The following is a 57671-nucleotide window of genomic DNA, read 5'->3' on the forward strand; positions in this document are numbered from 1 at the left end:
AAGAAGTGGGGCAGTGAGAGTGGTGGTGGCGGTTAAGCCACACGCGATGTGAGGTTTTAATTGAAGATTTGTAGATTCTACTTATAACTCTATTCTTTTAGTGGAGAGAAGGGAACTAACCGTGTGTAGTATTGGTTAGTTCCTTTTTAGTGTTTTATACTCTGTATAGGTGGAAAGATGGGGTGTTTGTGGTTGTATGTATGAAAAATCTTCATTTGAAGATTTTTGATTTAAAAATATAAAAACGTATCTTTGGATTATTTTAGTAATTTTTCGTAATAACGCAAAATTTTTCGGTGAAATTACATTCTAAATACCATATAATATAATTAAAAGTGATTAATATGCAATTGTGCATATTAATAAAAAAATCTTTTTCTATTTCTATACTTTCTATACATTTTTGTATGTTTATTATTTGACAGATAATTTCGAAATGTTATAATATGGATATGTAAAATTTTCTATTTTCTGAATAGACATGGGAGTCTGATGAGAATTGTGAAAGGATGAGGGGGAGTGGCGCAGATTATGTATCACCACACAGCAATCAATGTATTAAGTCTCTTACAAAACATGTCAAATAATAAAATGAACGATATGCAACTAGAAGCGGAATTTAAAAAAATAGAAAAACAATTCCAAGTAAAATATGAAGAACTAGTTGATTTATATAATAGAATGGTATTATTTCAAATAGATATAGAAAAAAATGGCGGGATGCGAGCATATGAAAAATCTACGATTACATGGCTCAAGTCTGAACTAGAGTTACTGTATGAAGTGTATCAATTTTGCCAACGTCACGGTTTAAACATTATTAATATTTCAAAATATGTTAGTAAAAATGAACTAAATCTTTTCCCGAAAACAGAAAGTCAATTACAAAATACGTATTACAAATTAAAAAAACGTGAAATACCGTTTGAAAATATCGAAAAACAAAAACCTGGACGAAAGCGAAAATATACACCTGTAAAAGAAACAATCGTTGAAATGAAAAAAGAAAACAATCAAGTATTAAAAGAGGAAATCCAGCATAAAGAGAGTGAAAAAAGCCTCGTAACAGTTATATCTGGTATCGTTGATAACTTTGAAACAATTAGTCAACATAGTGAAAGAAAAGAAGATGAATTACGCCAGTTTATGGAGGGTATTTATAAGCTTTCTAACATGGCTGCAGGGCATTTTAAAGAAGAGTCTAATAGAAGTAGTCTAGAAAGTGAATTGCGTGCGCTACAATTGGAAAACGAAAGGTTAAAACGAGAAAAAGAAGAACTCGTGCAAGATGTGAAAGATATGACGCAACATTTAATTAGTTTTATTAAAAGTTCGGATGTCAATCAAATTCGTAAATTACCAACCTTCGTACAAGAATGCAAAATAGAATTAAATAAGCTAGGTTTATATAACGCACAAGACGGAAAAATGAAAATAAGGATCGATCGCAGGGGACAAGTTATGACAGTAGCGCCATAGAAGTATTGGGTACAGAATGAAAGGGAAGTACATAGTTTATATGTATTTCCCTTTTGCTTTTGTATGGAATCGTTTCAAAGAGTGGAATGATAATTATGATTGCAGTAATTTAGAAACCATTTGCGGAACTTGATTAGCTTGTGAAACCATACTAAGTGCAACTTCGGTTAATAATTTAAATTTTAAAAAGTCACTCATTTCCTGCGCCATATCCGCATCCTCAATTCGGGAAGCAGCATCTGTTAATGCTGTACTTTGGCTATTTAAATTTTCGATATTAAATTGCAGTCGGTTGATCATAGCGCCAAGATCAGCACGGTGAAGTGATGCATTTTGTAAAGCCTCTTCAATTTTACGAATCGCTGCTCTTGCTTCTTGTTCTGTTGAAATGTTGATGTCATGTTGTGTAGGGGAAGGGGAAATATGTTTCGTTGCATTTACTGTATGACCAATATCATCTAACGTAACAGGACGGTTTTGTCCGTCAAATACGGATAAATCATTAAACTCAGTCGTCTCATCAATATAGCCAATTTGTTCTGTTAAAGACTGAAACTCTTTATTCAGTGAATCACGGTTTGTATTTGAATTTGTACCATTAGCAGATTGAACAGCTAAATCACGCATATGCTGTAAAATATTTGTCACAGTTTGAAGGGCAGCTTCCGCAGTACGTAACATCGATATCGCATCCTCATTATTACGAATTGCTACGCGCATACCACTCGCTCTCGCATGCATACGAGTTACAATTGCAACATTAGCTGGATTATCAGAAGCATGATTTAACTTCTTACCAGTCGCCAAATGCTCCATTGCAACATTCATACGTTTTTCATTCTCATACAATGACTGCCTAGCATTCATACTTAAAACATTCGTACCAATACGCATAATAGACACTCCTTATAGATTGATATAGTCGGTATCTCTTAATCTAATAAACAGCTATGAACAGAAAAAGAGACTTATGCTTATTTTCTAGTTGTGTTTTAACATGAGAGGGGATAAAGATAGGCACTGACCGCTTCTACGCCACGCGGATGCTCTCTCCCATCAAAAAAAGGAAGGTTTTACAAAAAATAAACCTCTCCGCAAGCAGAGAGGTTTATTTGTGAAACTAACTCAAATGGATTATTGTAATAATTTAGAAACCATTTGTGGAGTTTGGTTTGCTTGAGAAAGCATGCTGATACCAGCTTCGTTCAAGATTTTGAACTTAGTCATTTCAGACATTTCTTTCGCCATGTCAGCGTCTTCTACTTGAGAAGCAGCAGATGCCATGCTTGATGCTTGGCTCTTAAGGTTGTTTACGTTAAAGTCTAAACGGTTTAATGTAGCACCTAGAGTTGCACGGTTAGAAGCTATAGTTTCTAATGCAGCATCGATTGCTTTCACTGCAGCAGATGCATTACCTGTACCACCAGTAGTACTGCTAGTAGATTTACCAGCTACTGCCGCTGTAAACATTGCTCCGATTTCACGAGCGTTCTCAATAGTGTTTCCAGTTCCATCAACTTTTTTGAAATTATCAATTGCAGCTGAAATTTTTGCAACATCATCTTCATTCATAGCATGTTTAATTTGGTCAAACTTTGTTATGAAGGTGTTCACTTTAGCACCAGCATCATTTGCAGTAATTAATAAGTTAGATAATTCATTTGCAGCATCTTGTGCCTCTCCTACAACTGAATCTTCTACTGGAGCACGTCCGTCACCAGTAGGAGCAGCGGTAATTATTTTAGTATAAGCTTTCCCAATTTCTTGAGCATTTTCTAAAGTATTACCAGAAGTGGATTCGAATTTTTCGATAGCAGCTTGCACTTTTGCAACATCATCTTTATTCATACTATCTTTAACTTTTTCAAATTCAGTTTTAAATGCTTCAACTGCAGTAATTCGCTGACCATTAGATGCACCAGTACCACTAACTCCACCAGTCAATCCACTTAAAGAAGCTGCAGTCGAGCTAGCAGTACCAATATCAGCACTACTAGCGCCTGTTAATTTCTTACCAGAACCAGTAGTAGTACCTGCATCAGCAATAGTTAAACCATTAATTTTTAATGCAGTTGTAGAAGTATCCGATAAGTTAATTTGGATTTGTTTAGATTTGTCGAATGAATCTAATGTTTGAATTGCGATAGATTTATTAGAACCATCTAAAAGTTTTTTATCATTGAATTCTGTGTTTTTAGAGATGTAATCGATTTGTTCTTTTAATGCAGCGAATTCTTTATCTAATGCCGCTTGGTTTTTATCTGTATTTGTACCATTTGCAGATTGGTTAGCAAGGTCACGCATACGAAGTAAGATGTTAGATACTGAGTTCATTGCTGAGTCAGCTGTACGGATTAAAGAAATACCGTCCTGAGTATTGTTAGCTGCAACTCCTAATCCGCTTTCACGTGCACGCATACGAGTTGCAATTGCAAGACCTGCTGCATCGTCAGAAGCGTTGTTAATACGTTTACCACTTGATAAACGATCCATAGAATTACTCATTTTTGCTTGGTTTTGGCGCATGTACTCTTGTGTACGCATGCTATTAATGTTTGTATTAATTCTCATGTTAAGAACCCCCATTTTTTTATATTGAGTTTTCTGCAAATTGAAAAACGGTAATATGCAAAAAAAACAATTTCGAATTTATTGTAAGCCTTGCTATAATGGGTGTCAACTGAAAATTTGAATTAATAAATATAAAAAAATAACAGTTTAACAATTTAGTCGTTTTTTTATTACAATATAATTGCAAAGGATTATTGCAAACTTTACGAAAAAACTCTAATATTAGATTATCTTTGTTTACCGAAAAGGTGATATTATGGTAGTTGGAAATATAGTAAAAGAAGTACTTGCATATAAAAAAGGGCAGTTTCAGCAAAAGTTAAGTAGTCCGCAGGCGTTCGTTAGTAGTAGGTTTCAAGAGAAGTTGCAGAGCGAGCCTATGAAGGAGACGAAGACTACGACGCAACCGGCTAAAGTAGAGGATATGAGTCAGCCGGTACAATCTACGAAAATAGAAACGCTCGTTAATAAAGGTGATTCTAGTAAAGTAGAGGAAGCGAGTAAGCCGGAAGAAAAGCCTGAAACGAAGAAAGTTGATGAAGTGCAAGTTGCGCAAAAAGAGTTTGAACGACGTTTCCCGGAAACGAAAAATGAGGCTGTTGATACGTGGGGATTAACGAAGAAGTATAATATTCAAAAAATACGTTCTTCAAATGAAGGGAAGTATGAGGATATTATAGATAGAGTAAGTCGTACATACGGAATTCCAAAAACGTTAATTCAAAAAATGATTGAAGTAGAGTCTGATTTTAATCCGAAAACGGTGTCGCATGCAGGGGCGATGGGCCTTATGCAGCTTATGCCGGCGAATGTAAAAGAGATGGGTATAAAAAATCCATTTTCACCAGCTGAAAGTATTGAAGGCGGCGTGAAAGAGTTAAGTGGTTATTTAAAGAAAAATAACGGTGATTTAGTTTTAGCGCTTGCTTCTTATAATGCTGGCCCTGGTAATGTGAGAAAGTACGGAGGCGTACCACCATTTAAAGAAACGCAAGGATATATTAAAAAAATATTAAATATCGACGTTTCAAAATAAGAAGTTTCATATATAGAGAGAACATGAAATTTTCGTGAACATGATATGGGAGTGGCTAGATTGAAATTACAAGATGATATTCCGTTAACAATTTATTTTGAAATCGGAAATACGAAAAAGAAAATTGAAGATCTGCTTCATATTACGAAAGGTACATTGTATCGTCTTGAAAATTCAACGAAAAATACGGTGCGTCTTATGCTTGAGAATGAAGAGATTGGAACCGGAAAGATTTTGACGAAGAATGGAAAAATGTACGTTGAAATCGTTGAATTGAAAAGGTAGGGAAGGGGATTTTCATGAGTGGCGATAAATTAAGCCAAGAGCAAATTGATGCCCTGCTGAAGGCGGTAAATGAAGGCGAGGAAATGCCAGCTTTCGCACAAGAAGCAGGGAAGCAAGATAAATTTCAAGAGTATGATTTTAATAGACCGGAGAAGTTCGGTGTTGAACATTTACGTAGCTTGCAAGCGATTGCTTCTACGTTTGGTAAACAGACGTCACAGACGTTATCTGCGCGTATGCGTATTCCGATTGACTTAGAGCCTTCGACAGTGGAGCAAGTTCCATTTACGAGTGAGTATGTGGAGAAAATGCCGAAAGATTACTATTTATATTGCGTCATTGATCTCGGACTTCCAGAGCTTGGAGAAATTGTTATTGAGATTGATTTAGCATTTGTTATTTACATTCATGAGTGCTGGCTTGGCGGAGATAGTAAGCGTAATTTTACGATGCGTAGACCACTGACGGCATTCGAGTTTTTAACGCTTGATAATATATTTGCGCTTCTATGCAAAAATTTAGAGCAATCGTTTGAAAGTGTTGTAGCGATTAAACCGACATTTGTAACGACAGAGACAGATCCAAATGCACTTAAGATTACGACAGCGAGTGATATTATTTCATTACTGAACGTAAATATGAAAACAGATTTTTGGAATACGACAGTTCGTATTGGTATTCCGTTCTTATCTGTTGAAGAAATTATGGATAAGTTAACGTCTGAAAATATTGTTGAACATTCTTCAGATAAACGTAAAAAGTATACGTCTGAAGTGGAAGTGAAAGTAAATCAAGTGTACAAACCTGTTCACGTTGCAATTGGTGAGCAGAAGATGACGATGGGCGAGATTGAACAAATTGAAGAGGGCGATATTATTCCGCTTCATACGAAAGTTTCAGATGAATTAATTGGTTATGTAGATGGAAAGCATAAATTTAATTGTTTTATTGGAAAAGATGGAACGCGTAAGGCGCTCCTATTTAAAAGTTTTGTAGAGTAGGAGGATCCATATGAAACATGAAGTATCTCCTGTGTCATTAATGGGATTAGAAGAATTTGCAGGAAAGCGAAATGAAGCAAGTAAAGCACATATTGATACCGTTTCAGATATTTCGATTGAACTTGGTGTAAAGCTTGGGAAAACATCTATTACGCTCGGTGATGTGAAACAGCTAAAAGTGGGCGATGTGCTAGAAGTAGAGAAAAACTTAGGACATAAAGTAGATGTATATTTAAGTAATATGAAAGTCGGCATTGGAGAAGCGATCGTAATGGACGAGAAGTTCGGTATTATCATTTCTGAAATTGAAGCTGACAAGAAGCAAGCTGCGCTTATGAAAGCGCAAAGTCAAATGCAAGATAAAGAGTAGAGGAGGAGTCATATGTCGTATATGACGACCTTATTTCAAGTCGTTTTACTGTTTGGTGCGCTCGGCTACGGTGCATATTATATGACGAAAAAGACGCGCAAGCAGCAGTTTTTTAAACAAGGTGAAAATGGCCACATTCAAGTGAAAGACGGTGTTTATCTAAATCATCAAACGAGCGCCTTTTTATTTGAAGTAGACGGCAAGCAAGTGTTCACTGTTATTAGTAATAACGGTGTTCAATCTGTGCAATTAACAGGAACAGGAAATCAGTTTCAACAAGCGCTAGAAGACGCGGTGAAGAGTGAAACGAAAAAAGTAGAGGATCCATCATGAGAATAAAGAAACAGTTATCGTTATTAGCCGTTATTTTCGTATTTTCTATCGTTTTTTCAATTATTTTTGTAAATCCAGCGTATGCAGCCCAAAACGGTTTTATTAATTTCGAAAATGGAAAAGAGTTTACGAGTAACTCAAGTGTACAGTTATTTGCGCTCGTTACCCTTTTATCATTATCTTCATCTATCGTTCTATTATTTACACATTTTACTTATTTTATGATCGTTCTTGGGATTACACGTCAAGGACTCGGGGTAATGAATTTACCGCCGAACCAAGTGCTCGTTGGACTTGCCTTGTTTTTATCACTCTTTACGATGCAGCCTGTTCTTGGGCAGCTAAAGAGCGATGTGTGGGATCCGATGACAAAAGAGAAAATAACGGTAAGCCAAGCTGCGGAAACGACAGCGCCGATTATGAAAGAGTATATGTCAAAGCATACGTATAAGCATGATTTAAAAATGATGCTGAAAGTGCGCGGAGAAGAATTACCGAAAGATTTGAAAGATCTTTCCTTATTTACGCTCGTACCATCCTTTACGTTAACGCAAATCCAAAAGGGATTATTAACAGGGATGTTCATTTATTTAGCGTTTGTATTTATAGATTTGATTATTAGTACACTTTTAATGTACCTCGGGATGATGATGGTACCGCCGATGATTTTAAGTTTACCGTTTAAAATACTCGTTTTCGTATATTTAGGTGGATATACAAAAATCGTCGACATTATGTTTAAAACGGTCGCCTGAAGCGTTTGATGCTATGTGATAGGAGTCATATAAATGAATACGTCACCAATTATAGATATTTTTCAAACCTTTTTTTATAAAGGGGTTATGATTTTAATGCCGGTTGCCGGCGTAAGTATGATTGTCGTTATTATTATCGCAGTCATTATGGCGATGATGCAAATTCAAGAGCAAACGCTGACGTTTTTACCGAAAATGGCGAGTATTGTACTCGTTATTATCATTTTAGGTCCTTGGATGTTTCAAGAGTTAACGACGCTTATTTTAGATTTATTTGATAAAATTCCATCGCTATTGCGTTCGTACTAAGATAGGTGAACTGAAATGAATATGGAATTATGGGCGGCGACGTTTTTTGCGTTTTGCCGCATTACTTCATTTTTATATTTTTTACCGTTTTTCTCTGGTCGATCTATTCCAGCTATGGCGAAGGTTACAGTTGGACTTGCCCTTTCCATAACAGTTGCCGATCAAGTTGATGTCTCTCACATAAAGACAACTTGGGACGTAGCAGCTTATGCAGGTACGCAAATAGTAATTGGATTATCACTTTCAAAAATTGTAGAAATGCTGTGGAACATTCCGAAAATGGCCGGGCATATTTTAGACTTTGATATCGGTTTATCACAAGCAAGTTTGTTTGATGTAAATGCAGGCTCACAGTCTACTTTACTATCAACTATTTTTGATATATTTTTTCTTATTATTTTTATTTCACTTGGCGGCATTAATTATTTCGTTGCCACGATTTTAAAGTCGTTTCAATATACAGAGGCGATTTCAAAATTGTTGACGACTAGTTTTTTAGATAGTCTACTCGCAACGTTATTATTTGCGATCACATCAGCGGTTGAAATTGCACTTCCGCTTATGGGAAGTTTATTCATCATTAACTTTGTTTTAATTTTAATCGCAAAAAACGCTCCGCAATTAAACGTTTTTATGAATGCGTACGTGATTAAAATTACGTGTGGTATTTTGTTTATTGCGATGAGTGTACCGATGCTCGGTTATGTGTTTAAAAATATGACGGATGTATTGCTTGAGGAATATACGAAACTATTTAACTTTTTCTTAACGAAGTAGGGGGACGTACATGGCAAAGGATAATAAAACAGAAAAGGCCACCCCGCAGAAGCGTAAGAAATCGCGTGAAGAAGGGAATATTGCCCGGAGTAAAGATTTAAATAATTTATTTTCCATTCTTGTATTAGCAGTTGTCGTTTACTTTTTCGGAGATTGGCTCGGGTTTGAGATTGCCAATTCTGTATCGGTGCTGTTTGATCAAATTGGAAAAAATACAGATTCAACCGAGTATTTTTATATGATGGGGATGTTACTACTAAAAGTATCAGCACCTATATTAATACTTGTATACGCTTTTCATTTATTCAATTATATGATTCAAGTCGGTTTCTTATTTTCTTCTAAAGTGATTAAGCCGAAAGCGTCGCGTATTAACCCAAAAAACTATTTTACGAGATTGTTTAGTCGTAAAAGTTTAGTAGATATTTTGAAATCACTGTTTTATATGGGATTAATCGGTTACGTCGCTTATGTGCTCTTTAAAAAGAATTTAGAAACAATCGTGAGTATGATTGGATTTAACTGGACTGCGTCACTTACTGAAATTATTAGGCAAATTAAATTTATCTTCTTAGCTATTTTAATTATATTAATCGTTCTTTCTATCATTGATTTTATTTATCAAAAATGGGAGTACGAACAAGATATTAAGATGAAAAAAGAAGAAGTAAAACAAGAGCATAAAGATAATGAAGGGGACCCGCAAGTAAAGGGGAAACGAAAAAACTTTATGCACGCTATATTGCAAGGGACAATTGCGAAGAAGATGGATGGGGCAACGTTTATTGTAAACAACCCGACTCATATTTCAGTCGTACTCAGGTACAATAAACACGTTGATGCAGCACCAATTGTCGTTGCAAAAGGGGAAGATGAGCTCGCATTATATATACGAACGCTTGCCCGTGAACAAGAAATACCAATGGTGGAAAACCGTCCGCTTGCTCGTTCTTTATATTATCAAGTCGAGGAAGATATGGCGATTCCAGAAGATTTATACGTAGCTGTAATTGAAGTTATGCGCTATTTAATTCAAACGAATGAACTTGAAGTATAATAGCGCGTTTGGAGGAGATCTCTTTGTTTAAGATAGATTCTGCAAGAACCTATTTTTCTATCTTTTTAGCAGCGTCATTCGTAGTGGCGCTCTTAATTCCACTTCCACCATTTATACTTGATATCATTATCGTTTTTCTACTAAGTATGTCAGTGCTTATTTATATGCGAGCGACAAGTATTAACGAGTGGGATGAATTAAAGTCATTTCCGACGATGTTGTTATTAATCGGGATTTTCCGCGTATCGATTAACGTATCGACGACGCGAGCGATTTTGACAAACGGAAATGCCGGCCATGTTATTGAAGAGTTCGGTCAGTTCGTAATTGGCGGGAACTTATTAATTGGTATCGTTATTTTTACAGTATTAATCATATTCCAGTTTATCGTTGCAAACGGTGCATCTCGTACAGCTGAAGTTGCAGCTCGTTTTACACTTGATTCTTTACCAGGGAAACAAATGTCAATCGATGCTGATTTAAACCAGCGTATTATTTCAGAAAAAGATGCACAGGCGAAACGAAAAAAATTAAATATGGAAACAGAGTTTTACGGGGCGATGGATGGTGCCGGAAAGTTCATTAAAGGGGACGTTATTTTCGGGATTGTCATTTTATTCGTAAACATCATTTTCGGTTTAATTGTCGGAATGATGCAGCAGGGCATGAGCTTTGGTGAAGCGGCTCTTCATTACACGCAGTTAACTGTCGGTGATGGAATTGTAAACCAAATCGGTTCTTTAATGCTTGCGATTTCAACAGGTATTATTGTAACGCGTGTATTTGACGGTTCACCGGATACAGTAACAGAAGGTATCTTTAAAGAGTTATTAGCGCATGAAGTCGTTGTATATGCGCTCGGTGGTTTATTTATCGCAATGGGTATTTTTACTCCGCTACCATTTCTACCGTTCGCACTCGTTGGTGGAACAATTATCTTCTTAGGAATTCGAAATAAAAATCGAATGAAGAAAGAAAAAGAAGATGAGCTTCAAAAAGAATTAGAAATGATTCAAGGCGAAGATGAGCAACTGCAACAAGTGGAAGATTCATTTGGCGTATTTACAGATAAATATCCAATTATTGTAGAACTAGGTTTAGATTTAGCGGCACTTGTAAAGCAGAAAATTAACGGGGAAACAGCTCGTGATAAAGTTGTTCTTATGAGGAAATCGATTATTACCGACCTTGGTATTAATGTTCCTGGAATTAACTTTAAAGATAATACGAGTTTTAGGCCGCGCGGACGTTACATTATTCGCATTAAAGGTGCGAAGGCAGCTGAAGGTGTTTTGAAATCAGGTTACTTATTAGCGCTGAAAACACCAAATGTAATGGCCGATTTAGATGCAGAACCGGCGAAAGATCCGATTTTTGGCGAGGATGGATATTGGATTTTAGAACATATGGTACAAGATGCACAAATGAAAGGCTATCAAGTATTAGAGCCACTTAGCATATTAATTACACATTTAGATGTTGTCGTTAGACGTAACCTGCATGAGTTAATTCAGCGTCAACATGTAAAAGATTTAATTAACTCCCTTGAAAATGATAACGGCGTTTTATTAGAAGAGATTAAGAAGAAAGAAATCGACTTATCACTTGTTCAAAATGTTATTAAGCAATTGCTAAAAGAAGGTATTTCTATTCGTGATTTACCAACCATTATTGAAGGTATTATTGATGGAAAAGAAATTTATCAAAACCATGTTGATGGCGTAACGTCATTCGTCCGTGAATGTATTTCAAAAGTGATTTGTGAAAATGCGAAAAATCCTGACGGGAAAATATATGCGGCGCTCTTCTCAGATTCAATCGAGTTAGATGCAGACGTTGTGAACAATTCTTATCAAGGTTATTTATTAAACTGGGATTTAGATTTAGAAACGCGAGTCGTTGAACAAGTACAACGCGTATTGAAACAAGCGAGGTTAATGGGAAGGGAACCAGTATTATTAACGCGTAGAAAAGATTTCAGGTTTGCGATTGTAAGACTTCTTGAGCGTTATCAAGTAGAATCGCAAGTACTTTGTATTAGCGAATTAGCACCAGAAATTGTTGTAGATCAAATTGCCTATATTGAATAGTAGGGGGTGAAGTAATGGAAAGTACAGAAAAGAAAGAAGCGTTAATGCGAATAAAAGCAGCTTCGAAAAATGAATTGTATCGAAAGTTATTTGACCAATATGGTACAGATTATTATTACGTTGTCGATGAAAGTGTAAAACGCAATATCCCGTTTTTTTGGAAAAAGAATTATGAAATGTTAGTTGCTTTTCCAGAGGATAAACAGGAAGAAGTAAACGAAGGCACAGCTCAATTTCATGAACAATTAATGGATGTTGTAAATGATCCTTCAGAACAAATTGTGAAGGCGAACGGAATTCAATCGGTACTGCACAATTTAGAAAACGTGACGACTCCTATGTCGTACGCGGCGATGCAAACAGGAAATAGTGAAGAATGGGCAAGAAAGAAAGAGAAACTATTAAAGCTGTTTGAAAAAGGTATCGTCGTTGTGAAACAGACGGAAGAAACGAAAGTAACGAAAAAGCAAAAAGCTGTGAAAAAAGTCGTTCCCGTCAAAAAAGAAGAAGTGGTTGTAAAAAAAGAAAAGCAAGAATCTGTACCATTTATTATTCAAAAAGTAATTCGCATGCTAGAACAAAACGATGTAGAACAATACTTTATTCATGCATATGCTGAAAAGTTAAAAGTGAAGTTTGAGAATGCAACGATGATTACAGAAGAAGAAGTAATCGAATATATATTGGAAGATATGAGCTCTCATTTCAATATGGAAAATGTATTTGAAAAAGAAGTACAAACAATTGCATTAATCGGTCCAACTGGTGTTGGAAAAACGACGACACTTGCGAAAATGGCGTGGCAGTTTCACGGTAAGAAAAAAACGGTTGGTTTTATTACGACCGACCATTCTCGCATTGGGACAGTTCAGCAACTGCAAGATTACGTAAAGACAATTGGATTTGAAGTAATCGCTGTGCGTGATGAAGCTGCAATGACAAGAGCGCTTACATATTTTAAAGAAGAAGCGCGCGTCGATTATATTTTAATTGATACAGCTGGAAAAAATTATCGTGCGTCAGAAACTGTGGAAGAAATGATTGAAACGATGGGACAAGTAGAGCCAGATTATATTTGTTTAACGTTATCAGCTTCGATGAAAAGTAAAGATATGATTGAAATCATTACGAACTTTAAAGATATTCATATTGATGGTATCGTCTTTACGAAATTTGATGAAACGGCAAGTAGTGGTGAACTGTTGAAAATTCCAGCAGTATCATCAGCTCCCATTGTATTAATGACAGACGGACAAGACGTAAAGAAAAACATACATATCGCTACAGCGGAACATTTAGCGAAACAAATGTTGCAAACATCATAGAAAAGAGGTGAAGAATAAGGCAATTGCCTTATTCAATCGAGTATGAACGGTCTTTATATAGGTTCAATGGGTATGATGAATTACATGCAGCGCATTAATGTTCATTCGAATAACGTTGCAAATGCCCAAACGACAGGATTTAAAGCAGAAAATATGACTTCTAAAGTATTTGATGTACAAGACACATATCGCCGCGGTGACGGAGCTGTAACAAATATTGGCTCAGTCGATTACGCTGTAGTACCAGCCGCAACGCATGTGAACTTAGTACAAGGAAATATACAAATGACAAATAGTGCTACAGATTTCTTTTTAGATGACGGTGCAAACGGTACAACATCATTTTTCGTTACATCTAAAAACGATGAAACGTTTTTAACGAGAGATGGTAGTTTTACAATAAATAGTGATCGTTACTTGCAAACATCATCTGGTGCTTATGTTATGGATGTAAATAATGAACGTATTAAAATTCCGGAAAATGTTAATTTCTTCGTATCTAATAATGGAGAAATTTATCGAGAAGTTAACGATGGAACGTTGCAAAAACCAGATATTAAGAGAATAGTAATTGCGCAGTTGCAAACAAAAACAGTAGATGCAGAAGCGAATAATCGTCTTGTGCAACGAGAGAACAAAAGCTTTACACTAGCAGAAGGAAATATTGCTGATTTACCGAACGGAACAGGCTTAGTAAAAAACCATATGCTAGAAAATTCAAATGTAGATATGACGAAAGAGATGGCAGATCTAATGACAGATCAAAGAATGATTTCAGCATCACAACGCGTTATGACTTCATTTGATAAAATTTATGAAAAAGAAGCAAATGAAATATTGAGATAGGGGACTTCCGTTAGCGGAAGTCTTTTTTATTTCTGTTTTAAATTTCAGAATTATCAATTGACTTTGTGGAGCTTCTTTTTTATATTAGTAGGTATAACTATAACTACTAAAGAGGTGAGAGTATGACAACGGCATTATATTTAGAAGATGCATACAAAACGAGTTGCGAAACAGAAGTGATAAAAGTAGAAGGGAATAAAGTATATGTAAAAGAAACAGTTTTTTATCCAACTGGTGGAGGGCAGGAATGTGATACGGGTGTCATTGTACAAGATGGGTCTGTATTTGAAGTTGAAAAAGTAAAGAAGGAGCAGGGAGAAATAGTTCACTATATAAAAGATGGAGCTCAAGTAAATTTAGGTCCAGTTAAATTAGAGATTAATTGGGAAAGACGTCATAACTTAATGCGTCATCATTCTTTACTGCATCTTATCGGAGCTGTCGTTTATGAAAAGTATGGAGCTCTATGCACTGGAAATCAAATCTATCCTGACAAAGCACGTATCGATTTTAATGAGTTACAAGAGTTATCGAGCGTGGAAGTAGAAGAAATTGTTAAGGAAGTGAATAAACTTATTAAACAAAATAAAGAAATTTCCACTCGTTATATGAGCCGCGAAGAAGCAGAAAATGCTGTAGGAATGATTAAAACAGCCATAAACCTCCTGCCAACTACTATACAAGAAATCCGCATTGTTACAATTGAAAATTTAGACGAACAAGCTTGTGGAGGCACACATGTGAAAAATACGAATGAAATAGGAACACTTGTTATTGATAAAGTAAAAAGTAAAGGTAAGCAAAATCGTCGCTTTGAAGTTAGAGCGATTTAGATTGTGAGGAGTACTAATGGATGAAATTATAAAGGAATTACAAAAGCTAGGTTTTTCCCAGTACGAATGTAAAGCGTATATTGGACTACTAAAACATTCCCCAGTAACTGGGTATGAAGTGAGTAAACAAACAGGAGTACCTCGTTCTATGATTTACGAGGTACTAGGTAAGTTAATGGATAAAGGAGCGGTACATATTGTACCTTCTGAACCAGTTAAATATGTACCAGTACCAGCTACGGAATTAATGAATCGAATGCGAAAAGACTTTGAAAAGTCCTTTGAATTTTTAGATGAGAAATTAAATGGTTTAGAACAAGAGCGACAAATAGATGTAATTTCGCATATTCGCTCAAATGATCGTGTTTTGAAGGAAATATGCAATATAATTAATAGAGCGAAGGAAGAGTTATGGATTTCTGTATGGGAAGATCAAGTGCATGAAATTGAGCCATACATTCATCAAAAGGAAGAGGAAGGAGTACATATATTTTCAATCTTATTTGGCGCTCCAGAAACAAAAATAGGAGCGACGTTTCACCATAATTATATGACGCCTCACGTTGTTGAAAAGAGAATGGGTGGTCATTTAACTGTAATTGCGCGTGACGGAGAAGAAGTATTAATTGCGAACTTCTCAAATGATAGCACTTCATGGGCTGTTACAACGTATGACCCAGCTCTAGTTCTCGTTGCTACAGAGTATGTGCGGCACGATATTATGGTTGAAGAAATCACGCAGGAATTTGGAGCTGATAAGTTAGATATGTTATGGCGTGAAAATATAGATTTAGTTCATGTCGTAACAGGAAAACGAACTTTAGAAGGAATGGAGGATGATACGGATGAGTAAAGCCCAAGCACATGTAGCTTTGCAAAGCGATGATACATTTCAGCAAGGAGTAAAAGATTGTTTACCAACTGTATTTGGTTATTTAAGCATCGGTATAGCAGCCGGTGTAATTGCAAAAACAGCAGGTTTCTCCATTATTGAAATTGCGTTTATGTCGACTTTAATTTATGCAGGTTCTGCCCAATTTATATTAGCTGGTATGTATGCAGCTGGTGCACCTGCTTCAGCGATCATTTTCACCGTCTTTTTTGTTAATTTACGCCACCTTCTAATGAGTGCTGCGCTTGCACCGTACTTTACGAAACTGCCTCTATTTAAAAACTTACTAATTGGTTCTCAAATTACAGATGAAACGTTCGGCGTTGCAGTACAGCATGCAGCGCAAAAAGGATATTTAGGCGAAAGATGGATGATTGGGCTAAATGTAACGGCTTATTTAAATTGGATCCTTGCTACTATTATCGGCGGGCTATTTGGTGAATGGATACCAGATCCGCATACGTACGGTATGGATTATGCATTACCAGCAATGTTTATCGGGTTATTTGTACTTCAGCTCATAAGTAGTAAACCGAAGTTAGCAATTCATCTTACTGTTGCAATTGTAGCAATTATCATCGCATATGTTTCACACTTATTTATGCCAGATAGTATAGCGGTTATTATTGCAACACTACTAGCTGCGACGATTGGAGTGGTGATTGAAAAATGGAAATGAGATTAGATGTAATATTACTTTTATTAGCAGCAGGAGCTGTTACACTCGTGCCACGTATTTTACCTCTACTCGTATTTAGTAAACTACAAATTCCAGACTGGGGTTTAAAATGGTTAAATTACATACCAATTGCAATATTAGCAGCACTTTTAGCACAAGTATTATTTATGCATGACACGATGCAGTGGGATTACCTAATTGCAGCAATTCCAACATTTCTTGTAGCGATATATACTCGTAGTTTATTAGGTACAGTATTAACGGGAGTGATTGTGATTATTTTGTTACGTTTCTTTTTCTAAAAAGGATTACGCTCATATAATAGCGAAAGGTGTAATAACATGAAAAATATAGGGGTGGTGTTATGATACTTTTAACGATAGGAGCAATTTTGTTAACGTTGTTTATTTTCTTTATTATCGGCTTCATTACGTTTATGATGTTTGTTGATAAGGCGACACCTCAAATTTATTACACACCTTGTGAATCAGTGACAGTGAAATCTAAAGGTAAAAATAGAAGGAAGAAAAGTTGAAAGTTGACTTTTCTTTCTTCTGTTTTATCTGATTTTTCTGTATAATTTAAGTTAGTTATCCAACTAACTTAAAAGGTGGTCATAGAAGTGGCAAAACCAAATGTTGTTAATAAAGAGAATTTACTACAAGCAGCAAAAGAAATTATTGCAGAGCATGGGATGGAAAAGTTGACATTAAAAGCAGTTGCAGAGAGTGCTCAAGTTACACAAGGTACCGTATATTATCATTTTAAAACGAAAGATCAATTATTACTGGAAGTAACTGAATCGTTTTGTAAAGCGTCGTGGGAACAACTAGGAAAGGATGTACAGTTAGAAAAGGCTTTGCAGTCTGCCGAAAGTAGATGTGTGAAAGATTCAATGTATCATCATTTGTTTTTTCAATTAGTAGCTAGTGGATTACAAAATGATGCGATGAAAAATAAAATTGGTGGATTGTTACATTATGAAAACCAAGAATTAACAAGAGTGTTAAATAAAAATATAGGAGGTACAATGACATCTCAAATTTCAACTGAAACGTGGAGCATTTTATGTAATGCATTAATTGATGGATTGGCATTGCAAGCCTTATTCAATCCATCTTTTTCTAGCGACAAAGTATATGGTGATTTGCACCTGTTATTGGAAAAGTTCATAGAGCTACAAAAGGGAGGTAATGGTAGTGAATAATAAACTTTGGCTCACTATTTTATTTTCTATCGGCGTTTGGTTTTTTGCCTCAGCGTTCTTCATTATTTTCGGTTCTTCTGTTTTATTGGAATACACTTCAAGTAGATTTTTTCTACAATTGACGTTTCTTGAATTAGCAACAGCTATAGCTTTATACTTTGTAATGTGGTTATATCAAAGATTAGATACTACAAAATATGCAGTTATTAAGTTAGGTATATGTGGTACAGCAATTGGTTTAACTTTAGATTCTTACATCTTGTATAACTCTTCTAACATATTCTCACAATTATCCTCACAGCAAATCATGTCATTTACCATTTGGATGGTGATTGCTTACGCTCTTTATTTAATAATTCCTTTCGTTATGGAACGAAAAAGACTGTTATAAAGAGTTTTTTATCCTCTTTATAACAGTCACATTCCCGAAAGAAGTAAAAAAACAGCCCAAATAAAAAACTAATAAAAGAAAGAAAACCGATACATATGGAGAACACACGATTGTTTCTCCATTCGCGCCAGAAAGTGATAAAACCTAATATACAAAGGAAAAATCAAATGGGCAGGAATAGTAACTCGCTAATTTTTTCGGGAAGTAACGCATAAAAGGTTGATAAATATAAGATCCAATTTGTAAAAAATAAAATGTAAACGATAATAGATTGTAAGTAGGGACGTTTGGAAAACTCCCCCTTTTTTACGGTTACTAGAATAATAGTTAGCGCTGAGAAAAAGGCAATGAATATGAAAATCAGTAAGAGTAATGTAAGTGTCATTTACATCTCCTTTATAAGAGTGTTTTTTAAAAGAAATGAATCTATTATATTGTATGCTTGTTTTGTAGAGTGCCCGTTATATTTTTCAGTGTACGGATTTAGAAAACCATGTTCACCGGGTAGTTGCTGTATTTCTAATAAAGGGTTCTTTTGTTGCTGCAACGATTGAATGAAAGAGGATACTGAAAAACTAGCTTCTTTTTCAGGGAATATAAGTAAGGTAGCACATGTTGGTTTCATATGAATATAGTCACGTATACGGGAACCGTAGCATCCGATAATAAACTCTATTTTCGGATTGTTACTACATAGCCATGAGATGGTAGCACCAACACTAAAGCCGATAAGTCCAATATGTGTGTAACGACTAGAAAGATGAGTAATGAATGTTTCAATTTGCTTTTTTCCATCTTCAAATCCAATATGATTCATAAAAAAATGATATGCTTTTTCTTCATCACTATAATGAAATGCAGGTTGCGATTGTAGCAGATTAGGACAGAATACATCTATATGAGATGAAGTGAAGTGGTCGGTAACGTGATGCATATGGTCGTTCACACCATATATCTCATGAACAACAACGAGAGCTAATTTTTTCTTCATCGTTATAAAGTACCTCTATGAAATTTAAATTCTTTCTCAACAAGGCAGATACGAAGGTGGAAGTTTTCATACCATTGCTCACGGCCCCTTTTTTTCGCTTCTTTATGTAAGGCATTCTGTTTCCAATTTTCAATCGCCTCAAGTGATTCCCAATAAGAAATTGTGATTCCGAGCCCTGAATGATCTCGTGCACTTTCTACCCCTAGAAATCCGGGTTGCTGCTTTGCCAGTTCCTCCATTTTGTCAGAGGCAGCATTATAGTCTGTTGTATCATTTGATAAATTAGAAGTGAATATAACAGCATAATAATGACTTGCTTTTTGTGATGTGTTCTTCATTCCAATTCCCCCTTGAAAATTATTTCATAGTTTGAATTTTAGCACGAAATAAAAAGAAAAGAAGCATGAGGCTTCTTTTCTTTTTTACGCTGTAAATTTTAGTCCAGCATATATTTACGATAATATAATCTTTTGAATGAAGGATGGCATGATTTAAATTAACCGCTTTTGCATGCATATTTTCTGTACGGGTTATGTGGGACAGAAAATTCTGCCGCGAGCTGCTTAACACTTTCACGGCATCCGTCGTCACAAATATAAATGTTTAGCAACTCTTTCGGATAAGTAATCATTGTACAACTAGCGACAGTCCATTTTAATAAATCGAGTGGCTCATTGTAAGTTGCGATAAAAATATCAACAGTAGGTAATGTTTCGAAAGCAGATAAGGGTACTTCTTTCCGTTTATACGGCTTCCATAAAATGATGCTAAAAACGATAGATTGTAAATAACCATCCACTCTGTAAGTAACAATAGAATACCCGCGATAATACTTATGAGATTAATAGTTGGTAACGAATAAAAAGTTCACCAGGTAAATGGCATTATTAACGAAAAATAGAATAGTGTGCAGTTTCTTTGACCATAATATTTATGGGCGAGAGCGTAAGTAATAATGATTAAGAGAAAAATAATGCCTAAACCTTCGTATATAGAAAAGTTCATTAAAAGCCTTCTTTATTAATAGGGTATGGAATAATAAAGCTTTTATATTTATATTCAAAGTTAAATTATTATTAGATATTGTTATTGATCCTAAAATCTTTATATAAAAATGTATAAATAAGGATAAAATCACATATTTTGTTAACAAATCCTATAATTTATATTAGAATAATAGATATGAATTATATATATATATATATAATGTTAGTAAAATATACTGAAGGAGGTGACCTCTTTGCACAGTAGGAGGAAAGAAAATAAAAAAATATTAAATGTATTTGTAGTTGTTATGAGTCTATTCTTGCTATTATCTCAATTACAATTTTTAAGTCCAATTGATACGGCAACGGCAGCAGTTACAGATGAAGAAGGTTTTGATAAACCAACCTATCAATCTATTCATAAAGGTGAGATGTATTCGACCGGTAATGTGAATTTAGGTATTAAAGCTACTGAAGCTCAAAAGAAAACGGCGTTGTATTCTGATATAACGAATACTGCGTATACAGCACCGAATGGCTATACCCGTGAACTCATTGATGTAGATGATGACCCAACAACTACAAATTCATCTAAGGCATATATTCCTGTTCCAGAAGATGCTGAAATTGAATGGGCTGGATTATATTGGAGTTCCACACGTTATGAATTAACGCAGCAACAGTATGTAGCACCAGTTAAGTTCACGACTCCGGCGGGGAAGAGCTTTCAAGTAAAACCAAGTAATACGTATTACGGAAGTGGCTTGCTTTATGGTTTCGGTATTGATGGTACTTATTATTCTAACTATGCAGATGTTACAAAGCTTTTACAGTCCTCTAATTCAAAAGGAGGAAGCTATACTTTAGCAAATATTCCTTATCCAAATACAAAACTTGCCTATAATTATGGATATTATTCTTTTGCTGGTTGGTACATGTTAGTTATTACAAAAGATAAGTCTAAAACAAGAAAAGCATTTACTGTTTATGATGGTGGATTGAAAAGAGCTACTGGATCAGGTGAAAAAGAATTCACAGTGAAAAACTTTATTGCTTCAAAAACTGGAGATTTAGATCCGAAAGTTTCTGTTTTCGCTGTCCAAGGTGATAGATATTGGACAGGTGATAGACTGTTTGTTCACACAGATAACACTTGGAAAGAAATTAATGATAAGCTCAATCCAACTGGTAATATATTTAATTCCACTATTTCTGAATATGAGGAACATATGCGAGATAAGTATCCGGGTACATTTAACCCAGATTATAAAAATAATTTGGGTGTTGATGCAGATTTAATCAAGTTACCAGCAGGATATATTAAACCAGAGCAAAAGGAAATACGCTTAAAAGCTGCGACAGCTGGTGATGACTACGTATTAAACACATTAGCTTTTGCAGTAAATGCAACAGCGCCAGAGCTTGTCATAGATAAGGAAGTAGTAGATGCAAAAGAAAAGTATGAGCCAGGTGATGAAGTTACATATCGTTTAAGGGTGAAAAACATTGAACCGAATTCGAGTTCTGTTGATACAAAAATTGAAGATGTTTTAGATTCGCGTCTAGAATTTGTACCAAATTCGGCGAAAATCATTTCTGGTCCGAATGCTGGAAATGAAACAGAACAAGTTGACTATGATGCAAAGACAAGAAAGTTAACAATAAGAATTGGTGAAGGAGCAAATGCTACAAAAGGTGGAATCTATACGGATAAAACACCTGAGACAACAATTGAATTTAAAGCAAAATTAGGGGGAGAAAAGGTAGAAACAGAAGTCCCTAATATCGCTGTTGTTCAAGGGGTTGATGAGTTAACAGGAAGTCAGGTTGAAGCTAACGATTCTAATAAAGTAGTAGTTAAAGTATTACCCGAACGAGAAGAGAAACCCGGGAAGTTAGTAGCTACTAAACTAGCTAAAGATATAAACGGTGGTACGCTGAAAGTTGGCGACAAACTAGAATATACAATTCATGCTAAAAATAGTGTGCCAGATTCTATCTTAAAGGCAGTTAAAATTACGGATAACCTTCCTGAAGGAGTAGAGTATGTTCCGAACACGTTAAAGATAAACGGAAAGGAACAAACGGATGTTGAAGATGAAGATTATGCACATATAAAAGATGGAACGATTTATGCTCATTTCGGCGATCTTAAAGGTGAGGAAGAGAAAGCAATCACGTTTGAAGTTGTTGTAAAACCGGAGCTGGCAAATAAGAAAATAAAAAACATAGCAATAGTTGAGACCGATAGTTCGAAAGATAAGGAGAAACCAGAAGTTGAAACACCGGTTGACCCGTTGTCTGGACAACTAGAGTCGAAAAAAGAGATTATTGGTATAAAGCAAGAAAAATTTCATGTTAATGATGAATTTGAGTATCAAATTAAAGCCCGAAATAAAGTGGAAAATGGGCTTATTAAAGATATGCGTCTAATAGATAAACTTCCTGAAGGTATTGAGTATATAGCTGGTAGTATGAAATTGAATGGGAATGTATTGACAGATGCAGTTGACGAAGATGAAGGATCGTATGAGGATAATACGATTAAAGTAAACTTTGGGGACGTGCTTGATACAGAAGAAAGAATTGTAACTTTTAAAGTGAAAGTTACGCAAGACGCATTAAAAACGAAAGAAATTGAGAACATAGCGGTTGTTGAGGGGAAAACACCGGATAATGAAGATTTACCACCACAAAAACCGAATGTAAAAACAAATGTAGAAGCAAAGGAACCACAAGTAAGAAAGATGGTTTCGGATGCAGATGAAAAAGAAGTGGAAAAAGCGACATTACAAAGTATAGATGAAGAGTTTACATGGCATGTAAACTATCATTTTGGTAATGATGTTATGAACCTTGAAAAAATAGTATTGCAGGATGACTTAGAAGATATTTTAACTACCTTGCATGTAAAACTTGTAAACAGTAATGGAGAAGAAATAGAAGTTAAACCGCAAATTGATGAACAATCAAAGAAAGTAAGTATTGAGTTACCGAAGCAGGACGGAAATTATGCTTACCTTGCGAATCAATCGTATACAATGCATATTAAGTCAAAATTAAGCGCGAATGTAAATGCAGATATACTAACGAAATACAATGCGAATGATGGTATTCCAAATAAAGCAGAGTTACTGTTTGACCAGAAGAAATTCGTATCAAATGAAGTGTTTGTAGTACCGCCAGCATTAGGGAAATTTGAGATTGAAAAAGTAGATGCGAATGATGAAAATCTCAAATTGGAAGGCGCGGTATTTGAAGTGATTAGTAAAGATGGAAATATAGTATGTAAATTAACAACCGATAAAGATGGTTTGGCAACTTCTATTCCATTAATCGTTGGCAAATATACATTAAAAGAAGTACAAGCACCAAAAGGATATATGTTGATGAGAGAACCAGTAGAAATAGAAGTGAAATCTGGAATGGATTCACAAAGAATAAGAGTAGTAAATAAAAAGAGTGAATTTGTTATTCCAGAGACTGGTGGAATAGGGACAATAATTTATTATGTAATTGGTGGAATATTGATGTTTGTTACATTGTTCCTCTTTGTTAGAAAGAGAAATAATGAGAGATAGAAAAAACAAAAGTAATACAAACAATAGGGAGTGGACAACAATGAAAAGGATTTTTAGTTTATTTTTAATCTGTATGTTAGCTTTTTCAACGTTATCTAACATGGCTGTTAGTGCGGAATCTAGAAGTACAGGTACGTTAACGATTCATAAGTATGAGCAAAGTAAAGGTTCTAAAACAACTACAGAAGGCAATGGAAAAGAAGGACAAACTGTTCCAGAAGATGCAAAACCTTTAGAAGGTGTAACTTTTGAAATTAAACGGATTGAGTCATTTGAAAAAATTTCAAATGATGGAACTGTTATAAAAGAAGAAGCAAAGCCAGTAAAAAATGCTACAATTACAAAGGTAACAAATGCAAAAGGTGAAGCTATTTTTACAGATCTTCCACTAGGACGTTATGAAGTAAAAGCTATTAAAGGTCCAGGACATATTGCTTTGGATACGACTACTTTTATTGTCGATATTCCAATGACAAGTACAGACGGTAAAGATTTAAATTACGATGTTCATATTTACCCTAAAAATGAAACAAAAAGAGGTTCAGTAGAATTCGTAAAAATAGGTGAAGCTGGTCAAGTGTTAAAAGATGCAGAGTTCCATTTGTTTAAAAAGAATAAAGATGGAACAAGCACACAAGTGAAGACACCAAGTTCATTAGTAACAGGGGAAGATGGTAAAGTTCGTGTAGATTCTCTAGAATATGGGGATTATTATTATTTTATTGAGCATAAGGCTCCAAACGGTTATATAACTAGTAAAGAAGAGCGTCCTTTCTCTATTAAGGAGTCTGGTGAAGTAGTTAAGCTAGAAGATATAAAGAACTATAAAGAACCTACGATTACTAAAAGTATAAATAACGGTTCAAAAGTAGCTGGAATCAATAAAGAGACAGATTATACGTATGATATCAAAACATTACTTCCAGAAGATATTAAATTATATAAAAAATATGTCGTAACAGATATTTTAGATGATCGTTTGGAAATAAAAGGCCAACCAATTGTTATGGTTGATGGAAAGAAAGTTGAAGATGGTAGTGTAAAAGTAGTTGTAGAAGGTCAAAAAGTAACCGCTACAATTGAAGATTTTTCAAAAATAAATGGAAAAGAGCTTCATTTACAAATTACTGCAAAAATTAAAAGTGATGTTGAATCTGGAGTGAAAATTCCGAACAAAGCAGTACTTGATTTTGTAAATAAAGATGATGTTTCATCAGAAAAAGATGGAAAGCCATCTAATGAAGTGGTGGTCACACCGACAGCTGGAAATATTAAAATTGAAAAAGTTGATGGTAAGGATAAGACGCTTAAATTAGAAGGTGCGAAGTTCCAATTACAAGATAAAAAAGGTAATGTTATAAAAGTTAATGGGAAAGAAATGAATGATATAACAGATGCAAATGGTATTATTACATGGAATGAAATCCCGTACGGTGAATATCAAATTGTTGAGACGGAAGCACCAAAGTATAAAGATAAAGACGGTGCAGTCGAACACTATCAAAAGTTAAGAGATCCGATTGATATTACAATTGATGAAAAACACCAAAAAATAGAGCTACAAGTTGAGAATAATAAGAGCGGTTGGATTATTCCAGCAACAGGTGGTATGGGAACAATTATCTTTACGGTAGTTGGTCTGTTATTAATGGTGACAGCAGCGTTTATTTTCTTTAGAAAGAAACCGGTAAAGAATTCTTAATTCATATTTTATAATAATTGAGTTTGGAAAAGAGGAAAGGTAAAATGCTTTCCTCTTTTCCATATTTTATCCGAAGTGAAAGAGGATGTTATGAAACGAAATATTATCTTTGGAAGTATTTTTTTACTAGGATTAAGTATATTTCTCTATCCAACTGTGAGCAATTGGTTTGCAACAAGAACACATTATTCAGAAGTAAGTACCTATGACGAAGCAGTAAAGAAGTTGGAGAAAGAAGAGATTGATCGTAAAGAAACGGAAGCACGAGAGTATAATAAGAAGGTCCAAAATAAGACGCAAACATTTTCGGACCCGTTTCATGAAAAGAGTGATGAGGAAAAAAGTTCATATGTAGATATGTTAAATATAGGGGATGTTATGGGGTATGTAGAAATCCCTAAAATTAATGTGAATCTTCCAATTTATCAAGGGACGACGGAAGAAGTGCTAAGTCGTGGAGTTGGACAACTGAATGAATCTTCACTACCAGTAGGGGGAGAAAATACGCATACAGTTTTAACTGGGCATCGTGGTTTGCCTTCAGCACTAATGTTTACTCATTTAGATAAAGTCGAACAGAATGATATATTTTATATACATTCATTAGATAAAATACTTGCTTATAAGGTAGATCAAATAAAAGTTGTATTACCAAATGAAACGGAAGACTTATTAGTTGTACAAGGACAAGATTACGCAACATTAATTACGTGTACCCCGTATGGAGTGAACACGCACAGGTTACTAGTGAGAGGACACCGTGTTCCATATGATGCTGGTGAAAAAGAAAAGATTACAAAATCTTTCATTTTAGAAGATTGGATGATCGTTTTTCCTATTGGTATTATTTGCATCGTCTTTCTAATAATCTATTTAAAAAAACGAAAATAGTATGTATTGTATTGTGTGGTGAGTGTGTGAGAAGGGGAGTTATAAGCGTAGCATTGTTTCTTACAGGATTATCACTATTTATATATCCAATGATCGCTAATTATATAAACAATTATGTGTATAAGACAGAAGTGATACGTTATGAAAAAATGGTTGATGATTTAAAAATAGAAGATGTAAATGAGAAGTTTCGAAAGATGGAAACATATAATAAATCGTTAGGGAAAACTACTTTCAAAATGAGTGACCCATTTGTACAGGATGATGAAATAAGTACGGACCTGTTACATTTTATAAACAAAGATGAAATATTTGGCACGATTTCTATTCCGAAAATAAATGAGGAGTTGCCAATTTACTTAGGAGCAAGTCAAGAAAACTTAAGTAAAGGAGTAGGGCAAATTGAAGGGACTTCTTTACCTATTGGTGGGAAAGATACACATGCTGTATTGGCAGGACATCGTGGATATCACGGGGCAACGATGTTTCGTCATCTTGATCAGTTAAGTGATGGAGATGTATTCTATGTAAAGGTATTTGGAAAGCAGCACGTGTATAAAATCATTGGACGTGAAATCATTAATCCAAATCAAGTGGATAAATTAAATGTAGTAAAAGGAAAAGACAAAGTTACACTGCTTACATGTGAACCATATACATCAAGTAAATATCGTTTGTTAGTATATGGGGAGCGAGTAGAAAGTGAGCAAAAGGAAATGGAACGTCTGAAAAAGAGTGTAGTCGAAGTTAAAAGTTATGAAACAAGAGACATAATTGTAAAACTAGCTTGTGGAATAGTAGGTTTCATTGTAATTTGTATTGGTTTGTATGGATTACTAAGGAGAAAATAAGAATGATGATACTTAAATAGAACAAAGAAAAATGCCACTTCAAAAAATGAAGTGGCATTTCTTATATTTCCTCTAAGCTATTAACTGGAACTGTTAATTCGCGTCCTGGGTTTTTTACTTCATATATGCGGGCGGTTTCATTGCTCTCGTCGACGTGTTGAATCATAACAGGCATGCCTTGAAAACTAACATTCGCTTGCTCTGCTGACACAGAAAGCTCTTTTGCACGTTGAATATTCATTTATATTCCTCCCATCATTATTATCTTTGCTAAAAAAGAGGAATAATATACCATTTTGAGACATTCTTAAAGTTTTTGTATTATTTGTAATGTTTCTTTAATAAATGAAGAGAAGATCGAATCAGGATAGCTATCTATTGTTTGAACGGCTTCTTTTGCCTCTTTTAAGGCAGATTTTTTATCTTGAAGTTCTATATAGCAAAGGGCACGATAAGATCCAGCTGTTAATAACCACGATTGATCAAGTGGATGAGTCATATAATCTGGTATGGTAGCGTGTTTTAATGTTTCCAAAGCTTCCTTATAACGTTTTAAACCATACAAAGATTTTCCTTTTTCCAGATAATACAGTCCATCGTCTTGGAAAATTGGATCATTTTTTAGTTTTTCTCGAAATTGTTCTAGATGTTCTAATGCGATTGTATATTCATTAGTAATTGTATTGTAGTAATAAGCTTTTAATATATCTATATTTGCAGCGGATAAAGTATCTTCTGTAAAAATGGCAAATTGCTCAGATTTTTTTATGTAATATAAATATCGTTCTTTATCAGCTACAATGATTTTTTGATAAGATAAAATACGGTAAAATTCATCTGTTTTATAATACACTTGATGTTTTTTTGAAAATGCAAGTGCATCTAAAATGACTTTTTCACATTTTTCATAATTGCCATATGCGAGTAAAATAATTGCTTCTTTTAAATATAATTGTATATGTTTAATAAGATCCATTTCTAAATTCTTCGTTTTATATTCATCGCGAATTCTGGCGATCAATTGTAAACATTCTTTATATTTTTTACGTTTGAAGAGCATATAGTAAAACAGTAGTTTCGTTTCAGTACTTTCGCGATACAAAGTATATTTTTCAAATATAGAAACAGCTGTTTCAACGTAATATTCAATATTATAATCGTTCATAATAGCCGCTCCAGTTATGAACTGTTTATATAAACGTGCTGTATTTAAAGTTGGAGGTAAATCTGTTTGAACGATAGGTAGTAAAGTTTTGTATACTTCATCGCCATTTGCCTTTATTAGTGGCTCCATTTTTTGAATAAGTTCTACAACTTCTCCTTCATCTTCTTCTAATAAAAAGCTCGGTTCACATTCAAGTTTTTCTGCAATATATTGTAATGTTTTCATAGAAGGTGTAGCTTTTCCATTTTCAATTTGACTAAGCATACTTTTTGTCAGTTCTGAACCTGCTAGTTCAGTTTGTGTAAGTTTTTTTTCTTTACGTAATGCTTTAATTTTTTCGCCGAGAGTTGCCATAGTGTAGCTCCTTTATAATTAAAAAGTTAAATACAATTAAACTTTTTGTTGTAATAGTGGGAAAGGTGATTATATAATAAGTTTAACACAATTTAACTTTCAAAGGGAGAGTGTCATAATGGAAGATGTAAGTATAGGACAACATGATTCAAGAATGAAGATTGCAACGAGAAATATTATTTTAATGATGATTGGAAAAATGACGTCTTTATTAGGAGCAGGTATTTATACGTTTGCAATGGGATTATACGTATTAAAGACAACTGGTTCAGGAATGGGATTTGCAACTACGCTCGTTTGCGGATCACTTCCAAGGATGATCTGTGGCCCAATTGCAGGTGCTGTAGCTGACCGCATCAATCGAAGATGGCTTGTCATTGGTACTGATTTATTGAGTAGCTTAACGATGCTTATTATGTTTATTCTTGCTACTATATTTGGACCATCACTTCTTTTTATTTATGTTTCAGCAGCATTATTATCAATTTGTGCAAGTTTTTATTCTGTAGCATTAACTTCGTCTATTCCGAGTTTAGTAGACGAAGGACGTATTCAAAAAGCGAGTGCTTTAAATCAAACGGCGGCTTCTTTATCAAATATTTTAGGGCCGATTATCGGCGGAGTCGTATTTGGTTTCTTTTCAATTCAGTCGTTCTTTTTGTTAAATAGTATTACGTTCTTTTTAGCAGTTATTTTGCAATTATTTATCGTATTTGATTTATATAAAAAAGAAGTGGCTGAGAGTAAAGAGCATTTCTTGACGAGTATAAAAGAAGGTTTTTCATATGTAAAACGACAACATGAAATATATGGTTTAATGAAAATAGCATTGTGGGTAAACTTTTTTGCGTGTGGGCTAACCGTTGCACTGCCATACATTATCGTCCATACATTGCATTTATCTTCAAAGCAACTCGGTACTGTAGAGGGAATGTTAGCAGTCGGGATGCTAATGGGTGCAATTGCTTTATCGGTGCGTAAAGAAGTAAATAATCCGTTTCGTTCTATTTATATTGGATTGTTTTTATTTGCGGGTTTAAGTTTATGTACAGTCTTTCCGTTGTTAGTTATTATTCCAAAAGTAGCGAGTTTTATTTACTATATCGCTTTTATGATGTTAACGGGTATAGCAATTATGGTTGTCAATATTCCGATGCAAGTACATATGCAAAAGACGACAGATCCGAACTACTTAGGGCGTGTATTTGGCCTACTTGAAACAATTGCGACTGCAATCGCACCGCTCGGTATGATTGTATATGGATTATTATTAGATATGTTACCAACTAGCATTGTTATGATGACAATAGGCGGAGGTTTATTGTTAGTTGTATTAGTTGGAGTAAGGCAACATATGGCGAAAAAGCAAGTGGATGTGTCGGCTTAAAAATAATAAAATAATAAAAATTCAACTTATTATTATAAAAATGACCAAATCAGTATTTTAGTTTTTGAAACTCTTTTTCATGTATGTTAAAGTAAAGTGAGCAGGCAAAGAAAAGGAGACAACAGCATGAAAAAATTAAGTTTTGTTATGCTTTTTCTGTTAGTCGTAATGGCTGGATGTAGTAATTATGACACATATATTGAAACAGGTATGCAATCATTGAAAGATGAAAAATATAGTGATGCAACAATGTGGTTTGAAAAAGCAGAAAAAGAGAAATCGGGAAATGAAGCGAAATCATATAAAGAAATGGCCGAGAAAATGGATCACGGAGCGACAGCATTAAAAGACGGTAAGTATTTAGAAGCGAAAGACATTGCAAATGAAGTGTTACAAATGAAAAAAGACGATGCACTTGAAACAGCTGTAACATCAAATGCGGAGAATATGCTTCAAAAAGCAAAAGATGTAGAAAAGAAAGTAAATGAAAGAGTAGCAAAACGGAGAAAAGTAGAAGAAGAAGGAATTGATAAACTCATTAAAGCTGTAGATAGTATAGATGATGTGAAAGAAAAAGAGAAAAAAGTTTCAGAAGCATTAGATAAGGCTGAAGAGGCGCAAGCAAAAATTGAAGCGAAGAAAAATAAATAGAGTTATAGCTTAAAAGGCTGTCGTGTAAAACGACAGTCTTTTAATTTTTTGTTGCATAAGAAGTGATGTTATGTAGTAAAAAAGAAATAATTTTAGAATTCCATCTGTCCTCATGATGAATCGTATAAATATTACGTTGAAATTCAAATTCAGGGATGGGTATATAGCATAGTTCATTTCGTTGTACTTCTTGTTCAATAGCAAGTTTAGAAATAAAGGCAACCCCATTACCGTATTTTAAAATTTGTTTCATCGTTTCTAATGAATCTAATTCAATTTCGGATTGGAATGTAATGTTATGAGCTAACATCCATTTTGTAAGTAAATCTCTCGTTGTAGATGGATTACGATGCAATATTATACGTTCTTTTTCAATATCTTGTAGTGATACATTTTCTTTTTTTGAAAAATGATGTTCTTTGGAGAAAGCAAGAACAAGTGTATCAGGCATTACATTTGTCTGTTTTAAAGATGATTCATCAAACGGTGCTGCTGAAATTACACCGAGATCAATTTCATGATTTTGTAGCATCGTTCGAATTTCAGGAGCTGTTTTTACCATGAGTGTTATTTTTATATTTGGAAATTCACATTGAAATTGATGAACAATTTCTGGTAAAAGATATGTCGCTGGTACATAACTAGCGCCAATTGTTATAGCTCCTTTATGAAAATCTTTAAACTCTTGCGTGACTCGCCTAGCTTCTTTCATAAGCGCATCTATTTTACAAGCATAATGATGCAATGCCTCGCCAGCCTCTGTTAAGAAATATCTTCCAGAACGTAATTCAAATAAAGGTACACCGAGTTCCTCTTCTAAGCTTTTTATATGGAATGTAATAGTAGGTTGTTTAACACCAAGCTGTTCTGCAACAATCGTGAGCTTTTTGTATTTCTTAATAAGCACTACAATTTCTAATTTTAAGAGATTCATGGCAAGTTGCCCCTTTTTCTTCTAACTATAGAAAAAATCTATAGAAATAAATAGTTTATTAGAAGTTTTTTAATTTAATCTTTACAGTACATTAACATTCAGTATAAATCTTCCATATAGAATGAAAGCAGGTTAAGAGTGAGGGGAGAGAGGTGAAACGATGGATATTAAAATTAGTGGATTAGAAAAATCATTTGGAAAAGTACAAGCGTTAAAGCCGTTACAAATTGTGATGAAACAAGGTGAATTCACCACACTTTTAGGACCTTCGGGATGCGGGAAAACGACATTACTCAGAATGATTGCAGGACTGGAAGAGCCAGATAAAGGTGAAATATATTTTGGAGATACGTGCATGTATTCTTCTTCTAAAAAAATAAAAACAGCTCCTCATGAACGTAATATCGGTATGGTATTTCAAGATTTTGCTTTATGGCCACACATGACTGTATTTGAAAATGTTGCATTTGGTTTAAGAGCTACAAAGCAAACGAATCAATTACGGGAAAAAGTAGAAGAGGCAATAAAGCGAGTTCGCTTGCAAGGAATGGAGAAAAGATATCCGCATGAACTCTCTGGCGGACAGCAGCAACGTGTCGCATTTGCGAGAGCAATTGTAACGAAACCACATTTCATTTTGTTTGATGAACCGCTCAGTGCACTCGATGCAATTTTGCGAGAAGAAATGAGATTAGAGCTTATGGATATCGTTCATTCTATTGGTTTAACTGCATTGTATGTTACTCACGATCAAACAGAAGCGATGTCAATGTCAGACCAAATTATTGTCATGAAACAAGGAGAAGTATTACAAAAAGGAACACCAGAAGACATTTATGTGAAGCCATCTCATGAATTTGTTGCAAAATTTGTTGGTAAGGCAAATTGGCTTGTAGAGGGGGAGAAAATGGTTCGCCCAGAGCATATAAGTTGGACAAAAAATGAAGTGTGCGAAATGTATACAGGTGAAGTTCAGCACGTTACATATGTAGGAGAACGCTATGAAGTGAAAGTAAATATGGGGGCAATCGGAATATGGACAGCATATCACAATAATAAGTTAAGCATCGGAAAGCCAGTATCGTTATATGTACCGAAAAAATGTATTCATCATATAGGGGGAGAATCGTATGAAGAAATTCAGTTCGCTTAAGTCGTTATTTGTATGTACTTTATTATTTTCTGCCGTAGTAACAGGGTGTAGTTCAAAGACAGGTAATGCAGATGCAAAAAGTAAAACTACGAATGAAAAGAAGATTGTTGTATATAGTGCAGGACCAAAAGGATTAGCAGAAAAAATTCAAAAGGACTTTGAAAAGAAAACGGGTATAAAAGTGGAAATGTTTCAAGGAACAACAGGTAAGATTTTAGCGCGAATGGAAGCCGAAAAGAAAAATCCAGTCGTTGACGTAGTCGTACTTGCATCTTTACCAGCGATGGAAGGATTAAAAAAGGATGGACAAACGTTAGCTTATAAAGAAGCGAAACAAGCTGATAAGCTTCGTTCTGAATGGTCGGATGATAAAGGACATTATTTTGGATATAGTGCTTCAGCGTTAGGAATTGTGTATAACACAAAAAATGTGAAGACAGCGCCTGAAGATTGGAACGATATAACAAAAGGAGAATGGAAAGGGAAAGTGAATCTTCCAGATCCAGCACTTTCAGGTTCAGCTTTAGACTTTGTAACAGGATATGTGAAAAAGAATGGAAAAGATGGATGGAATTTATTTGAACAGCTTAAGAAAAATGAAGTTACAGTAGCAGGGGCAAATCAAGAAGCGTTAGATCCAGTTGTAACAGGAGCAAAAGATATGGTCATTGCAGGTGTTGATTATATGACGTACAGTGCAAAAGCAAAGGGTGAACCAGTTGATATTGTTTATCCAAAAAGCGGAACAGTTATTAGCCCACGTGCAACAGGTATTATGAAGGATAGTAAAAATGTAGAAGGTGCAAAAGAGTTTATTGATTATTTATTATCAGATGATGTACAAAAACAAATTTCTAAAGCATATTTATTACCTGGTAGAACAGATATAAAAGCTGAAAATAGACCAAATGTGGAAGAGATTCCAGTATTACATATTGATTGGAAAACAGTTGAGAAAGAACAAGATGAAATAGGAAAACAATTTAAGAAAGTATTTCAATAAGATGGTGATTACATGGTAAATCGATTTGGATCAGTAAGGCAAGTTGGGATGACGGTAGCGTTGTTACTTGTGGCGATGTTAATCGTCATCCCGCTTTTTCTCATTTTACTTTCTAGTGTATATGAAAATAGTAGTTGGAATTTTTTAAAGCCGTTTGAAGTGATGCAGAGTGGTGGATTAGCTGGAATTTTTCTAAATTCGATGCTTCTAGGTGTACTCGTAGTAATAGGGGCAACCATCTTTGCATTTCCATTGGCTTTCATTATGAGCAAAACAGATGTTGGAAAGCATAGCAAATTAGATATTGTTTTTATGATTCCATTTATGACACCGCCGTATATTGGATCGATGGGCTGGATTTTGTTCATGCAACCGAACGGCTATTTTGAACAGTTTTTTCCGATGCTAAAGACGGTTTCATCTTCGTTCTTTAGCTTAGGAGGTATGGTTTTAATTATGAGTCTGCATTTATTCCCATTTCTTTACTTCATGTTGAAGAATACATTACTTCAAATTGGGAGTAGTAAAGAAGAAGCGGCAGCAGTTCATGGTGGAAGCTTTTTCTATCGTTTAAGAAAAATAATATTACCATTATTAGTATCAAGTTATGTAATGGGTGCTTTACTCATTTTCGTAAAGACGATTGCTGAATTTGGAACACCGGCTACATTTGGACGAAGAATCGGATTTCATGTGTTAACATCAGAGATTCATAAATTCATTTCGAGTTGGCCAATTGATTTTAGTAGTGCAACAGCATTATCTTCTTTATTACTTAGTGCATGTATGCTCATTTGGTATATGCAAAACGTATTAAATCGAAAGTATTCATATGCAATGGTTAGTGGAAAAGGTGTGAAATCTAAAAGGTACACTTTGTCTATATTTGTGCGCGTTATAGCATGGTTCTATGTAATTGGTTTATTAATCGTGTCAATTGGAATCCCGTATTTTTCTATACTGATTGCTTCATTATCAAAACTAAGAGGTGGTGGCCTACATATAAATAACTTTACAACAAGCCATTATGAAGCATTATTTACAATCGGCTCTCCGGGATTAGAGGCCTTATGGAACAGTTTTCTTTTTTCACTTATAACAGCGATTATTACTGTTATGATTGGCGTCTTTTTAGCACTTATGATTCGAAAGGGGAAAAAGCCCTCTGAAAAATGGCTGGATATGTGCGGTATGTTACCGAATATGGTACCAGGAATCGTGATGGTTGTAGGGCTTATTTTATTTTGGAATTCACCCTATATGCCTCTGTCCATTTACAATACACCAGTCATGGTAATCGTAACGTACGTCGTTCTTTTTTTACCTTATACCGTGCAGTATGTAAAAGCATCGCTCGGGCAAATTGATGATTCTCTTGTGGAGGCAGGAAGTATTTTTTCTGGGAATTATATGTATATTTTCAGAAAAATAATATTACCTCTTATTATCCCGGGCATTCTTGCTGGATGGGCGATGACATTTACAATCTCAATAAGGGAGCTAGTAGCATCGCTTCTCGTACTACCCCCATCGGTAGAAACGTCAGCAACATTTATTTTTGCTCAATTTGAACAAGGAGAAGTATCTATTGGAATGGCGATGGCTGTCGTTTCAGTTGGACTTACAACACTATGTTTATTACTTCTGCAACATATGGAGCAAAAACGAAAAGGGGTAGTATGATGAGGATAGAAGTATGGGGAGGAGCGGGAGAATACGGTCGCTCCTGCTACTTTGTAAAAAATAAAGAGACGAAAATATTATTTGATTGTGGTATTAATCGATCATATGAGGACAGTTATCCAAAAATAGAACGGGAAGTTGTACCGTTTTTAGATGCAGTATTTTTGTCACATATTCATGAAGATCATACGATGGGCTTACCTTTATTAGCGAAGTATGGATATAAGAAAAAAATATGGACAACTCGTTATACGAAGGAGCAACTCCCAGCTTACTATGAAAAATGGAGCAACTACAATTTGGCGCAAGGATGGCATGTACCTTATACCGATCAACATGTGAAAGATTTAAATTATGTATATATTGATGAGATTAGCAATCCGAATGAATGGGTACAGATTACCCCTACATTGCGTTTTCAATGGGGGTATAGTGGGCATGTATTAGGAGCTGTTTGGTTTTTATTGGATATGAGTCATACATATGTATTCTATTCTGGCGATTACTCAGCAGAGTCTAACATACTACGAGCTAATTTACCTGAGAAGTTGCACGGCGATATAAAAGTCGCAATCGTAGATGCCGCTTATCATACTGATGATGTTTCGCAACATGAACGAATAAACGAACTATGTACAGAAATTGAACGCGCCGCCGGGAATAAAGGGATAACATTACTACCATTGCCACCCCTTGGTAGGGCACAAGATATCGTATTGTATTTATATAAAAAATATAAAGAACTCCCTATTATAGTAGATCAAGAAATTTTGGATGGATTTCAACAGATGTTCGCATATAAAGATTGGATCAAAAATAATGAAGAACTTGAAGAGCTAATGGAGAGTTTAAAAAGAAACATAATAGTTATGGATGATGATAGCGGTACGCAACATAGTTATGGAATAGTTGTAATGAGTGATGCGAATATGCAAACGAAGCGAGCGCAGTTATATTATGAACAACTTCGGCATGACGAACGAAATTCTATTATCTTTACTGGACATATTGCGAAAGGGAGTTTTGCAGAAAAAGTTTTGAAGGAACGTGTAGGTAAAGAATGTAGGGTGAAGCGAGTTCCATATAAAGTTCACCAAAGTATAAGAGATGTGAAAGAGATGTTAAATACATTATTACCAGAACATACGGTGTTAGTACACGCTTTGAAAGAGGATACGGATCGATTGCAGGAAAAGCTTAGCACGGCAGGGTATGAAAATGTGTATTCACTTGCAATGGAATGTATAGAAGTTATTTAAAATGTAAAGGGGATCGGTATATGAAAAAGGTATTTGTATTCGCAAGCATTTTCTGTTGTTGTTTCCTTTATAACGTTAAGGAAGGCTTTGCCGCCAGTCCGATGAAACCTAGTTTTGAAGTGAAATTATTATTAAAGCCAGAACAAGTATTAGGTTATAGCAAAGAGATGAACGAAGAGGTACTAGAATATTTCCAGGCTGGTACAAATTATGAAAGAATACAAGTGCAATTTTTAGATACAGCGAATAAAAATTTAAGTAGTGAAGGTTGGTTTGCGAGAATTCGAAAGAAAGAATTTAGTAAAAATTTTGAACTAACATATAAAAAAAGATATCCTATTCCAAATGGTGTAATTCAAGATGCATTAGAAGTAGCTAAAAAAGAAGGATTCGATAGTAATACGGATAGTTATGAGGCGGAAATAGATTGGGGATTTGAGAAGAAAACATTAAGCATTTCAAATAAGAAAAGTTACAGTGCTAAAGGATATGGAATACTTGATTTACCAAACGAACGAGCTGCTCAAAACATGTTAATAGAAAAATTACCAGGGAAAATGAACAAATGGTTGTATACAAATTGGGGAGAAGAGATGTTAAAGAATTCCCGTATTTACGGTCCTGTATTAATGAAACGATATACAGGAGAGTTTGAAAACATAAAAGCAAATATTGAAATTTGGCCATTAAGTAATACCGGAAAATTAGAAGATGACTTCGTAATAGAAATGTCATTTAAAACAAATGAAGAAAGTATTGCGACAAAGCAAAGGGAATTATTAATGGCGAATTTAGAGAAAAAAGGCTGGTTGTTACCGAAAGATAGTTTGAAGACAGAGCTTATTTTTCAGTAAATAGTAAAAATGAATCCATATGCCATGGATTCATTTTTTTATATGAGTATTAAGCTAAATCAGCTGACACGAACATATCATTATTTTGAAGATTTTTAGAGCGTAAACTATAAGCAACTACTTTCTTTTTATGTTGCTTGACAACATCAACATGCTCTTCATGACTATAAATATAAAATGTAAAATCTTTTTTGCCGCGCTTTGCATGAATAATTAAAGGCGTACCCTCATTATGTGGCGGTGCATAATAGCGATCTAAAAATAAACCTTCGTTAAAATCATGAATAATTTTGGATTTTTGTTCGCCTTCTAAGTTATTTCCATTGATTGTAACAGTCGCATTCTCTTCTTCCAGTTGCGGATGTGTTTCGTACTTGCTAATAATGGATTCAATAACAGTGTTAGGAAGGCTCGAAACGATAATTTTAAATGCCCCAAATACAACTAACATAACAATAAACCAAGTCGTCATAGTATATCATCCCCTTTTTCCTATTAAATAATATAACTCATATGGTAATAGTACATATGGTGAACTTTTGTATAATTTGTGAAAAATTTTCCTGTTTTTGAACGTTTTTTAACAAATGGAGCTTTGTAAAGAATGAGAGGGAATATTTGGTATGATAAAAAGTGTAGAAGCTTTCTATATATTATAAGGGGGTTATGAAATGGGGAAATTAGATGGTAAGGTTGCTTTTGTTACAGGAGCTGCGATGGGGAACGGAGCTGGAATTGCTCATGTATTTGCAGAGCTAGGGGCGAAAGTATTACTTGTTGATATTTCAGAGACAGTTCATGAGACAGCCAAAAATATTGTAAGTAAAGGGTTAGATGCTGCAAGTTATGTAGTCGATGTAGCTGATATGGATGCTGTTAAAGAAGTAGCGAAAGATGCATATGAGAAGTACGGAAAGATTGATGTGTTAGTAAATAACGCCGGTGTTATTCGACTTGCAAATTTTTTAGATATGTCAGATGAAATGCGTGATTTTCAATTTCAAGTAAATATTAATGGGGTATGGAATTTTTCTAAAGCGGTATTGCCATATATGGTTGAGAAAAATTACGGAAAGATTGTGAATATGTCTTCTGTAACAGGAACATTGGTTGCTGATGAAGGTGAAACTGCATATGCAACGACGAAAGCAGCAATTTGGGGATTTACAAAAGCGTTAGCACGAGAAGTTGCAAAACATCATATTACCGTAAATGCAATTTGTCCAGGTTACATTATGACACCAATGGCAGAGCAAATAGCAAATGAATCTGATCCAAATGAGCCGAGTAATGTAATCGATGGAATTGCTTCAGGTGTTCCTTTAGGACGTTTAGGGAAAATTGAAGAAGTAGGTCAGTTAGCAGGTTTTTTAGCATCCGATGAATCAAGCTACATAACAGGTACACACATTGTCATTGATGGTGGTAGTACATTGCCAGAAACGGTTTCAGTCGGTGTAAAGTAAAAGGATTATGAATGAGAGTTTTAGTTCTTTGAATTATAACGCTAGAAGAAATCTGAAAGAGATTTCTTCTAGCATTATCATGTTATGTAATATTATTATTAGAAAAATCAATTTTGTTACAAAAAGTTGAAATTGAAGTATTTTAAAAGAAAAAGGTTTATAATAAAAATATAACTAATAACCACATTACTAATTATAAGGAAGTGTAACTATGAGTACTGTAACAATCGTGTATGGTATTATTCTTTCCACAATTATCGTTTTATTTTTCGTTGGGGTTTCACGTTACATTCACAAATGGAAAGAAGGCGTTGCGAAATTAAATCACATTGAAGAAGAACTTAGTGATTTAATGTTACATCATGGTAAGTAAAAAGTTTATTTTTAGCTAAATAATGTGAAAAATATCACAAAGCATGCTCTCCTTATGAAGGCATGTTTTTTTGTTATGTGAATGATTAGGCACATTCATACATTTTTTCCATACGATACAGTGTGAAGATGGAAATGTTCGGAGTGGAAAAGAGGGATAAAATGAGTAGTTCAGGTTATGTTCCAGATAATAAAAATTTAAAGAAGAGCTCAGGAACTCCAAACCTTTTCTTTGATTCGAGAAAAAATATCTTTTTTAAAAGGGATGAGAAAAACGTTGCATATGAAGTTACGTCAACGCAGTTACCAGCCATGATAGGAGGAGCGTTTGTTGATTTATTTATGACGAAAGGGCATATGCGGGAACCACATTGGCATCCGAATGCGTGGGAGTTAGATGTTGTAGTATCAGGAGAAGCAGTTACATCCATTTTAAATCCGGAAACGAATCAATTGCAAAATTATCATATGAAAGCGGGGCAAACTGTCTTTATTCCAATGGGATGGTGGCATTGGATCACAGCGGTAACAGAAGAAGTACAATTACATTTGTTCTTCAATAATGATCAGTTTGAAACAGCAGAAGGATCAGACATACTTAGATTAACACCGCCAGAAGCATTTCAAGCTGCATACGGTGTAAGTGCGGAAAAATTAGGGAAAGACCTTTCGCCAATTAAGGAGTCAGTTGTAATTGGTCCCCCTAACTTAAATCGAATAAAAGGTGTTAAAGAAAGTGGCGACTCAAATATAGTCGTTACGTTAAATGGGCAAATAACTTCATGTGAAATAGAATAACTCTTTCTTTTTAGGAAGAGTTATTCTATTTTGTATAATTTTGTAATTAGATTCGTTATAATTATAATATAGAAGGGAATATATGAGAGGGGGTATATTGTGAACATATTAAAAATTATAGGAATTGTTGCAGGAGTCATTATAGTAGCTGTTATAGCTTTCTTTGTTATTATGAATTACTATTTGTCAAAAGAAGATCCTGATTATGTATTACAGTACATAAAAGAACATAAAGAAGATGAAACATGTTCATTATTTATTAAAAGAAATGGAGAAGTAGTAACATCTATAAATGAAAATGTAAAATTACCATTAGCGAGTATGGCAAAAATCGTAATAGCAGTTGAATTTGCTAAGCAAGTGTCAGAAGGAAAGATAAGCCGAGATGAACAAATTTCATTACAGGAGCTAGAAAAATATTACGTTAAAAACACTGATGGTGGAGCGCATCCTGACTGGTTAGAAGACGCTGAAGCTAGAAAGTTAGTGAAAAATGGACAAATCGCTTTAGAAGAAGTCGCTAAAGGTATGATTCATTATAGTTCTAATGCAAATACGACATATTTGTTAGAAAAGCTTGGAATAGAAAGAGTAAATGAAAGCATAAAAGAGTTAGAGCTTACTAGTCATGATAAGTTTACTTCTTATACGGCTGCACTATATATGAGAGGATACGTAGAAAAAGAACTTCATGTGCCAGAAAATCAGTCATTAAAAACGTTACGTAACATGTCAAAAGATGAATATAATAAACATGTGTTACAAATACAGGAATGGATGAAAGATGAAGAAGAATGGAAAAAACGGGATATTCCATTAAAAGTAGATATGGAATTCCAACGTATTTGGTCAGATCGATTAGTGGGTGCAAACGCTAAAGATTATATGAGTATAATGGAAAAGATAAATAGTAGAAAGTATTTTCCAAAATCAATGCAAGAAGAAATCGAGAACATTTTCCAAGGAACAGTTAAAAATAGTAAGTTCGAATATGCTGGTCAAAAAGGTGGTTCTACCGCATTCGTATTGACAAAAAGCTTGTATACTACAGATAAGAAAGGGAATAAAGTAGAAGTTGTCATTATGTTTAACGATATAGAAGATCAAGTTGCATATCAAAAGCTGCGAAATAATATAGATTATTTTATTCGAGACATTATAACAAGTGAGAAATTTAGAAAAAAATTATAATAGAATAATTTTATTATGTAAACAAGATGCTATTAAAGGTAGGTGTTGAGATGAGGTTGAGGGAGTATATGCTTGAAACGTTTCCAAATTTAGAACTTAGACCACCTCTATTTTATAATGGGGATATTGGTATTCGCTTTAAATTAGGTGTGAACTATGATTGCACTAATATTTATGAAAACTGTCCATATTTAGAAGGCGTTTATAATAGAGCCATTACTTTATTTCAGTCTTTACATTCCAAAACAGACGATATTTATATTGTAGTGGATGTAAATGATTTTGCAGACGGTGAAACTTTCAAACACAAATTGAATATCTTTTCTAAGTATGTAAAAGAGAAGTCTGATTTGTTTAAGTTACAGAAAAATACAATCCCTTATGTTTTTCCAGAAGATGATGAAGATGGATTGTATAAAACACATAGATTTACTTTGAAATGTAAAGTTTCAGACTTGAAATACATTCCTATGCTAAAAGCAATTTGTAATCAAGATATGGGAATCAAACCGCGTATTTTTCATATGGTGTATTTCATAAATGTTAACAAGAATACTATATTTCACATTTATGATGATAGAGGTTGTGATGTATTAGCTACCTCTCCTAATACAATTAGGGATATGTATCATACATATAATGATTGGATATTAGATTACAATCGAAATAAAATCGATAAAGTATTTAATTGAATGTAGTCTATTTTAAATGAGGGAAACACCATATGGGGTGTTTCCCTTTTATTAATATGAAAATCAACATTTAAAATTGACAGCACTTATTATAAAGGTAAAGGGATTTGATAATAATGTATTGAATTTGGGTAGAAACGGAAAAAGGAGATGAATAAATGACAACAATATATTTCGTTCGCCATGCCCATTCTACCTATACAAAAGAAGAACGGGAGCGACCTTTATCTGAAAAAGGACAATTGGATGCAGAGAATGTAACACACTTATTAAAAGATAGACATATTGATGTAGTGATTTCTAGCCCGTACAAAAGAGCAATTCAAACTGTACAAGGAATTGCGAATACATATGATGTATCGATACAAATAGAAGAAGATTTACGAGAAAGGTTATTAAGTTCAGAGTCAGTAACAGATTTTAATGATGCAGTCCAAAAGGTGTGGGAAGATTGGGATTTTGCACACGAAGGCGGAGAATCGAATGATGTAGCGCAAAGGCGTGCTGTAATATGTATGCAAAATATATTAAAAAAATATAAAGATAAGAATATTGTAATAGGAACTCATGGGAATATTATGGTATTACTCATGAATTATTTTGATTCAAAATATGATTTTCGATTTTGGAAAACAATTCGTATGCCTGATATATTTAAGTTGAATTTTCATAATGAAGATTTAGTTTCTTCCGAAAGGATAGAGAATACGGGTCATCAGATAAATAATTTGTAAAAGTTTATCAAAAAAAGAGGAAAGAGAGATGTTATTGTAGAAGTATGACTTTGTAACATAAAAAATATATGTTAAAGGAGGCTGTTTACATGTTTGAGAAAGAGAAAGAAGGGCTTATTGAAGTTCACAACGTATATGAAATTGCACCAGCAGATGGAACAATTATAGGTATGGCAACGGAAGAAGAAATGGAAATTGCTGCTGAGCTAGAGCTGCAGTACTATGCCCATTCTCGTTTGTTAGAAACAAATATTCAGTTAGACGGTTCCTCCTACAAAGAGTTACTTCAGGAGTTCCAGGAGTACGAAAGAAAATCAATGAGCTTTTGGCGAGCAATACATAAGCGTTTAGCTGTGCCATGGGCATGGGTATTACGTATTGACGTTGCGAATGGTCCTATATATGTAAGTAATGGGAATTCGTATTACGAAGAAATCGATGATGAAGAAGATTACGAATAGATAAGTAAGGAAGCAGCTTTAGTTGCTTCCTTTTTTTATTTTTAGGGAGTGAACAGCTTCAATGATAATATCTGGTCGGTCATTTTCTATTCCGTGACCAGCATGTTCAGCAAGTATATATTGGCTGTTTATTGAGAGTTGTAATTGTTCATGAATCAGTTCTTGCCACATTGCTTCAAGTTGTGTCGCTTCCTCTTTTTGCATGCCGCCCTCAGTCAACTGAGTAATAGAATATTGAGGGTGTCTACCGATAACGATTAAAGGTACTTCTAATGTTTTATAGAGTTCTTTTATTGAGCGAGCACAATTTTTCCACTCCGATAGTTCAGAAGCTGTCGCTTTATATAATGTAGGAGAGGTAGAAAATTCAATTTGCTGTCTTGATTGATCGGCTAGCATAGTCTTTAGTTCATTAGAAAGCATGTCTACATCCATTTTGGAGTAGGTATTATATTTTTGAAGCCACATATCATCCGAATCAGTCTGATCAGAAATTGGTAAATGAAGTTCATCTAATCTGTGTAAGTTCATAGAAGTAGAATCAACTAAAATAAGTGATTGTAGCTTATTTTCATATAACATCGCAAAATGTTGTGCACATAAACCTCCATAGGAATGACCGATTAGAATGATTGGTTCGTGAATATCTAGTTTTTGTAGTAACATATGAAGTTCTTTTGTTGTTTGTAATGTAGTACGTGAATGATTCCTTAGTTCACTTTTTCCGTAACCTGGGCGATGGTAGGAAACGACTGTAAAGTGCTGTGAAAGCTTTTCTATAATAGGAAGCCAATCATAAAATGAGCAAGTCATTCCGGTTTGAATGACTACAGTTTGTTTACTACTTCCTTTCATATATACTTCTATAGTTTGCCCCAATACCTCTACAAATTTATAAATAGTAAACCCTCCTAACTAAGATTGAAGTAATTTTTGACAAGCGAAAACAATACACCAGACACCTATACCGAATAGGACAGATGTACTAAGTGCAAATGAGTTTTTTAAACCGATATAAACGATAAATAATAGTAGTGCGGATGCAGGAAATCCATATAATACACCTAAAGCAAATTGACTTAATTCTTGTTTATTCCCGCCTTCGAAAGAAATCCAAAATAGGCTCAGTAAACTTACGAGAGGAAGGGCAGCAATAAAGCCGCCAATTGTACTGTAATGTTTAGCGACTTCGGTAATAACGCCGATAATAAGTGCAGAAACGATTACTTTAACGAGGAAATGCATACTTTGCCTCCTTCGCTAATAATGAAAAAGCTTTTTCAATTAATTGTTGTTCTTCTTTTGATAACTGTGATTCTAATATTTTTATCTTTTCTTTATCTAGTAAAGTATGCTTTTCTAATACTTCAATGCCTTCTTTCGTTAAAGTAAGGTTCACAACTCTTTCATCTTGTTTGTTTCTTTCTTTCATGATAAATCCTTTTTGAATAAGGCGCTTTACGTGTTCAGATGCTGTGTTATGAGAGAGAGTAAGCTCAGTAGCGACTTTTCCAATTGTTATTTCTTTCTCACGAGAAACGATTTGTAAAATACGAATAGCTTGGTGAGAAAGATTGTCTTCATATTCATATCGTAAGTGATAATAAATGTTCTCCCAATGCTGATTGATGTCTTTCATAATAATAAATCCTCCTGTTTTTATATCGTATATTAAGATATATTCGTTAGTGTAGAAATAAAATCCTTTTATTTGGATAAAAAATGTTGAAAAAGTTTATTTTTATTGAAATATAAGGTAATCTATGTGTAAAGGTATACATTTAGCAAGAGAGAGGATGATAGCTGTGAATACATTCAAATGGATGAGTCATGAACAGATGTATGTAGATGAAATACATGTTGAAAAATGTGGTCCTCTTTCAGTCGGCGTATATGGGGGGAATCAAGAGAGTGATGCATATGAACGAGGAGATGCGGTGCTTGCTTGGTGGGATCCTGAATTACAATTTGAATTTGTTATGATTTTTGATACACATCACAAAACAAAAAATATAGATTATATAGTAGAAGCAATTTCGGAAAGAAAAGAGAAACTAAAAGAGTTATTTTCCTACCCAATACATTTAGCTTTTCATCATACACATATGTATTTGTTAGCTTTATTTACAGATGAGCTGTTTATTGAAAAATGTGATCAAGATGATGAGGAACTCGCATGTTTAATATGTTTGCGAAAAGGTGAATTTTTATATTGGTTATCAGTTGGTAATTGTTTCGCATATTTATTCCATTCTGAGAAAACGAAAAATGGAAAAGGGCGATTAAATAAGCGGAAGAATTACGAATATATCGGTAGGAAAAATATTTTTGCAGCAAATACACCTTGCTTTACGTCAGGTGTAAGAGGATTAGAAAAAGGAATGAATCACATTGTAATGGCAACGGACGGTATTTTAGAGTGTGATAAACGAAGGTTTGATGATGATCAATCTTTAGTAGAAATATTGCACGACGGAAGTTGCTTACAGATTGAACCAGTATTAACAAATGTACTGCAGTGGAAAGGTAGAGATTGCGCCACAATTATTGGATGGTCCATTGACACTGAAAATAAACGATGTGCCAATTAATATAAAAGGAGTTCAAGGTTTTTATCCTTGAGCTCCTTTTTGTTAAGCAATATGGATGTGATACGTTTTTAACCATTCGTTAACTTGTAGCATGTATTCCATAGCACTTCTTGCTTCGAAATTGTTAATTTCTTTATTACTTCCATCGGCAATGGCAAGTAATGTGGAATGATTAATAAGTGAGAAAATAGGGTTGTTTTTATTACTACACATTTCAAGTGTTACATTCCGGATTGTTTGTAAATAATGTGGGTCTTGTGAAGTTGGATAAGCACTTTTTCTTCTATTACGTACATCGTCAGGTAAAGCAGGTTTCAGTGCTCTACGTAAAATGCCTTTTTCAATATTATCAATGCTTTTTATGTTGAAAGGAACGTTCCATAAATATTCAACTAATCTATAATCGCAAAACGGTACACGAACTTCAAATCCTACAGCCATACTCATACGGTCTTTACGGTCAAGTAAGAACGGAAGAAATCTCGTTAAAAATAAATAAAACATTTGACGTTGTTTCGCGGATTTTTTACTTTCACCTTCAAGAGTAGGTACTTCAAGTATCGCTTCTTGGAATCGTGTATCAATATAGTTTTCTAGATTACATTGGTTACTTATTTCATGTAGTAGAAGAGGAGATGTATTCTTCCAATTTGTTAGCCAAGGAAACTTATCGACATATAGTAATTCTTCTTGATGAAACCAAGGGTATCCACCGAATACTTCATCAGCAGATTCGCCGGATAAAGCTACGGTCGCATCTTTTTTCATTTCGCAAAATAGTAAATATAGTGAAGTTTCCATTTCGCCAGCACTCGGTAAATCTTTTGCACGGAGGGGAACGAATAAGTGATTAGCTAATTCTTCAGCATTCACAATAATATCATGATGAGATGTCCCTACATGTTCAGAAACGCGTTTTACCCAAGGAGCGTCTAAACCAGTGCGAGCAAATGTCAGCTCGAAATCTTTTGCGCTATTTACAAAGTCAACGGAATACGTATGAAGTGTTTTATTTTCAGCAGCAAATTCTTTTCCTGCTAGTGCAGTAATACCGCTAGAATCTAATCCTCCTGATAACATGCAAACGAGAGGAACATCGGCAATTAATTGTCTTTTTACTGTATCTTGTAAAATAGATAAAATATGTGATGATGTATCTTCTATAGAATCTGTATGGACCTTACTTTCTAAATTCCAATACTTCGTAACTACTTTTTTATCACGTGTAAATGTTATAGAATGTCCGGCACGTACTTCTTGAATATGTTTAAAGACGCCACATCCTGGAGTTCGAAACAACCCTAATCCAAATATTTCATTTATGCCATTCGCATCAATTTCAGCAGGAACAGATGGATGAGCTAATAATGCTTTTATTTCAGATCCAAAAATAATACTGTCATTTCTTTCTGTATAAAAGAGCGGTTTTACGCCTAAATGATCACGTGCTAAAAACAGTTGTTGCTTCTGATCATCCCATAAGGCGAAAGCGAAAATGCCGTTTAAATGTTGCACGCAGTCTTCTTTCCATTCTAAATAAGCATGTAGTAATACTTCTGTATCTGAATGCGTTTCAAATGTATGACCACATTTCCTTAGTTGTTCTCTCAGCTCACGGAAATTATAAATTTCTCCATTATACGTAAGAGCATACGTATAATCACCAGTACGAAATGTCTTCGGTTGCGTTCCGCCTTCTGGATCAATTACGATTAACCGACGGTGTGCAAAGGCCGCACGAGGTGAAAACCAAAACCCTTCAGCATCCGGACCGCGATGCTGAATACTATTTGCCATCTTTTTTAAAATAACATGTTGATTTGAAAGGTCTTCTTTCCAATTTACCCAACCTGTAATTCCACACATACACATCTCATCTCCTAATTTTAAATAGTAGGTTAACGAAATAAAATGTACACTAAGTTAAAGAATGACTATATAAATAGTGTACTACATGAATCAAATTACAGACTTGAGAAAATTTTCTTTGGATGCATAGTTATGTGAGACAATGGCTAAGGGAAAGTATTCCATTACATATAAAAAATAATAAAAAGATGAGAGAAAATATTTTTTTAGACGTTATATAGGGTGTAAAAGCTTTTACAAAAAAATAAGGGGAATCGCTACATGAAATCAAATGAGAAAAATTATATAAAAAGATTACAGCGACAAAAAGAAGATGCGCTAGAATTTGTTGTCGATACATACTTACCGCTCATAAAAGGAATAACCCACAAAGTTCTTCTTCCGGTTCAAAATGATGGACTCATAGAGGAATGTGTAAACGATATATTTCTTTCCATATGGAATAACGCAAATAAATTTCATGGAGAACCAAATGATTTTAAAAAATGGATTGCGGCAATTGCGAAATTTAAGGCGATTGATTATTACCGGAAGGCAACTAAAAAAGTAGAGATTATTTCGGATGAGTTTCATATTAGTACGGAAAAGTCAGCAGAAGATGAATTAATCGTTATGGAAGATAGGGAAGAGTTATTGAAGCTTATTAATCAATTAGAACCGTTAGATCAAAAGGTGTTCATTATGAAATATCTTCTTGGTATGAAGACAGAAGAAATAGGAGACAAGTTAGGGTTAACTCGGGCAGCGATAGATAATCGTGTGTATCGTGGAAAAAAGAAACTACAACAAAATGCTACGAATATTAGTTTTGGAGGTAGTGTAATATGAAAGACATTTATGAACTATTAAATGATATTGATATAGATGAAAAAGAACTTGAGGAAATTGAGGCTTCTGAAATTGAAAAAGAAAAAGTGAAGCGTAATGTAAAACAATCGATACGAACAAAGAAAAAGATGAAAAGTTGGAAAAAAGGCGTTGCTGCTGCATCAATTTTAGTAGGATTATCGGTCGCAACTCTTGGTATCGGTTTTCCTACATATGCCGGGGGATTACCAATAGTAGGTGACATATTCCGATTTTTAGATAATGGTAGAACAGGGGTATATGAAAATTATAAAGAGTTTTCGACTGAGCTGAATATGACGCGAGAGAGTAATGGGGTTAAGGTTACCATTAATGATGTAATTTCTGATGGCAGAACATTATCTATAACGTATTCACTGGAAAGTGAGCAAGACTTAGGAGATGATCCTATCATATTAGGCGGATTGGATATAATGGACGCTCATGGTAGTTCAGGAAGTGGAAAAATGACTAAAGTTACTGAAAAAAAGTATGTAGGTATGGTAACAACGACGCACCATGATAGTAATCAAAAGGACAAAGTAAACTTTAGATGGAATATAGAGGGAATAGAGATGCCAGATAGGAAAAAATCAATACAAGGTAATTGGAATTTCGCGTTAACTGTAAAATCAGTGGATAGTAAAGAGAGAACAATTGGTGGGAGTTCGGAAAAAGAAGGTATAAAAGCAAATATGGAAAAGGTCGCAATATCGCCAGTTTCATTTATTCTTTATTACAATCAAGAGGTTTCTAAGGGCGCGAGGAAAGAATGGGATAGTGTAGATGTTGAATTGACGGTTAAGGATGATTTAGGGAATATTTATTCGGGTGAAGGAAATGGGGGAAGTGGCAACGATCCTTACAATATCCATTGGAGTTCCACATTCCAAAAGTTAAACGAAAATGCAACAAAGCTTATCGTTACACCTCGTGTACACTTGCGAGTGCATACATCTGAAAATCATGGTGGAGTAGAGTATGTGAATGGAATCGAGAAGAAGATTGAAGTACCAAAAAAAGAAGCGAAGAGCAAAGATATTGTTCTAGATGATATCGTAATTGATTTAAAGAAATAGAAGAGAGACTGCCTAAAACTATTAGGCAGTCTTTTTTTCGTTAAGAACTAGTGACAAGTAGTGCATGCGGATGCTGCGTTTTATATTCCTCTTTCCAAGGAATATTTAGTTGTTCCCACGATTCGCCGCTATCATTGGATTGAAACACGCCATTGTTATTTAAAGTGTAAAATGTATGTGGTTCGGCTTCGTTTGTCGCAAACATCGAAATGACTGTACCAATTGCAGATGGTAGTCCTTGCTGTACTTGCTGGAACGGAGTGTCTTTCGTTTTACGATAAATATAAGATTCATAAGGAATACGGTGATGAGCGAGATCTGCACTCGGTGCGGCAGAAACGAGAATTGTATTACAATCAGCTGGATCGATAGCCATGCTATATAAATAATGATGTTCAAGTCCGTCACTACATGAAATCCAGCTGTTTCCACTGTTATAACTTTCAAGATATGCGCGATCAGGTCCGCCCATAAACCCGTCACCACATGATGCATAAAGGCGATTTGGAGCTTCAGGGTGCATAAGTAATTGATGAGCATCGATAGGAGCACCGAATTTTTTATCCATCCATGTATGTCCTTTATCGTTACTTTGAATAACAGCACCAGCTTCAATTGAAACATGGATTGTATTTGGATTATTTGGGTCAACTGTAATCCAGCGGACATGATGGGTAAAAGGTCTGGGCGGGAAAGCCCACGTATAAGAAGATAATAATGATTTCATATTTTTCAGTTCCGTCCACGTTTCACCACCATTTTCTGAACGGAATAAAGCGCTCGGTTCTGTGCCGACATAAACGACGCCATAGCCGTTAACTTGTTCATTCGGGCTTATCGTAATGGAAGTGATCGAAGAATGTAAAATACCATCTTCTTTTGGGAAATCAAAGTAACGATAAGAATCTCCAATTGGTCTCCATGAATCTCCGCTATCGTCACTTAACCAGAGACCTCGTCCAAAAGTGCCGCAATATACACGATTCTTTTGAAATGGATCAACAGCGATACAGGTAGGTTGCATATTTTGTAAGTGATACGCTGCTTCATAGTTACCGTATCGTTCTTTCACTACAACAAGTTCACGTTCCATACAGAGAAATAAACGTTTCATTTTCGTAACCTCCTTAAAAATTCTTTCATTAGTAAACAATATGAATCTGAAAAAGAAGTAGTCTTATTTTTTATTGAGAAAAAGGACTTGTTTGAAATGTAGCGAAGTGTGTATACAGAGGAAGCGGGATAAAGACGGGGAGTTTGTTTCATACTAACATATAGATATTGTACGTAAAGGAGTATAAGTATGGGACATTCACATGATCACGGTCATTCTAACAATAAAAAGGCACTACTAATTGCTTTCGTATTAACGACAAGTTTTATGATTGCTGAAGTTATTGGGGGATTTGTAACAAATAGTTTAGCACTACTATCTGACGCGGGGCATATGCTAAGTGATGCGGTATCTTTAGCTTTAAGTTTACTTGCGTTTAAGCTCGGAGAAAAAACAGCAACAACTACGAAAACATATGGATATAAGCGAGTCGAAATGTTAGCGGCATTATGTAACGGTGTCGTTCTTATTGTCATTTCAATATACATTTTTATTGAAGCAATTCGCCGTTTTAAAGAGCCAGTTGAGATTGCTAGTAATGGGATGCTCATCATTGCTGTACTTGGTCTGCTTATTAATATTTTGTCAGCTTGGATATTAATGAGAGGCGGAGATGTGAAGGGCAATTTAAATTTAAGAAGTGCTTTCTTACACGTATTAGGAGATCTATTAGGGTCAGTCGGAGCGATAATTGCTGCGTTACTTATTAAGTTTTTTGGATGGACTGCTGCAGATGCGATTGCTAGTATTCTTGTGTCTATTTTAGTCATTATTAGTGGATGGCGTGTAACACGTGATACGGTCCATATATTAATGGAAGGTGCACCACAGCACATAAATGTGGAAGAGGTAAAAAGTACATTATTAAATATTCTGGTTGTAAAAGAAGTTCATGATTTGCACATATGGTCTGTCACATCGGATTTTCAAGTATTAACTTGCCACTTAATTATTAAAGGAAATGAAACACAAAGTGTATTAAAAGAGGCTACGGATGTATTAAAAGAGAAATTTCATGTAGAACATGTCACCATTCAAGTAGAAATAGAGGGTGAATTTAATCATAGTGAGACAACTTGCAAAGTATGAAAGAAAAAGGATAAGAAAAAGTGTCATAACATTTTTCGCGCGGCATACATATATATAATGTGGCCACAAATACTTTGTAAGGTAAATATTTCATGAAATTACTTTACTTATAAAGAGTCATCTTTTATAATCAAAAGTGGTAATTGATAAAGATTGTCATTTTCAATGATCGTAGAAAGGAGTTTTTTAAAAGATGAGTAGTCAACTCCGTTTTGCTGTTGAAAATCGTAAGAGGCATTTAATTGATGAGTTAATTGGAGCAGGTGTGTTTAAAATTCGTGACCGACAATTATACGAGCTGTCTTTAGAGGAATTGGAAAAAGAGTACGAAGATATGGAAGATTATGCAGATATTCAGGCATAGCTATATATATTAGTAAAAAGAGAGCTGGTTACGATTTTGTGTAGCCAGCTCTCTTTTTATCCCGCTATTTGCCGGGCAGTAAGACCCCCACCTCAAAATTCAGCGGAAGGAAAGAAGTTAGGTGAGGGATCAACAAAACCCCCACTGATTAAAGTTTCACTTTATTTCGTAGAAATTATTTTTTGTATTTCTTTCATTGGACGGAGCCAGTTTTGAGTCATCATTTGTTCCATTTGTTTTTCATCCTGCTTCTGTAATGCTTGAATGATAGAGTGATGTTCTTCAATAGATTGACTTGCTGGAACAAAGTTTTGGAAAAACAAATATTCAAGGCGTAAGACGTGAAGTTGCATATTTTCTAGAAAGGGTTCAATATATTGATTTTTAGCAATAGAAGAAATGGTATTGTGAAATTGTATATCTAGTTGTAAAGCTTGTTTTGTGTTTTGTTTCTCTATAGAGCACTGAAAATCATCATTTATTTCAGAAAGTAGTTTCAAATCAGCGTCTGTAATATTTTGAAGTGCTTGTTTTCCTATAATAGAGTGAAGACCAGCCATCGTCTCATAAATGATCGGAATGTCGTCTAACTGAATAGGAGCAATTTTTGTTTTTTGTCCAGGTACCATTTCCACTAATCCAGAAAGCTCTAATATTTGAAGTGCTTCTCTTACAGGTGTTCTGCTTACTCCTAGTGCTTCAGCCAGTTCCCCATCATTAATTTTTTCATTGGGCTTCAGTACACCTTCAATAATCCAATCTTGTAGTTGATTTAAAACGAGTGATTTTGCTGAAACTCTTCCTAGTTTTTTATTATTTTGAGGGATAGGCATAGTGAATTTAATCCTTTCATTGTATATTTTTCTTTTTCTCATGAACAAGCTTTAATTCGGGTTTCCCTTCATCCGGTTTTTGGCTTAAGATAAGCACCATTACAATGACACAAAGGGCCCCTAATAACTGAAAAGATTGAAATGGTACATGTAATATAAGTACAGAAGAAATAATAGCTGCGAGTGGTTCTGTACAACCGAATAATGTCGTTTCTTTCGGGGTTAAGTATCGTATGCTGTCTAAGTATAAATAAAATGCGATGAGTGTCCCGAAAATGATGACAAATGTGATGAGCGGTAAGGTATTTAGTTTTACATATTTCATCGTTGACAATAAAATGAATTCTTTCGTAGTAATAAAGTGTACAATCGTTACACCAATACCCCCAATAATCATGCCCCATCCAACGATAACTGAGGAAGACCATCTATCTAGTAATTCTTTTGAATATAAACTATAAAAAGCAAGAGATAATCCAGATAAAATACCCCAAACGATAGCTGGTGTAGAAACAGCTAAGTTATGAACAGACCCGTTTGTTAGTAAGAGGAAAGTGCCTACTAATGAAAGGACAATTGAAATAAAATCAATTTTTGATGGACGAACGTTCCATTTGAAAAGTAAGTATACAGTAATAAATATAGGAGCTAAATATTGCAATAATGTTGCAACGGCAGCATTTCCTTCTTTAATAGAAGCGAAGTACGTGTATTGTACAGCAAGCATACCGAATAGGCCAAACAATATCATTTTAGTAGCATCAGATCTTTGTTTCCATATGCTGAATATTTCTTTTTTTCTCGTTCCGAATGATGAAATAATGAGCAATATAACGCCCGATATAAGCAATCGAATTGTAACTAACCATTCAGTAGAAACATGTTCATATTGAAAAAGTTGTTGTGCAGCTGTTCCAGATAATCCCCATAAACAAGCACCAATTACAACCATAATGATTCCTTTTAAACGATTTGGATTCATCATGTATTGATTCCTCCTTTCAAAAAATATATCGTATACAATATGCAATATATCACGAAATGAATAAAAAATAAACTGAAAATTCTCACTTGATGTAAAGCTGTTATTTAGATTAAAGAAGTTTGTTAAATAAGAGAACGATAAAATAAAAAGGCTTTCGTTTACGGAAGCCTTTCTATTTTAAATTATGAAGTGTAAGTAAAAGCTGGAATAGGATCAATGAATGTATCCCAGTTTTGTGCCATTTCTTTTTCTGTTAATAGACAATCATCTAATGATTGTTCAATTAAAGAACGGTTCATATCAATTCCGATAAATACGAGTTCGGTTATTCGATCTCCATATCGCTCGTTCCAGCTTTTCAATACCTCGGGTTCTTCTGTAATAATTTGATTTCTTTCAGTTTCAGGTAATGCTGCTATCCATTCACCGGCTCCTTGAATTGTAATAGAGGAACCCGCTTGAGATAGAAGCCCTATCATATTATTACGTGATGCGAGCCAGAAAAAGCCTTTTGCTCTTACGACATCCACAGGCCATTTTTCTAGCCAATTCATAAGGCGTTCAGGATGGAAAGGATATTTACGGCGATACACAAAGGAATTGATGCCATATTCTTCAGTTTCAGGTGTATGATGTTCACTATTTAATTCTTGTATCCAACCCGCCGATTGACTCGCTTCCTCATAATTGAATAAGTTTGTATTCAAAATTTCTTGCAGTGGTACGTTGCTAAATGAAGTTTCAATAATTTTTGCACTAGGATTTAATTTCTTAAGTAAATGATGGAGCTCTCTCACATCTTCTTTTTCTAGTAGGTCTATCTTATTAAGGAGAATTACATTTGCAAACTCAATTTGATCTATTAATAAATCAATAACTTCCCGAGTATCGTTTTCATCAATTGCCTGCTTACGGTCTAATAAACTTTCACCATCTGCAAAATCATCCCAAAATCTATTTGCATCTACAACAGTAACCATCGTATCGAGGCGACAATTTTTTGTTAAGTCAATGTTCAGAACATCGTCTGTATACGTAAACGTTTGGGCAACTGGAATCGGCTCACTTATACCGGAAGATTCAATAACTATATAGTCAATATCACCGTTTTCTACAAGCCGATTCACTTCTATCATTAAATCCTCTCGTAGTGTGCAACAAATACAGCCATTTTGAATTTCTACTAGTTTTTCCTCCGTACGTGAAAAACCACCTTTTTTGATAAGGGATGCATCAATGTTTACTTCGCTCATATCATTAACGATAACAGCTACTTTTAAGTTGTTCTTATTAGTCAAAATATGATGTAGTAAGGTGGTTTTTCCAGCTCCTAAAAAACCACTCAATACAGTGATAGGTACTTTTTTCATGAAATACTCTCTCCTTTAAATCGTAATGATTACGTTTTATATTAAATGATGGAAAAGAAAAAATCAATAATAAATCATAATGGTTACGATTTAAGAATAGGAATAGACTATAAAATTTGTGCTGTAGCAGGAAGCTTTTGGACAAGCACTTGTTTACATATAAGTAAAATGGAGGCGAGAAGGATGGTCTTTAATAGGGTTTCAAAAGAATTAATAGGAATAGCTCTTATTGCTATGTTTCTCTTTTTATTATTTTTTGTAGATTTTACAAGTTTAGCAAATTTGCATAAAAGTATGCCAAAAGAATGGTTGAATGTGAATACGGTGTTTTTAAGTATTATATTTGAAGCAATACCATTTATTTTATTAGGGGTAATTGTTTCTTCTCTCATTCAAGTGTTTGTGACAGAAGATATGATTCAAAAAGTAATGCCGAAATCTCCAATTGTTGCAATGGTTCCAGCAGTATTTGTTGGAATTCTTTTTCCAATGTGTGAATGTGTCATTATACCAATTGTAAGAAGGCTCATTCAAAAGGGGTTACCACTTCATGTGGGCATTGTTATTTTACTAAGTGCACCTATTATGAATCCAGTTGTTCTTTTATCTACTGTATATGCGTTTCAAAAAAATGATTACATTGTATATGCACGCTTTGGGGTAACAATTCTTGTTGCTCTATTCATAGGTTTAATTGTGTATTATCGCTATCGCGAAAGAAATGTTTTAAAAGACGTAGAGGTGTCAGTTCAAAAAAACAAAAAAAAGAGTTGGAAAGATGTTATGAATCACACTGTAGATGAGTTTTTTGATACTGGTAAGTATTTACTGATTGGTGCTTTTTTAGCAAGTGTATTTCAAACATTTTTTGATCGGAATGTACTGGATGCAGTAGCACATAACGAAGTAATTGCCCCAATTATTATGATGGGATTTGGTTATGTTTTATCCATTTGCTCTGCGGCCGATTCGTTTATAGCGGCATCTTTTGGACATGTTTTCTCTGTAAAAGCACTTCTCGCATTTCTTGTGTTTGGGCCTATGCTCGATATGAAAAATACGTTCATGTTGTTTGCATATTTTCAAAAGAGATTTGTATTCTTTTTGATTGGAATTATTATTTTATCGGTGTACACAATCGTGCAAATTACAACGTTATAGGAGATGAGAAACGTGGAGGGAAAGGAACAGAAGGCCTATCATCGCTATATTCGTGGCATTATTTTAATTGGTTTAGCAATGCTCTTATTTAAACTATTTGTAACCGGGAATATTTATAATTTTATCGCTCCAAAAATGATTAAATTTACGTATATAGCTTTTGTAGTAATTTTACTTCTTGGTTCATTACAAGTTTGGGGAGATGAGAGAGAGGAACAAGATGATTGTAATTGTTGTGTGCATCATAGGGAATTGAAGTTAGGGTTAAAAAGATATTTTGTATATGTTTTATTTGTTGTTCTAATTATTAGTGCTTTTTTATTTGGAGGTGTAACAATTGATGGAAGTTTAGCAGGAAAAAGGGGTATGAATCAAAGTGTACAGGCGATAAGTATGGAAAAGAACGAAAAAGAGGGAATACAGGCAAATTCTAATGGGAAAGAACAAGATGAAACTTCGAATTTAAAAGTGACTGATCAAGCGGAAGAACAATTAGCAAAAAGTATGTTAGGACAACGAAAGATACAAGTAGAGGATAAGGATTATGTTCAAACAATGAGTATAATTGGTCAAGATGTAAAAGGGTTTAAAGGGAAGGAAATTACATTCTCAGGGTTTATATATAATGATAAGGATGTGACAGGTGATAAAGCGGTAGTGGCGCGATACGGCATAACTTGTTGTATTGCGGATGCATCAGTCTGGGGGATGATTGTTGCAGGGGAAAACGTAAAAAAGCTCCCACAGGAAACATGGGTGAAAATAACAGGTTTGTTGGACGAAACGACATATAAAGGAGCACTATTTCCGCTTGTAAAAGTAAGTAAAGTAGAGAAAATCAATACGCCTATAGATCCGTATGTATACGATGGTTTACCACAATGAAAAAGAACTAATTCTTCATATTTTCATGAAATAGACTCATAATTGCGGTAACAAAAAAATAAAGATAAGAGTAATTTGGTTTGTTAAAAA

At 34.5% G+C, this 57671-nt stretch carries 61 protein-coding genes and 2 pseudogenes; 45 read left to right on the forward strand and 18 right to left on the reverse strand.

Features of this window, described 5'->3' with window-relative positions:
- Positions 1–531 precede the first annotated feature (531 nt).
- Positions 532–1479, forward strand: coding sequence for a DNA-binding domain-containing protein (locus ACTFRN_RS06050; RefSeq protein WP_014893156.1), 948 nt, complete (start codon positions 532–534; stop codon positions 1477–1479).
- A 93-nt stretch (positions 1480–1572) separates the two neighbouring features.
- Here the strand turns inward: ACTFRN_RS06050 and ACTFRN_RS06055 are convergent, their stop codons facing one another.
- Together ACTFRN_RS06055 and ACTFRN_RS06060 are read right to left on the reverse strand one after the other, a co-directional pair.
- On the reverse strand, positions 1573–2373 hold the full coding sequence (locus ACTFRN_RS06055; protein ID WP_088106585.1) for a flagellin N-terminal helical domain-containing protein: 801 nt from the start codon (positions 2371–2373) through the stop codon (positions 1573–1575).
- 240 nt (positions 2374–2613) lie between these two features.
- Positions 2614–4050 (reverse strand): flagellin N-terminal helical domain-containing protein, encoded by a 1437-nt coding sequence (locus ACTFRN_RS06060; protein WP_088106586.1) that lies wholly within the window; start codon positions 4048–4050, stop codon positions 2614–2616.
- Positions 4051–4306: 256 nt separating this feature from the next.
- On the opposite strand from ACTFRN_RS06060, the gene ACTFRN_RS06065 reads away from it, so the two are divergent.
- The 19 genes from ACTFRN_RS06065 (at position 4307) to ACTFRN_RS06155 (ending at position 18236) form a co-directional block, all read left to right on the forward strand.
- Positions 4307–5086 carry a lytic transglycosylase domain-containing protein gene (locus ACTFRN_RS06065; RefSeq protein WP_088106587.1) on the forward strand — a complete coding sequence of 260 codons (780 nt, stop codon included), beginning with the start codon at positions 4307–4309 and terminating at the stop codon, positions 5084–5086.
- A 60-nt stretch (positions 5087–5146) separates the two neighbouring features.
- Positions 5147–5371 carry a flagellar motor switch protein FliN gene (locus ACTFRN_RS06070; protein WP_000775712.1) on the forward strand — a complete coding sequence of 75 codons (225 nt, stop codon included), beginning with the start codon at positions 5147–5149 and terminating at the stop codon, positions 5369–5371.
- A gap of 14 nt (positions 5372–5385) precedes the next feature.
- Positions 5386–6372 (forward strand): flagellar motor switch protein FliM, encoded by a 987-nt coding sequence (fliM, locus tag ACTFRN_RS06075; protein WP_042512965.1) that lies wholly within the window; start codon positions 5386–5388, stop codon positions 6370–6372.
- Between the two features lie 10 nt (positions 6373–6382).
- Complete coding sequence (gene fliN, locus ACTFRN_RS06080; RefSeq protein ID WP_000680025.1) at positions 6383–6742, forward strand: flagellar motor switch protein FliN; 360 nt, start codon at positions 6383–6385, stop codon at positions 6740–6742.
- 12 nt (positions 6743–6754) lie between these two features.
- On the forward strand, positions 6755–7075 hold the full coding sequence (locus ACTFRN_RS06085; protein ID WP_000121176.1) for a hypothetical protein: 321 nt from the start codon (positions 6755–6757) through the stop codon (positions 7073–7075).
- Entirely contained in the window at positions 7072–7830 is a 759-nt protein-coding gene (locus ACTFRN_RS06090; RefSeq protein WP_001220586.1) for a flagellar type III secretion system pore protein FliP, read from the forward strand. Before ACTFRN_RS06085 ends, ACTFRN_RS06090 begins: the two co-directional genes overlap by 4 nt.
- 33 nt (positions 7831–7863) lie before the next feature.
- Positions 7864–8139, forward strand: coding sequence for a flagellar biosynthetic protein FliQ (locus ACTFRN_RS06095; protein WP_001098085.1), 276 nt, complete (start codon positions 7864–7866; stop codon positions 8137–8139).
- Between the two features lie 15 nt (positions 8140–8154).
- Entirely contained in the window at positions 8155–8916 is a 762-nt protein-coding gene (locus ACTFRN_RS06100; RefSeq protein ID WP_001055716.1) for a flagellar biosynthetic protein FliR, read from the forward strand.
- A gap of 10 nt (positions 8917–8926) precedes the next feature.
- The gene (flhB, locus tag ACTFRN_RS06105; protein ID WP_049112010.1) at positions 8927–9973 is read left to right on the forward strand and encodes a flagellar type III secretion system protein FlhB; all 1047 of its coding nucleotides are present in this window, start codon (positions 8927–8929) and stop codon (positions 9971–9973) included.
- 23 nt (positions 9974–9996) lie between these two features.
- The gene (flhA, locus tag ACTFRN_RS06110; protein ID WP_000472545.1) at positions 9997–12063 is read left to right on the forward strand and encodes a flagellar biosynthesis protein FlhA; all 2067 of its coding nucleotides are present in this window, start codon (positions 9997–9999) and stop codon (positions 12061–12063) included.
- 14 nt (positions 12064–12077) lie between these two features.
- Positions 12078–13388 (forward strand): flagellar biosynthesis protein FlhF, encoded by a 1311-nt coding sequence (flhF, locus tag ACTFRN_RS06115; RefSeq protein WP_440038034.1) that lies wholly within the window; start codon positions 12078–12080, stop codon positions 13386–13388.
- 42 nt (positions 13389–13430) lie between these two features.
- Complete coding sequence (locus ACTFRN_RS06120; protein WP_074614853.1) at positions 13431–14234, forward strand: flagellar basal-body rod protein FlgG; 804 nt, start codon at positions 13431–13433, stop codon at positions 14232–14234.
- Between the two features lie 122 nt (positions 14235–14356).
- Positions 14357–15067, forward strand: coding sequence for an alanyl-tRNA editing protein (locus ACTFRN_RS06125; protein ID WP_049112008.1), 711 nt, complete (start codon positions 14357–14359; stop codon positions 15065–15067).
- 16 nt (positions 15068–15083) lie between these two features.
- Complete coding sequence (locus ACTFRN_RS06130) at positions 15084–15920, forward strand: TrmB family transcriptional regulator (RefSeq protein WP_000343369.1); 837 nt, start codon at positions 15084–15086, stop codon at positions 15918–15920.
- Positions 15913–16638, forward strand: a complete 726-nt coding sequence (locus tag ACTFRN_RS06135; protein ID WP_016717083.1) for an AzlC family ABC transporter permease — start codon at positions 15913–15915, stop codon at positions 16636–16638. Before ACTFRN_RS06130 ends, ACTFRN_RS06135 begins: the two co-directional genes overlap by 8 nt.
- Positions 16629–16940, forward strand: coding sequence for an AzlD domain-containing protein (locus ACTFRN_RS06140; RefSeq protein ID WP_000425933.1), 312 nt, complete (start codon positions 16629–16631; stop codon positions 16938–16940). Before ACTFRN_RS06135 ends, ACTFRN_RS06140 begins: the two co-directional genes overlap by 10 nt.
- A gap of 62 nt (positions 16941–17002) precedes the next feature.
- On the forward strand, positions 17003–17173 hold the full coding sequence (locus tag ACTFRN_RS06145; protein WP_000602235.1) for a DUF3951 domain-containing protein: 171 nt from the start codon (positions 17003–17005) through the stop codon (positions 17171–17173).
- Between the two features lie 87 nt (positions 17174–17260).
- Positions 17261–17845 (forward strand): TetR/AcrR family transcriptional regulator, encoded by a 585-nt coding sequence (locus tag ACTFRN_RS06150; protein ID WP_001118328.1) that lies wholly within the window; start codon positions 17261–17263, stop codon positions 17843–17845.
- Positions 17838–18236 carry a DUF5367 family protein gene (locus ACTFRN_RS06155; RefSeq protein WP_049825644.1) on the forward strand — a complete coding sequence of 133 codons (399 nt, stop codon included), beginning with the start codon at positions 17838–17840 and terminating at the stop codon, positions 18234–18236. The genes ACTFRN_RS06150 and ACTFRN_RS06155 overlap by 8 nt, the downstream gene beginning before the upstream one ends.
- Before the next feature lie 26 nt (positions 18237–18262).
- Here ACTFRN_RS06155 and ACTFRN_RS06160 read toward each other — a convergent pair.
- The 4 genes and pseudogenes from ACTFRN_RS06160 to ACTFRN_RS06175 all read right to left on the reverse strand — a co-directional run.
- A pseudogene (locus ACTFRN_RS06160) lies at positions 18263–18621 on the reverse strand (hypothetical protein).
- On the reverse strand, positions 18622–19227 hold the full coding sequence (locus ACTFRN_RS06165; RefSeq protein WP_074568186.1) for a dienelactone hydrolase family protein: 606 nt from the start codon (positions 19225–19227) through the stop codon (positions 18622–18624).
- A 2-nt stretch (positions 19228–19229) separates the two neighbouring features.
- Positions 19230–19565: an antibiotic biosynthesis monooxygenase family protein gene (locus ACTFRN_RS06170; RefSeq protein ID WP_000799453.1), complete on the reverse strand. Its 336-nt coding sequence runs from the start codon at positions 19563–19565 to the stop codon at positions 19230–19232.
- 109 nt (positions 19566–19674) lie between these two features.
- A pseudogene (locus ACTFRN_RS06175) lies at positions 19675–20232 on the reverse strand (glycosyltransferase); the annotation flags it as partial.
- 226 nt (positions 20233–20458) lie between these two features.
- Between ACTFRN_RS06175 and ACTFRN_RS06180 the strand changes: the two are divergent.
- The 4 genes from ACTFRN_RS06180 (at position 20459) to ACTFRN_RS06195 (ending at position 27238) form a co-directional block, all read left to right on the forward strand.
- Positions 20459–23794, forward strand: a complete 3336-nt coding sequence (locus ACTFRN_RS06180) for an isopeptide-forming domain-containing fimbrial protein (RefSeq protein ID WP_370530087.1) — start codon at positions 20459–20461, stop codon at positions 23792–23794.
- A gap of 40 nt (positions 23795–23834) precedes the next feature.
- Positions 23835–25496, forward strand: a complete 1662-nt coding sequence (locus tag ACTFRN_RS06185) for a SpaH/EbpB family LPXTG-anchored major pilin (protein ID WP_014893151.1) — start codon at positions 23835–23837, stop codon at positions 25494–25496.
- A gap of 90 nt (positions 25497–25586) precedes the next feature.
- Positions 25587–26387, forward strand: a complete 801-nt coding sequence (locus ACTFRN_RS06190; RefSeq protein ID WP_088106589.1) for a class C sortase — start codon at positions 25587–25589, stop codon at positions 26385–26387.
- 26 nt (positions 26388–26413) lie between these two features.
- On the forward strand, positions 26414–27238 hold the full coding sequence (locus ACTFRN_RS06195; RefSeq protein WP_041184537.1) for a class C sortase: 825 nt from the start codon (positions 26414–26416) through the stop codon (positions 27236–27238).
- 61 nt (positions 27239–27299) lie between these two features.
- Here ACTFRN_RS06195 and ACTFRN_RS06200 read toward each other — a convergent pair whose 3' ends face one another.
- Both ACTFRN_RS06200 and ACTFRN_RS06205 read right to left on the reverse strand, forming a co-directional pair.
- Positions 27300–27479 (reverse strand): H-type small acid-soluble spore protein, encoded by a 180-nt coding sequence (locus tag ACTFRN_RS06200; protein WP_001025740.1) that lies wholly within the window; start codon positions 27477–27479, stop codon positions 27300–27302.
- Between the two features lie 66 nt (positions 27480–27545).
- The gene (locus ACTFRN_RS06205) at positions 27546–28757 is read right to left on the reverse strand and encodes a helix-turn-helix domain-containing protein (protein ID WP_440038035.1); all 1212 of its coding nucleotides are present in this window, start codon (positions 28755–28757) and stop codon (positions 27546–27548) included.
- A gap of 118 nt (positions 28758–28875) precedes the next feature.
- On the opposite strand from ACTFRN_RS06205, the gene ACTFRN_RS06210 reads away from it, so the two are divergent.
- Both ACTFRN_RS06210 and ACTFRN_RS06215 read left to right on the forward strand, forming a co-directional pair.
- A complete protein-coding gene (locus ACTFRN_RS06210) occupies positions 28876–30144 on the forward strand; it encodes an MFS transporter (protein WP_000390441.1) in 1269 nt (422 codons plus the stop codon).
- A gap of 126 nt (positions 30145–30270) precedes the next feature.
- Positions 30271–30795: a DUF4398 domain-containing protein gene (locus ACTFRN_RS06215; RefSeq protein WP_000736432.1), complete on the forward strand. Its 525-nt coding sequence runs from the start codon at positions 30271–30273 to the stop codon at positions 30793–30795.
- 40 nt (positions 30796–30835) lie between these two features.
- Here the strand turns inward: ACTFRN_RS06215 and ACTFRN_RS06220 are convergent, their stop codons facing one another.
- The gene (locus ACTFRN_RS06220; RefSeq protein WP_001050630.1) at positions 30836–31729 is read right to left on the reverse strand and encodes a LysR family transcriptional regulator; all 894 of its coding nucleotides are present in this window, start codon (positions 31727–31729) and stop codon (positions 30836–30838) included.
- A 160-nt stretch (positions 31730–31889) separates the two neighbouring features.
- Between ACTFRN_RS06220 and ACTFRN_RS06225 the strand changes: the two genes are divergently transcribed.
- Genes ACTFRN_RS06225 through ACTFRN_RS06245 form a run of 5 tightly spaced genes read left to right on the forward strand, consistent with a single transcriptional unit; the run spans position 31890 to position 37681 of the window.
- Entirely contained in the window at positions 31890–32882 is a 993-nt protein-coding gene (locus ACTFRN_RS06225) for an ABC transporter ATP-binding protein (protein ID WP_000351826.1), read from the forward strand.
- A complete protein-coding gene (locus ACTFRN_RS06230) occupies positions 32860–33885 on the forward strand; it encodes an ABC transporter substrate-binding protein (protein ID WP_049111757.1) in 1026 nt (341 codons plus the stop codon). Before ACTFRN_RS06225 ends, ACTFRN_RS06230 begins: the two co-directional genes overlap by 23 nt.
- Before the next feature lie 12 nt (positions 33886–33897).
- On the forward strand, positions 33898–35568 hold the full coding sequence (locus ACTFRN_RS06235) for an ABC transporter permease (protein WP_049111755.1): 1671 nt from the start codon (positions 33898–33900) through the stop codon (positions 35566–35568).
- On the forward strand, positions 35565–36827 hold the full coding sequence (locus tag ACTFRN_RS06240) for an MBL fold metallo-hydrolase (protein WP_140383356.1): 1263 nt from the start codon (positions 35565–35567) through the stop codon (positions 36825–36827). The genes ACTFRN_RS06235 and ACTFRN_RS06240 overlap by 4 nt, the downstream gene beginning before the upstream one ends.
- Before the next feature lie 20 nt (positions 36828–36847).
- The gene (locus ACTFRN_RS06245; protein ID WP_088106590.1) at positions 36848–37681 is read left to right on the forward strand and encodes a hypothetical protein; all 834 of its coding nucleotides are present in this window, start codon (positions 36848–36850) and stop codon (positions 37679–37681) included.
- A 49-nt stretch (positions 37682–37730) separates the two neighbouring features.
- Here ACTFRN_RS06245 and ACTFRN_RS06250 read toward each other — a convergent pair whose 3' ends face one another.
- A complete protein-coding gene (locus tag ACTFRN_RS06250) occupies positions 37731–38153 on the reverse strand; it encodes a YfmQ family protein (protein WP_000214594.1) in 423 nt (140 codons plus the stop codon).
- Between the two features lie 199 nt (positions 38154–38352).
- Between ACTFRN_RS06250 and ucpA the strand changes: the two genes are divergently transcribed.
- The 7 genes from ucpA to ACTFRN_RS06285 all read left to right on the forward strand — a co-directional run bounded on the left by ucpA (position 38353) and on the right by ACTFRN_RS06285 (position 43395).
- Entirely contained in the window at positions 38353–39147 is a 795-nt protein-coding gene (ucpA, locus tag ACTFRN_RS06255; RefSeq protein WP_000517016.1) for an SDR family oxidoreductase UcpA, read from the forward strand.
- A gap of 211 nt (positions 39148–39358) precedes the next feature.
- The gene (locus ACTFRN_RS06260) at positions 39359–39520 is read left to right on the forward strand and encodes a hypothetical protein (protein WP_000109006.1); all 162 of its coding nucleotides are present in this window, start codon (positions 39359–39361) and stop codon (positions 39518–39520) included.
- 161 nt (positions 39521–39681) lie between these two features.
- Entirely contained in the window at positions 39682–40317 is a 636-nt protein-coding gene (locus ACTFRN_RS06265) for a cupin domain-containing protein (RefSeq protein ID WP_074568181.1), read from the forward strand.
- Positions 40318–40416: 99 nt separating this feature from the next.
- On the forward strand, positions 40417–41508 hold the full coding sequence (locus ACTFRN_RS06270) for a serine hydrolase (RefSeq protein WP_001023329.1): 1092 nt from the start codon (positions 40417–40419) through the stop codon (positions 41506–41508).
- Between the two features lie 50 nt (positions 41509–41558).
- A complete protein-coding gene (locus tag ACTFRN_RS06275; RefSeq protein ID WP_088106591.1) occupies positions 41559–42200 on the forward strand; it encodes a DUF3885 domain-containing protein in 642 nt (213 codons plus the stop codon).
- Between the two features lie 158 nt (positions 42201–42358).
- The gene (locus ACTFRN_RS06280; protein WP_000208296.1) at positions 42359–42934 is read left to right on the forward strand and encodes a histidine phosphatase family protein; all 576 of its coding nucleotides are present in this window, start codon (positions 42359–42361) and stop codon (positions 42932–42934) included.
- A gap of 89 nt (positions 42935–43023) precedes the next feature.
- The gene (locus ACTFRN_RS06285) at positions 43024–43395 is read left to right on the forward strand and encodes a hypothetical protein (protein ID WP_000461771.1); all 372 of its coding nucleotides are present in this window, start codon (positions 43024–43026) and stop codon (positions 43393–43395) included.
- Positions 43396–43413: 18 nt separating this feature from the next.
- Here the strand turns inward: ACTFRN_RS06285 and ACTFRN_RS06290 are convergent, their stop codons facing one another.
- From ACTFRN_RS06290 to ACTFRN_RS06300, 3 genes are read right to left on the reverse strand one after another with little or no spacing between them, the layout of a single operon-like run.
- Entirely contained in the window at positions 43414–44250 is an 837-nt protein-coding gene (locus tag ACTFRN_RS06290) for an alpha/beta hydrolase (RefSeq protein ID WP_370530086.1), read from the reverse strand.
- A 60-nt stretch (positions 44251–44310) separates the two neighbouring features.
- Positions 44311–44640 carry a DUF3147 family protein gene (locus ACTFRN_RS06295; RefSeq protein WP_000545637.1) on the reverse strand — a complete coding sequence of 110 codons (330 nt, stop codon included), beginning with the start codon at positions 44638–44640 and terminating at the stop codon, positions 44311–44313.
- Positions 44624–45034: a MarR family winged helix-turn-helix transcriptional regulator gene (locus ACTFRN_RS06300; RefSeq protein WP_000651918.1), complete on the reverse strand. Its 411-nt coding sequence runs from the start codon at positions 45032–45034 to the stop codon at positions 44624–44626. The genes ACTFRN_RS06295 and ACTFRN_RS06300 overlap by 17 nt, the downstream gene beginning before the upstream one ends.
- 124 nt (positions 45035–45158) lie before the next feature.
- On the opposite strand from ACTFRN_RS06300, the gene ACTFRN_RS06305 reads away from it, so the two are divergent.
- On the forward strand, positions 45159–45986 hold the full coding sequence (locus ACTFRN_RS06305) for a protein phosphatase 2C domain-containing protein (RefSeq protein ID WP_002036130.1): 828 nt from the start codon (positions 45159–45161) through the stop codon (positions 45984–45986).
- Positions 45987–46028: 42 nt separating this feature from the next.
- On the opposite strand, the gene asnB is transcribed toward ACTFRN_RS06305, so the two are convergent.
- Positions 46029–47852 (reverse strand): asparagine synthase (glutamine-hydrolyzing), encoded by a 1824-nt coding sequence (gene asnB, locus ACTFRN_RS06310; protein WP_088106592.1) that lies wholly within the window; start codon positions 47850–47852, stop codon positions 46029–46031.
- A 264-nt stretch (positions 47853–48116) separates the two neighbouring features.
- Between asnB and ACTFRN_RS06315 the strand changes: the two genes are divergently transcribed.
- Entirely contained in the window at positions 48117–48683 is a 567-nt protein-coding gene (locus ACTFRN_RS06315; protein WP_000840043.1) for a sigma-70 family RNA polymerase sigma factor, read from the forward strand.
- Positions 48680–49780, forward strand: a complete 1101-nt coding sequence (locus tag ACTFRN_RS06320; RefSeq protein WP_049113222.1) for a DUF4179 domain-containing protein — start codon at positions 48680–48682, stop codon at positions 49778–49780. The genes ACTFRN_RS06315 and ACTFRN_RS06320 overlap by 4 nt, the downstream gene beginning before the upstream one ends.
- A 40-nt stretch (positions 49781–49820) precedes the next feature.
- On the opposite strand, the gene ACTFRN_RS06325 is transcribed toward ACTFRN_RS06320, so the two are convergent.
- Complete coding sequence (locus tag ACTFRN_RS06325; RefSeq protein WP_088106593.1) at positions 49821–50894, reverse strand: WD40/YVTN/BNR-like repeat-containing protein; 1074 nt, start codon at positions 50892–50894, stop codon at positions 49821–49823.
- Between the two features lie 189 nt (positions 50895–51083).
- Here ACTFRN_RS06325 and ACTFRN_RS06330 point away from each other — a divergent pair, with 189 nt between their 5' ends.
- Positions 51084–51983 (forward strand): cation diffusion facilitator family transporter, encoded by a 900-nt coding sequence (locus tag ACTFRN_RS06330; protein WP_088106594.1) that lies wholly within the window; start codon positions 51084–51086, stop codon positions 51981–51983.
- 193 nt (positions 51984–52176) lie between these two features.
- The gene (gene fbpA / locus ACTFRN_RS06335) at positions 52177–52347 is read left to right on the forward strand and encodes a Fur-regulated basic protein FbpA (RefSeq protein ID WP_000098301.1); all 171 of its coding nucleotides are present in this window, start codon (positions 52177–52179) and stop codon (positions 52345–52347) included.
- A gap of 161 nt (positions 52348–52508) precedes the next feature.
- On the opposite strand, the gene ACTFRN_RS06340 is transcribed toward fbpA, so the two are convergent.
- From ACTFRN_RS06340 to ACTFRN_RS06350, 3 genes are all read right to left on the reverse strand, one after another.
- Positions 52509–53180 (reverse strand): GntR family transcriptional regulator, encoded by a 672-nt coding sequence (locus tag ACTFRN_RS06340; protein WP_014893869.1) that lies wholly within the window; start codon positions 53178–53180, stop codon positions 52509–52511.
- Between the two features lie 16 nt (positions 53181–53196).
- A complete protein-coding gene (locus ACTFRN_RS06345) occupies positions 53197–54165 on the reverse strand; it encodes a DMT family transporter (RefSeq protein ID WP_000981813.1) in 969 nt (322 codons plus the stop codon).
- A 182-nt stretch (positions 54166–54347) separates the two neighbouring features.
- Entirely contained in the window at positions 54348–55535 is a 1188-nt protein-coding gene (locus tag ACTFRN_RS06350; RefSeq protein ID WP_000757655.1) for a GTP-binding protein, read from the reverse strand.
- A gap of 183 nt (positions 55536–55718) precedes the next feature.
- Here ACTFRN_RS06350 and ACTFRN_RS06355 point away from each other — a divergent pair, with 183 nt between their 5' ends.
- Entirely contained in the window at positions 55719–56696 is a 978-nt protein-coding gene (locus tag ACTFRN_RS06355; protein ID WP_000231711.1) for a permease, read from the forward strand.
- A gap of 12 nt (positions 56697–56708) precedes the next feature.
- A complete protein-coding gene (locus ACTFRN_RS06360; RefSeq protein ID WP_014893868.1) occupies positions 56709–57581 on the forward strand; it encodes a TIGR03943 family putative permease subunit in 873 nt (290 codons plus the stop codon).
- Positions 57582–57671 lie beyond the last annotated feature (90 nt).

Origin of the sequence: Bacillus cereus group sp. MYBK245-2, assembly GCF_051916145.1 — a bacterium.
Lineage (GTDB): Bacteria > Bacillota > Bacilli > Bacillales > Bacillaceae_G > Bacillus_A > Bacillus_A pacificus.

What these genes read in the sequence shown, in the direction of transcription:
- ACTFRN_RS06050 (WP_014893156.1), top strand. Translation starts at nt 532, where the DNA reads ATGTATCACCACACAGCAATCAATGTATTAAGTCTCTTACAAAACATG.
- ACTFRN_RS06055 (WP_088106585.1), bottom strand. Translation starts at nt 2,373, where the DNA reads ATGCGTATTGGTACGAATGTTTTAAGTATGAATGCTAGGCAGTCATTG.
- ACTFRN_RS06060 (WP_088106586.1), bottom strand. Translation starts at nt 4,050, where the DNA reads ATGAGAATTAATACAAACATTAATAGCATGCGTACACAAGAGTACATG.
- ACTFRN_RS06065 (WP_088106587.1), top strand. Translation starts at nt 4,307, where the DNA reads ATGGTAGTTGGAAATATAGTAAAAGAAGTACTTGCATATAAAAAAGGG.
- fliM (WP_042512965.1), top strand. Translation starts at nt 5,386, where the DNA reads ATGAGTGGCGATAAATTAAGCCAAGAGCAAATTGATGCCCTGCTGAAG.
- fliN (WP_000680025.1), top strand. Translation starts at nt 6,383, where the DNA reads ATGAAACATGAAGTATCTCCTGTGTCATTAATGGGATTAGAAGAATTT.
- ACTFRN_RS06085 (WP_000121176.1), top strand. Translation starts at nt 6,755, where the DNA reads ATGTCGTATATGACGACCTTATTTCAAGTCGTTTTACTGTTTGGTGCG.
- ACTFRN_RS06090 (WP_001220586.1), top strand. Translation starts at nt 7,072, where the DNA reads ATGAGAATAAAGAAACAGTTATCGTTATTAGCCGTTATTTTCGTATTT.
- ACTFRN_RS06095 (WP_001098085.1), top strand. Translation starts at nt 7,864, where the DNA reads ATGAATACGTCACCAATTATAGATATTTTTCAAACCTTTTTTTATAAA.
- ACTFRN_RS06100 (WP_001055716.1), top strand. Translation starts at nt 8,155, where the DNA reads ATGAATATGGAATTATGGGCGGCGACGTTTTTTGCGTTTTGCCGCATT.
- flhB (WP_049112010.1), top strand. Translation starts at nt 8,927, where the DNA reads ATGGCAAAGGATAATAAAACAGAAAAGGCCACCCCGCAGAAGCGTAAG.
- flhF (WP_440038034.1), top strand. Translation starts at nt 12,078, where the DNA reads ATGGAAAGTACAGAAAAGAAAGAAGCGTTAATGCGAATAAAAGCAGCT.
- ACTFRN_RS06120 (WP_074614853.1), top strand. Translation starts at nt 13,431, where the DNA reads ATGAACGGTCTTTATATAGGTTCAATGGGTATGATGAATTACATGCAG.
- ACTFRN_RS06125 (WP_049112008.1), top strand. Translation starts at nt 14,357, where the DNA reads ATGACAACGGCATTATATTTAGAAGATGCATACAAAACGAGTTGCGAA.
- ACTFRN_RS06130 (WP_000343369.1), top strand. Translation starts at nt 15,084, where the DNA reads ATGGATGAAATTATAAAGGAATTACAAAAGCTAGGTTTTTCCCAGTAC.
- ACTFRN_RS06135 (WP_016717083.1), top strand. Translation starts at nt 15,913, where the DNA reads ATGAGTAAAGCCCAAGCACATGTAGCTTTGCAAAGCGATGATACATTT.
- ACTFRN_RS06140 (WP_000425933.1), top strand. Translation starts at nt 16,629, where the DNA reads ATGGAAATGAGATTAGATGTAATATTACTTTTATTAGCAGCAGGAGCT.
- ACTFRN_RS06145 (WP_000602235.1), top strand. Translation starts at nt 17,003, where the DNA reads ATGATACTTTTAACGATAGGAGCAATTTTGTTAACGTTGTTTATTTTC.
- ACTFRN_RS06165 (WP_074568186.1), bottom strand. Translation starts at nt 19,227, where the DNA reads ATGAAGAAAAAATTAGCTCTCGTTGTTGTTCATGAGATATATGGTGTG.
- ACTFRN_RS06170 (WP_000799453.1), bottom strand. Translation starts at nt 19,565, where the DNA reads ATGAAGAACACATCACAAAAAGCAAGTCATTATTATGCTGTTATATTC.
- ACTFRN_RS06185 (WP_014893151.1), top strand. Translation starts at nt 23,835, where the DNA reads ATGAAAAGGATTTTTAGTTTATTTTTAATCTGTATGTTAGCTTTTTCA.
- ACTFRN_RS06190 (WP_088106589.1), top strand. Translation starts at nt 25,587, where the DNA reads ATGAAACGAAATATTATCTTTGGAAGTATTTTTTTACTAGGATTAAGT.
- ACTFRN_RS06200 (WP_001025740.1), bottom strand. Translation starts at nt 27,479, where the DNA reads ATGAATATTCAACGTGCAAAAGAGCTTTCTGTGTCAGCAGAGCAAGCG.
- ACTFRN_RS06205 (WP_440038035.1), bottom strand. Translation starts at nt 28,757, where the DNA reads ATGGCAACTCTCGGCGAAAAAATTAAAGCATTACGTAAAGAAAAAAAA.
- ACTFRN_RS06210 (WP_000390441.1), top strand. Translation starts at nt 28,876, where the DNA reads ATGGAAGATGTAAGTATAGGACAACATGATTCAAGAATGAAGATTGCA.
- ACTFRN_RS06215 (WP_000736432.1), top strand. Translation starts at nt 30,271, where the DNA reads ATGAAAAAATTAAGTTTTGTTATGCTTTTTCTGTTAGTCGTAATGGCT.
- ACTFRN_RS06220 (WP_001050630.1), bottom strand. Translation starts at nt 31,729, where the DNA reads ATGAATCTCTTAAAATTAGAAATTGTAGTGCTTATTAAGAAATACAAA.
- ACTFRN_RS06225 (WP_000351826.1), top strand. Translation starts at nt 31,890, where the DNA reads ATGGATATTAAAATTAGTGGATTAGAAAAATCATTTGGAAAAGTACAA.
- ACTFRN_RS06230 (WP_049111757.1), top strand. Translation starts at nt 32,860, where the DNA reads ATGAAGAAATTCAGTTCGCTTAAGTCGTTATTTGTATGTACTTTATTA.
- ACTFRN_RS06235 (WP_049111755.1), top strand. Translation starts at nt 33,898, where the DNA reads ATGGTAAATCGATTTGGATCAGTAAGGCAAGTTGGGATGACGGTAGCG.
- ACTFRN_RS06240 (WP_140383356.1), top strand. Translation starts at nt 35,565, where the DNA reads ATGATGAGGATAGAAGTATGGGGAGGAGCGGGAGAATACGGTCGCTCC.
- ACTFRN_RS06245 (WP_088106590.1), top strand. Translation starts at nt 36,848, where the DNA reads ATGAAAAAGGTATTTGTATTCGCAAGCATTTTCTGTTGTTGTTTCCTT.
- ACTFRN_RS06250 (WP_000214594.1), bottom strand. Translation starts at nt 38,153, where the DNA reads ATGACGACTTGGTTTATTGTTATGTTAGTTGTATTTGGGGCATTTAAA.
- ucpA (WP_000517016.1), top strand. Translation starts at nt 38,353, where the DNA reads ATGGGGAAATTAGATGGTAAGGTTGCTTTTGTTACAGGAGCTGCGATG.
- ACTFRN_RS06260 (WP_000109006.1), top strand. Translation starts at nt 39,359, where the DNA reads ATGAGTACTGTAACAATCGTGTATGGTATTATTCTTTCCACAATTATC.
- ACTFRN_RS06265 (WP_074568181.1), top strand. Translation starts at nt 39,682, where the DNA reads ATGAGTAGTTCAGGTTATGTTCCAGATAATAAAAATTTAAAGAAGAGC.
- ACTFRN_RS06275 (WP_088106591.1), top strand. Translation starts at nt 41,559, where the DNA reads ATGAGGTTGAGGGAGTATATGCTTGAAACGTTTCCAAATTTAGAACTT.
- ACTFRN_RS06280 (WP_000208296.1), top strand. Translation starts at nt 42,359, where the DNA reads ATGACAACAATATATTTCGTTCGCCATGCCCATTCTACCTATACAAAA.
- ACTFRN_RS06285 (WP_000461771.1), top strand. Translation starts at nt 43,024, where the DNA reads ATGTTTGAGAAAGAGAAAGAAGGGCTTATTGAAGTTCACAACGTATAT.
- ACTFRN_RS06290 (WP_370530086.1), bottom strand. Translation starts at nt 44,250, where the DNA reads ATGAAAGGAAGTAGTAAACAAACTGTAGTCATTCAAACCGGAATGACT.
- ACTFRN_RS06295 (WP_000545637.1), bottom strand. Translation starts at nt 44,640, where the DNA reads ATGCATTTCCTCGTTAAAGTAATCGTTTCTGCACTTATTATCGGCGTT.
- ACTFRN_RS06300 (WP_000651918.1), bottom strand. Translation starts at nt 45,034, where the DNA reads ATGAAAGACATCAATCAGCATTGGGAGAACATTTATTATCACTTACGA.
- ACTFRN_RS06305 (WP_002036130.1), top strand. Translation starts at nt 45,159, where the DNA reads ATGTGTAAAGGTATACATTTAGCAAGAGAGAGGATGATAGCTGTGAAT.
- asnB (WP_088106592.1), bottom strand. Translation starts at nt 47,852, where the DNA reads ATGTGTGGAATTACAGGTTGGGTAAATTGGAAAGAAGACCTTTCAAAT.
- ACTFRN_RS06315 (WP_000840043.1), top strand. Translation starts at nt 48,117, where the DNA reads ATGAAATCAAATGAGAAAAATTATATAAAAAGATTACAGCGACAAAAA.
- ACTFRN_RS06320 (WP_049113222.1), top strand. Translation starts at nt 48,680, where the DNA reads ATGAAAGACATTTATGAACTATTAAATGATATTGATATAGATGAAAAA.
- ACTFRN_RS06325 (WP_088106593.1), bottom strand. Translation starts at nt 50,894, where the DNA reads ATGAAACGTTTATTTCTCTGTATGGAACGTGAACTTGTTGTAGTGAAA.
- ACTFRN_RS06330 (WP_088106594.1), top strand. Translation starts at nt 51,084, where the DNA reads ATGGGACATTCACATGATCACGGTCATTCTAACAATAAAAAGGCACTA.
- fbpA (WP_000098301.1), top strand. Translation starts at nt 52,177, where the DNA reads ATGAGTAGTCAACTCCGTTTTGCTGTTGAAAATCGTAAGAGGCATTTA.
- ACTFRN_RS06340 (WP_014893869.1), bottom strand. Translation starts at nt 53,180, where the DNA reads ATGCCTATCCCTCAAAATAATAAAAAACTAGGAAGAGTTTCAGCAAAA.
- ACTFRN_RS06345 (WP_000981813.1), bottom strand. Translation starts at nt 54,165, where the DNA reads ATGATGAATCCAAATCGTTTAAAAGGAATCATTATGGTTGTAATTGGT.
- ACTFRN_RS06350 (WP_000757655.1), bottom strand. Translation starts at nt 55,535, where the DNA reads ATGAAAAAAGTACCTATCACTGTATTGAGTGGTTTTTTAGGAGCTGGA.
- ACTFRN_RS06355 (WP_000231711.1), top strand. Translation starts at nt 55,719, where the DNA reads ATGGTCTTTAATAGGGTTTCAAAAGAATTAATAGGAATAGCTCTTATT.